This window comes from Flavobacterium microcysteis (assembly GCF_006385255.1).
GTDB lineage: Bacteria > Bacteroidota > Bacteroidia > Flavobacteriales > Flavobacteriaceae > Flavobacterium > Flavobacterium microcysteis.
In genome coordinates, this window is sequence record NZ_VFJE01000053.1 from 173015 (window position 1) to 230685 (window position 57671).

Annotated in this window: 57 protein-coding genes (2 of these 57 running past the window's edge); 9 read left to right on the forward strand and 48 right to left on the reverse strand. The window is 37.4% G+C overall.

The window, feature by feature from the left end:
- Together FJA49_RS08000 and FJA49_RS08005 are read left to right on the forward strand one after the other, a co-directional pair.
- Nucleotides 1–6378, forward strand: the 3' portion of a protein-coding gene (locus FJA49_RS08000; RefSeq protein ID WP_140000466.1) for a lectin-like domain-containing protein. The gene continues 1512 nt to the left of window position 1, outside the view; 6378 of the gene's 7890 nt are visible here — the last part of the coding sequence; its start codon lies off the left edge, out of view; it ends in the stop codon at nt 6376–6378.
- Between the two features lie 28 nt (nt 6379–6406).
- Nucleotides 6407–7306, forward strand: coding sequence for a PorP/SprF family type IX secretion system membrane protein (locus FJA49_RS08005; protein WP_158629462.1), 900 nt, complete (start codon nt 6407–6409; stop codon nt 7304–7306).
- Between the two features lie 188 nt (nt 7307–7494).
- On the opposite strand, the gene FJA49_RS08010 is transcribed toward FJA49_RS08005, so the two are convergent.
- The 5 genes from FJA49_RS08010 to FJA49_RS08030 form a co-directional block, all read right to left on the reverse strand.
- Complete coding sequence (locus FJA49_RS08010; RefSeq protein WP_140000468.1) at nt 7495–8391, reverse strand: ABC transporter permease; 897 nt, start codon at nt 8389–8391, stop codon at nt 7495–7497.
- A complete protein-coding gene (locus FJA49_RS08015) occupies nt 8376–10817 on the reverse strand; it encodes a polysaccharide biosynthesis tyrosine autokinase (protein ID WP_140000469.1) in 2442 nt (813 codons plus the stop codon). Before FJA49_RS08015 ends, FJA49_RS08010 begins: the two co-directional genes overlap by 16 nt.
- Before the next feature lie 8 nt (nt 10818–10825).
- Nucleotides 10826–11614, reverse strand: coding sequence for a polysaccharide biosynthesis/export family protein (locus tag FJA49_RS08020; RefSeq protein ID WP_140000470.1), 789 nt, complete (start codon nt 11612–11614; stop codon nt 10826–10828).
- A 55-nt stretch (nt 11615–11669) separates the two neighbouring features.
- Complete coding sequence (gene recR / locus FJA49_RS08025) at nt 11670–12290, reverse strand: recombination mediator RecR (protein ID WP_140000471.1); 621 nt, start codon at nt 12288–12290, stop codon at nt 11670–11672.
- Between the two features lie 108 nt (nt 12291–12398).
- A complete protein-coding gene (locus tag FJA49_RS08030) occupies nt 12399–12863 on the reverse strand; it encodes a hypothetical protein (protein WP_140000472.1) in 465 nt (154 codons plus the stop codon).
- Nucleotides 12864–12962: 99 nt separating this feature from the next.
- Between FJA49_RS08030 and FJA49_RS08035 the strand changes: the two genes are divergently transcribed.
- Together FJA49_RS08035 and FJA49_RS08040 are read left to right on the forward strand one after the other, a co-directional pair.
- Nucleotides 12963–14465 carry a sodium:solute symporter gene (locus FJA49_RS08035; RefSeq protein WP_140000473.1) on the forward strand — a complete coding sequence of 501 codons (1503 nt, stop codon included), beginning with the start codon at nt 12963–12965 and terminating at the stop codon, nt 14463–14465.
- 54 nt (nt 14466–14519) lie between these two features.
- Nucleotides 14520–15035 (forward strand): DUF4738 domain-containing protein, encoded by a 516-nt coding sequence (locus FJA49_RS08040; protein ID WP_158629463.1) that lies wholly within the window; start codon nt 14520–14522, stop codon nt 15033–15035.
- Between the two features lie 71 nt (nt 15036–15106).
- On the opposite strand, the gene FJA49_RS08045 is transcribed toward FJA49_RS08040, so the two are convergent.
- Together FJA49_RS08045 and FJA49_RS08050 are read right to left on the reverse strand one after the other, a co-directional pair.
- Nucleotides 15107–15472, reverse strand: coding sequence for a CoA-binding protein (locus FJA49_RS08045; protein ID WP_140000475.1), 366 nt, complete (start codon nt 15470–15472; stop codon nt 15107–15109).
- A 71-nt stretch (nt 15473–15543) separates the two neighbouring features.
- A complete protein-coding gene (locus tag FJA49_RS08050; protein ID WP_158629464.1) occupies nt 15544–16662 on the reverse strand; it encodes a carboxypeptidase-like regulatory domain-containing protein in 1119 nt (372 codons plus the stop codon).
- Nucleotides 16663–16808: 146 nt separating this feature from the next.
- Between FJA49_RS08050 and FJA49_RS08055 the strand changes: the two genes are divergently transcribed.
- Nucleotides 16809–17438, forward strand: a complete 630-nt coding sequence (locus FJA49_RS08055) for a MarC family NAAT transporter (RefSeq protein ID WP_140000477.1) — start codon at nt 16809–16811, stop codon at nt 17436–17438.
- A gap of 49 nt (nt 17439–17487) precedes the next feature.
- Here FJA49_RS08055 and ctlX read toward each other — a convergent pair whose 3' ends face one another.
- The 3 genes from ctlX to FJA49_RS08070 all read right to left on the reverse strand — a co-directional run bounded on the left by ctlX (nt 17488) and on the right by FJA49_RS08070 (nt 21008).
- Entirely contained in the window at nt 17488–18423 is a 936-nt protein-coding gene (gene ctlX / locus FJA49_RS08060) for a citrulline utilization hydrolase CtlX (protein ID WP_140000478.1), read from the reverse strand.
- A 64-nt stretch (nt 18424–18487) separates the two neighbouring features.
- Complete coding sequence (locus tag FJA49_RS08065) at nt 18488–19402, reverse strand: dimethylarginine dimethylaminohydrolase family protein (protein ID WP_140000479.1); 915 nt, start codon at nt 19400–19402, stop codon at nt 18488–18490.
- A 52-nt stretch (nt 19403–19454) separates the two neighbouring features.
- Entirely contained in the window at nt 19455–21008 is a 1554-nt protein-coding gene (locus FJA49_RS08070; protein WP_140000480.1) for an NAD(P)/FAD-dependent oxidoreductase, read from the reverse strand.
- A 94-nt stretch (nt 21009–21102) separates the two neighbouring features.
- On the opposite strand from FJA49_RS08070, the gene FJA49_RS08075 reads away from it, so the two are divergent.
- A complete protein-coding gene (locus tag FJA49_RS08075) occupies nt 21103–22407 on the forward strand; it encodes a hypothetical protein (RefSeq protein ID WP_158629465.1) in 1305 nt (434 codons plus the stop codon).
- A 29-nt stretch (nt 22408–22436) separates the two neighbouring features.
- Here FJA49_RS08075 and FJA49_RS08080 read toward each other — a convergent pair whose 3' ends face one another.
- The 5 genes from FJA49_RS08080 to eno form a co-directional block, all read right to left on the reverse strand.
- Nucleotides 22437–23720 carry a citrate synthase gene (locus tag FJA49_RS08080; protein WP_140000482.1) on the reverse strand — a complete coding sequence of 428 codons (1284 nt, stop codon included), beginning with the start codon at nt 23718–23720 and terminating at the stop codon, nt 22437–22439.
- A gap of 204 nt (nt 23721–23924) precedes the next feature.
- Nucleotides 23925–26588, reverse strand: a complete 2664-nt coding sequence (locus tag FJA49_RS08085) for a DUF7619 domain-containing protein (protein WP_140000483.1) — start codon at nt 26586–26588, stop codon at nt 23925–23927.
- 98 nt (nt 26589–26686) lie between these two features.
- Nucleotides 26687–27448: a LytR/AlgR family response regulator transcription factor gene (locus tag FJA49_RS08090; protein WP_140000484.1), complete on the reverse strand. Its 762-nt coding sequence runs from the start codon at nt 27446–27448 to the stop codon at nt 26687–26689.
- Between the two features lie 4 nt (nt 27449–27452).
- Nucleotides 27453–29420, reverse strand: a complete 1968-nt coding sequence (locus FJA49_RS08095; RefSeq protein ID WP_158629466.1) for a tetratricopeptide repeat-containing sensor histidine kinase — start codon at nt 29418–29420, stop codon at nt 27453–27455.
- A gap of 193 nt (nt 29421–29613) precedes the next feature.
- Nucleotides 29614–30906, reverse strand: coding sequence for a phosphopyruvate hydratase (gene eno / locus FJA49_RS08100; RefSeq protein WP_140000486.1), 1293 nt, complete (start codon nt 30904–30906; stop codon nt 29614–29616).
- A gap of 301 nt (nt 30907–31207) precedes the next feature.
- On the opposite strand from eno, the gene FJA49_RS08105 reads away from it, so the two are divergent.
- Together FJA49_RS08105 and FJA49_RS08110 are read left to right on the forward strand one after the other, a co-directional pair.
- The gene (locus tag FJA49_RS08105; protein WP_140000487.1) at nt 31208–33952 is read left to right on the forward strand and encodes a T9SS type A sorting domain-containing protein; all 2745 of its coding nucleotides are present in this window, start codon (nt 31208–31210) and stop codon (nt 33950–33952) included.
- Nucleotides 33953–34214: 262 nt separating this feature from the next.
- Nucleotides 34215–37751, forward strand: coding sequence for a T9SS type A sorting domain-containing protein (locus FJA49_RS08110; RefSeq protein ID WP_140000488.1), 3537 nt, complete (start codon nt 34215–34217; stop codon nt 37749–37751).
- Nucleotides 37752–37823: 72 nt separating this feature from the next.
- Here the strand turns inward: FJA49_RS08110 and carA are convergent, their stop codons facing one another.
- The 33 genes from carA to rpsL form a co-directional block, all read right to left on the reverse strand.
- Nucleotides 37824–38936 (reverse strand): glutamine-hydrolyzing carbamoyl-phosphate synthase small subunit, encoded by a 1113-nt coding sequence (carA, locus tag FJA49_RS08115; protein ID WP_140000489.1) that lies wholly within the window; start codon nt 38934–38936, stop codon nt 37824–37826.
- Between the two features lie 164 nt (nt 38937–39100).
- Nucleotides 39101–39616, reverse strand: coding sequence for a 50S ribosomal protein L17 (gene rplQ, locus FJA49_RS08120; protein WP_140000490.1), 516 nt, complete (start codon nt 39614–39616; stop codon nt 39101–39103).
- Nucleotides 39617–39654: 38 nt separating this feature from the next.
- Nucleotides 39655–40647: a DNA-directed RNA polymerase subunit alpha gene (locus FJA49_RS08125; RefSeq protein WP_056068801.1), complete on the reverse strand. Its 993-nt coding sequence runs from the start codon at nt 40645–40647 to the stop codon at nt 39655–39657.
- A gap of 19 nt (nt 40648–40666) precedes the next feature.
- Nucleotides 40667–41272, reverse strand: a complete 606-nt coding sequence (rpsD, locus tag FJA49_RS08130; protein WP_140000491.1) for a 30S ribosomal protein S4 — start codon at nt 41270–41272, stop codon at nt 40667–40669.
- Nucleotides 41273–41360: 88 nt separating this feature from the next.
- On the reverse strand, nt 41361–41744 hold the full coding sequence (gene rpsK, locus FJA49_RS08135) for a 30S ribosomal protein S11 (protein ID WP_023574076.1): 384 nt from the start codon (nt 41742–41744) through the stop codon (nt 41361–41363).
- Between the two features lie 8 nt (nt 41745–41752).
- Nucleotides 41753–42127: a 30S ribosomal protein S13 gene (rpsM, locus tag FJA49_RS08140; protein WP_056068805.1), complete on the reverse strand. Its 375-nt coding sequence runs from the start codon at nt 42125–42127 to the stop codon at nt 41753–41755.
- A 2-nt stretch (nt 42128–42129) separates the two neighbouring features.
- Nucleotides 42130–42246, reverse strand: coding sequence for a type B 50S ribosomal protein L36 (ykgO, locus tag FJA49_RS08145; protein ID WP_002987490.1), 117 nt, complete (start codon nt 42244–42246; stop codon nt 42130–42132).
- An 11-nt stretch (nt 42247–42257) separates the two neighbouring features.
- The gene (infA, locus tag FJA49_RS08150) at nt 42258–42473 is read right to left on the reverse strand and encodes a translation initiation factor IF-1 (RefSeq protein WP_007136545.1); all 216 of its coding nucleotides are present in this window, start codon (nt 42471–42473) and stop codon (nt 42258–42260) included.
- Between the two features lie 5 nt (nt 42474–42478).
- The gene (secY, locus tag FJA49_RS08155; RefSeq protein ID WP_140000492.1) at nt 42479–43831 is read right to left on the reverse strand and encodes a preprotein translocase subunit SecY; all 1353 of its coding nucleotides are present in this window, start codon (nt 43829–43831) and stop codon (nt 42479–42481) included.
- 15 nt (nt 43832–43846) lie between these two features.
- Complete coding sequence (gene rplO / locus FJA49_RS08160; protein ID WP_056068809.1) at nt 43847–44302, reverse strand: 50S ribosomal protein L15; 456 nt, start codon at nt 44300–44302, stop codon at nt 43847–43849.
- 12 nt (nt 44303–44314) lie between these two features.
- Entirely contained in the window at nt 44315–44497 is a 183-nt protein-coding gene (gene rpmD, locus FJA49_RS08165; protein WP_008464315.1) for a 50S ribosomal protein L30, read from the reverse strand.
- Between the two features lie 11 nt (nt 44498–44508).
- Nucleotides 44509–45033: a 30S ribosomal protein S5 gene (gene rpsE / locus FJA49_RS08170; RefSeq protein WP_056068813.1), complete on the reverse strand. Its 525-nt coding sequence runs from the start codon at nt 45031–45033 to the stop codon at nt 44509–44511.
- Nucleotides 45034–45039: 6 nt separating this feature from the next.
- Nucleotides 45040–45393: a 50S ribosomal protein L18 gene (rplR, locus tag FJA49_RS08175; protein WP_056068815.1), complete on the reverse strand. Its 354-nt coding sequence runs from the start codon at nt 45391–45393 to the stop codon at nt 45040–45042.
- A 12-nt stretch (nt 45394–45405) separates the two neighbouring features.
- Nucleotides 45406–45948, reverse strand: a complete 543-nt coding sequence (rplF, locus tag FJA49_RS08180; RefSeq protein ID WP_140000493.1) for a 50S ribosomal protein L6 — start codon at nt 45946–45948, stop codon at nt 45406–45408.
- A gap of 19 nt (nt 45949–45967) precedes the next feature.
- Complete coding sequence (gene rpsH / locus FJA49_RS08185; RefSeq protein ID WP_140000494.1) at nt 45968–46366, reverse strand: 30S ribosomal protein S8; 399 nt, start codon at nt 46364–46366, stop codon at nt 45968–45970.
- A 155-nt stretch (nt 46367–46521) separates the two neighbouring features.
- Entirely contained in the window at nt 46522–46791 is a 270-nt protein-coding gene (rpsN, locus tag FJA49_RS08190) for a 30S ribosomal protein S14 (RefSeq protein ID WP_014085011.1), read from the reverse strand.
- A gap of 3 nt (nt 46792–46794) precedes the next feature.
- On the reverse strand, nt 46795–47346 hold the full coding sequence (gene rplE / locus FJA49_RS08195) for a 50S ribosomal protein L5 (protein WP_140000495.1): 552 nt from the start codon (nt 47344–47346) through the stop codon (nt 46795–46797).
- Between the two features lie 2 nt (nt 47347–47348).
- Nucleotides 47349–47663, reverse strand: coding sequence for a 50S ribosomal protein L24 (gene rplX / locus FJA49_RS08200; protein ID WP_140000496.1), 315 nt, complete (start codon nt 47661–47663; stop codon nt 47349–47351).
- An 11-nt stretch (nt 47664–47674) separates the two neighbouring features.
- Complete coding sequence (gene rplN, locus FJA49_RS08205; RefSeq protein ID WP_007803649.1) at nt 47675–48043, reverse strand: 50S ribosomal protein L14; 369 nt, start codon at nt 48041–48043, stop codon at nt 47675–47677.
- Nucleotides 48044–48045: 2 nt separating this feature from the next.
- A complete protein-coding gene (gene rpsQ / locus FJA49_RS08210) occupies nt 48046–48303 on the reverse strand; it encodes a 30S ribosomal protein S17 (RefSeq protein WP_026710306.1) in 258 nt (85 codons plus the stop codon).
- Nucleotides 48304–48320: 17 nt separating this feature from the next.
- Nucleotides 48321–48512, reverse strand: coding sequence for a 50S ribosomal protein L29 (rpmC, locus tag FJA49_RS08215; RefSeq protein ID WP_140000497.1), 192 nt, complete (start codon nt 48510–48512; stop codon nt 48321–48323).
- Nucleotides 48513–48524: 12 nt separating this feature from the next.
- Nucleotides 48525–48950 (reverse strand): 50S ribosomal protein L16, encoded by a 426-nt coding sequence (gene rplP, locus FJA49_RS08220; protein WP_056068828.1) that lies wholly within the window; start codon nt 48948–48950, stop codon nt 48525–48527.
- A gap of 19 nt (nt 48951–48969) precedes the next feature.
- Complete coding sequence (gene rpsC / locus FJA49_RS08225) at nt 48970–49716, reverse strand: 30S ribosomal protein S3 (RefSeq protein WP_056068830.1); 747 nt, start codon at nt 49714–49716, stop codon at nt 48970–48972.
- Between the two features lie 4 nt (nt 49717–49720).
- Entirely contained in the window at nt 49721–50131 is a 411-nt protein-coding gene (gene rplV, locus FJA49_RS08230; protein ID WP_056068831.1) for a 50S ribosomal protein L22, read from the reverse strand.
- A gap of 8 nt (nt 50132–50139) precedes the next feature.
- Nucleotides 50140–50418: a 30S ribosomal protein S19 gene (gene rpsS / locus FJA49_RS08235; protein ID WP_014085019.1), complete on the reverse strand. Its 279-nt coding sequence runs from the start codon at nt 50416–50418 to the stop codon at nt 50140–50142.
- 6 nt (nt 50419–50424) lie between these two features.
- A complete protein-coding gene (rplB, locus tag FJA49_RS08240; RefSeq protein ID WP_140000498.1) occupies nt 50425–51249 on the reverse strand; it encodes a 50S ribosomal protein L2 in 825 nt (274 codons plus the stop codon).
- Between the two features lie 16 nt (nt 51250–51265).
- Complete coding sequence (gene rplW, locus FJA49_RS08245; protein ID WP_121376827.1) at nt 51266–51556, reverse strand: 50S ribosomal protein L23; 291 nt, start codon at nt 51554–51556, stop codon at nt 51266–51268.
- A gap of 6 nt (nt 51557–51562) precedes the next feature.
- Nucleotides 51563–52192 (reverse strand): 50S ribosomal protein L4, encoded by a 630-nt coding sequence (rplD, locus tag FJA49_RS08250; protein ID WP_140000499.1) that lies wholly within the window; start codon nt 52190–52192, stop codon nt 51563–51565.
- A complete protein-coding gene (rplC, locus tag FJA49_RS08255) occupies nt 52192–52809 on the reverse strand; it encodes a 50S ribosomal protein L3 (protein WP_140000500.1) in 618 nt (205 codons plus the stop codon). Before rplC ends, rplD begins: the two co-directional genes overlap by 1 nt.
- A 153-nt stretch (nt 52810–52962) precedes the next feature.
- Nucleotides 52963–53268 (reverse strand): 30S ribosomal protein S10, encoded by a 306-nt coding sequence (gene rpsJ / locus FJA49_RS08260; protein ID WP_056068841.1) that lies wholly within the window; start codon nt 53266–53268, stop codon nt 52963–52965.
- 12 nt (nt 53269–53280) lie between these two features.
- The gene (fusA, locus tag FJA49_RS08265) at nt 53281–55437 is read right to left on the reverse strand and encodes an elongation factor G (RefSeq protein WP_140000501.1); all 2157 of its coding nucleotides are present in this window, start codon (nt 55435–55437) and stop codon (nt 53281–53283) included.
- Nucleotides 55438–55447: 10 nt separating this feature from the next.
- Nucleotides 55448–55924 (reverse strand): 30S ribosomal protein S7, encoded by a 477-nt coding sequence (gene rpsG / locus FJA49_RS08270; RefSeq protein ID WP_121376831.1) that lies wholly within the window; start codon nt 55922–55924, stop codon nt 55448–55450.
- A gap of 91 nt (nt 55925–56015) precedes the next feature.
- Complete coding sequence (gene rpsL / locus FJA49_RS08275) at nt 56016–56399, reverse strand: 30S ribosomal protein S12 (protein ID WP_007136570.1); 384 nt, start codon at nt 56397–56399, stop codon at nt 56016–56018.
- A 271-nt stretch (nt 56400–56670) separates the two neighbouring features.
- Here rpsL and FJA49_RS08280 point away from each other — a divergent pair, with 271 nt between their 5' ends.
- Nucleotides 56671–57671, forward strand: the 5' portion of a protein-coding gene (locus tag FJA49_RS08280) for a BamA/TamA family outer membrane protein (RefSeq protein ID WP_140000502.1). 667 nt of this gene lie beyond the right edge of the window; 1001 of the gene's 1668 nt are visible here — the first part of the coding sequence; its start codon is at nt 56671–56673; its stop codon lies beyond the right edge, outside the window.

Consider the following 57671-nt stretch of genomic DNA (forward strand, 5'->3'; position numbering starts at 1 on the left):
TTTACTACTGTAGCTAACAACAACCCTACTATTTCGACTATTGCTAATCAGTCAGTTTGCGCCAATGCAGCAACCTCAGCTCTTACCTTTACGGTTGCAGATGTGGAAACTCCGGCAGCAAGCTTAACTGTAACAAGAAGCTCTTCTAATACGACTTTGGTTCCAAATGCGAACATAGTGGTATCGGGTACGGGTGCCAACAGAACAGTTACTGTTACACCGGCTGCCAACCAACACGGAACGGCTACAATTACACTAACCGTTACGGATCAATTAGGAGCTACTGCCACCACTACTTTTACAGTAACAGTTAATCAGTTTCCTGTAATAGCGTATACATCAGCTACGTATAATTTATACCAAAGCCAGACGATCACTCCAATTATTGTTAGCAATACTGGCGGAGCAAGCACAAATTGGAGCATTACTCCTGCTTTACCGGCTGGATTGATTTTTAACCCATTAAACGGAACCATTACCGGAACTCCAACAGGTTCACAGTCTACTGCGAGCTACACAGTTACGGCAAACAATAACGGTTGTACGGCAACGACAAGTTTCTCAATTTACATCACACCATGTAACACCTTTAATGCCTCTGACGTTATTACAAACGGAAATGCGTTATTGACCGGAAATGAAGTACGTCTTACAGAAAGCCTTGGTAACCTATTTGGTACGGTTTGGGGTAAAGCGAGACTTGATTTGAATGAAAACTTCAAAATCAGTACTCAATTATATTTTGGTGCATCTGACGCAGGTGCAGATGGATTGGCTTTCGTATTACAACCTTTATCTTCTAATCAGGGAGTTGCAGGCGGTGGTCTTGGATACCAGGGAATCTCACCTTCTCTTGCTGTAGAATTTGATACGTTTTATAACTCTGGTGCAGATCCTATTTCGAATGACCATATCGCTATTGTAAAAAATGGATTGGCATTAAGTACTTCTGCACATTCAGAATTTGTTCCTTATTACAATGCTGGCCAAATAGAAGATGGCAATTGGCATGATGCCGTTTTTGAATGGATTGCTTCTTCAAAAACATTTAAGGTGACTTATGAAGGTACGGTAATTTTCAATACCGTAATCGACATCCCGAATACGATTTTAGGAAACCAATATGCTTATTGGGGCTTTACGGCTGCAACAGGCGGTTCTGTAAACGAGCACAGAGTACGTTTTAACGGTAACTGTTTGACATCAATCGTAAGCACTCCTCCTACTATTTCAACTGTAGCCAACCAAAGCTATTGCTACAATACTTCAGGTTCTGTGAATGTTACCGTAGCAGATAGCGAATCTCCTGTGGCGAACATTTCGCTTCAAGCAACAGGTTCAACAAACACGGCTTTGCTTCCTTTGGCAAACATTTCAGTTACAGGTGCCGGAGCAACAAGAACAGTAAGCTTCACGCCGGTAGCAGGACAATTTGGAACTTCATCTGTAACTTTGAGAGCTACAGACGGTGATGGTACGACATCAACGAGAACATTCACTGTTACTTTTGACGATACTGTAAATCCAATTGCTGTTGCACAAAACCTTACTTTATATTTAGGTACAAACGGACAGGCTACTACAACCGCTGCTGCTATCAACAACGGTTCGTCTGACAATTGCGGTATTGCAAGCATTACAGCTTCTCCATTAACTTTCAATGGAACAAACCTGGGTACAAACACTGTAACCTTGACTGTAACCGATGTTAAAGGAAATGTTGGCACAACAACCTCAACAATTACAGTTATTGACAATATTGCTCCAACGGTAATCACTCAAAACGCAACCGTGTCTATTGGTGCTAACGGACAGGTATCAATAACTCCTGCACAAGTAAACAATGGTTCTTTTGATAACGTAGGAATCACTTCTTTGACAGTAAGTCCAAGTACATTCAACTGTTCTAACCTTGGCCCAAATACGGTAACATTAACAGCTGTAGATGCTAGCGGAAATACTTCTTCTTCAACAGCAGTGGTAACGGTTCAGGATACTACAAACCCGACTATCATTACCAGAAACATCACTGTAAACTTGAATGCAGCCGGAATTTACAATCTGGTTCCTTCTGAGGTTAATAATGGTTCTTATGACAATTGTGGTATTTCTAACCTTGGAATCACCAGAGCTTTATTTACCTGCGCTGATGTAGGGCAAAGTTTTACAATTACGCTTTTCGGAAATGATCCAACAGGCAACTTAGGTGCTGCAACGGCAGTAGTTACTGTAGCCGATGTTATGGCTCCAACTGTAATCACACAAAACCTTACCGTACAGCTAAACGCAAGCGGACAGGCTACGATTACTCCTGCACAAATCAATAACGGTTCAACAGACAATTGCGGTATTGCTTCTTATGCTTTAAGCAAAACTACTTTTAATTGTTCTGAAACCGGAGCGAATACGGTAACACTTTCTGTAACCGATATTCATGGAAATACAGGAACAGCAACTGCTGTAGTAACCGTTCAGGACACTACAAATCCGACTATCATTACTCAAAACATCACAGTACAACTGGATGCTAACGGACAAGTAACAATAACTCCTGCACAAGTAAATAATGGCTCTTTTGACAATTGTGCTATTACTGCTTATGCACTTGATATCACTTCTTTTAACTGTACTAATGTTGGTGCCAATACGGTGACTTTAACCGGAACGGATGCCAGTGGAAACTCGGCTTCAAATACGGCTATCGTAACTGTAGAAGATGTTATTGCTCCAATCGTACTTACGCAGAATATCACAGTACAATTAGATGCTAACGGACAGGCTACAATAACGCCTGCACAAATCAACAATGCTTCGACTGACAACTGTGCGATTGCTACGTATGCGCTTGACATAACAGCTTTCGACTGTACTGATATTGGTGCAAACACGGTAACACTGACCGTAACTGACGTAAACGGAAATTCAGCTTCGAATACGGCAGTCGTAACAGTACAAGACGTTATCGCTCCAACTGTACTTACACAGAATATTACGATTCAGCTTGATGCTAACGGACAGGCAACTATCACAGCTGCTCAAATCAACAATGCTTCGACTGACAACTGTGCGATTGCGACTTATGTTCTTGACATAACAGCTTTCGACTGTACTGATATTGGTGCAAACACGGTAACGTTGACAGTAACTGATGTAAATGGAAATTCAGCTTCGAATACGGCTATCGTAACCGTAGAAGATGTTATTGCTCCAATCGTTCTTACGCAGAATATTACTGTACAATTAGATGCTAACGGTCAGGCAACTATTACGCCGGCTCAAATCAACAATGCTTCGACTGACAACTGTGCGATTGCTACTTATGTTCTTGACATAACGGCTTTCGATTGTACAAACGTTGGAACAAACACGGTAACATTGACTGTAACTGACGTAAATGGAAATTCAGCTTCAAATACGGCTATAGTAACCGTAGAAGATGTTATTGCTCCAACTGTGCTTACGCAGAATATCACGGTTCAGTTAGATGCTAACGGGCAGGTAACTATTACGCCAGCACAAATCAATAATGCATCAACTGACAACTGTACGATTGCTACTTATGTTCTTGACATAACTTCTTTTGACTGTACAAACGTTGGCACCAATACGGTAACACTTACTGTAACTGATGTAAACGGAAACACGGCTTCTAACACGGCAGTAGTAACTGTTGAAGATACCCTGGCTCCTATTGTTCTTACGCAGAACATCACTGTTGAATTGGATGCTAACGGACAGGCTACAATTACGCCTGCTCAGATCAACAATGCATCGACAGACAATTGTGCTATTGCTACCTACACTTTAGACATTACAAGCTTTAGCTGTGCTAATGTAGGCCCGAATACTGTAGTATTGACTGTAACTGATATCCACGGAAATTCAGCTTCAAATACAGCTATAGTAACGGTAGAAGACAACATCAATCCAACTGTACTTACTCAGAATATTACAGTTCAGTTAGATACTAACGGACAGGCTACAATCACACCGGCTCAAATCAACAATGGTTCGTTTGACAACTGTACGATTGCTACTTATGTTCTTGATACAACTGCTTTCACATGCGAAAATGTTGGGGTAAATACGGTAACATTAACTGTAACAGACGTAAACGGAAATTCAGCTTCAAATACAGCTGTAGTTACTGTTGAAGACAACATCCTTCCAACGATGATTGCTCAAAACGTAACCGTTCATCTAAACATCAATGGTGAATATACATTGACAACAGCTGATGTGGATAATGGTTCTTTTGACAACTGTGCTATCGAAACGATGGGTATTTCCCGTACTTTCTTTAACTGTTCTGATATAGGAACTACCAATACAATCACATTGTTTGGTGTTGATGTTAACGGAAATTATGCTTCAACAACTGCTATAATAACTGTTGCTGATATGATGGCTCCAACTGTAAGAACACAAAACATCACAGTTGAATTGGATGCTAACGGACAGGCTACAATTACTCCTGCCCAGATTAACAATGGTTCGACAGACAATTGCGGAATTGCAACGTATGCACTTGACATTACAAGCTTCAATTGTACAAACATGGGTGCTAACACAGTAACTCTGATTGTAACTGACAATTATGGAAATTCGGCTTCGAATACGGCTATCGTAACCGTAGAAGATGTTATTGCTCCTATCGTTCTTACGCAGAATATTACTGTACAATTAGATGCTAACGGTCAGGCAACTATTACGCCTGCTCAAATCAATAATGCATCGACTGACAACTGCGGAATTGCAACGTATGCACTTGATATCACAAATTTCAATTGTACAAATACAGGTGCTAACACTGTAACGTTGACAGTAACTGATGTGAATGGAAACACAGCTTCAAACACAGCAATTGTAACTGTAGAAGATGTTATAGCTCCAACAGTTCTTACGCAGAATATCACAGTACAATTGGGTGCTAACGGACAAGCTACAATTACGCCTGCACAAATCAATAACGGTTCGACAGACAATTGTGCTATTGCAACATATGCATTAGATATCACAGAGTTCAACTGTACTAATGTAGGTGCCAATACGGTAATGCTTACAGCAACTGACGCTAGCGGAAATGCTTCTTCAGCAACCGCTGTAGTAACTGTAGAAGACACTAGTGCTCCAACAGTAATCACACAGAACATTACGGTTCAGCTTGATACTAACGGACAAGCTACAATCACAACAGCTCAAATTGATAATGGTTCAGCAGACAGTTGTGGAATTGCAACGTATGCTCTTGACATAACCGAGTTCAACTGTACTAATGTAGGTGCTAATACAGTAACCTTAACGATAACTGATGTGAATGGAAACACAGCTTCCAATACCGCTATCGTAACTGTGGCTGACACAATTGCTCCAACGGTAATCACTCAGAACATTACAGTTCAATTGGATATCAACGGACAGGTTACAATCACGCCTGCACAGATCAACAATGGTTCGACAGACAATTGCGGTATCGCAAGCTACACACTTGACAAGATAGATTTCTCTTGTTCAAATGTTGGAAACAACACCGTAATCTTAAGTGTAACTGATGTTAACGGAAATGTTGCTACTCAAACAGCAATAGTAACGGTTCAGGATGCAATGGCTCCATATGCTATCACACGTGATGTGACTGTTTCTCTTGATGCTGATGGAATGGCGTATATAACAGCTACAGAAATCAACGATGGTTCTTCAGACAACTGTGGTATTGCTTCTATTGCGTTAAGCCAGACAGCTTTCAACTGTGGCGAAACCGGAGCTAATTTCGTGACTATGACGGTTACGGATATTCATGGAAATGTTTCATCAGCAGGGGCTGTAGTAACAGTTATCAATACGTTTGGAGATAATGACAATGATGGAATTCCTGACAATTGTGATCCAGATGATGATAATGACGGTGTAGAAGACACTATCGATAACTGTCCGTTTACTTACAACCCAGATCAGACTGATACTGACAATGACGGATTGGGCGATGCTTGTGACGACGATTATGATAACGACGGTGTACCGAACGAATCAGACAACTGTCCTTACACATACAACCCAGGTCAGGAAGATATCGACAAAGACGGAATCGGAGATGTTTGCGACTTGACAGAAATCAACATCTCTCAAGCGTTTACGCCAAACAACGACGGAATCAACGATACATGGCAAATTATCAACATCACCAACTATCCAAATTCTGTAGTAAAAGTGTTTAACCGTTGGGGATCTGAAGTATTCAGTGCCAAAGGATACAAAAATGATTGGAATGGTCATTATAAAGGTTCTAGCAATCCGCTGCCTGAATCCTCATACTATTACCAAATTGATTTAGGAAACGGAACTCCTGTTTATGAAGGATGGATTTACCTAACCCGATAATCAGCAACAAATAAAAATGACAATCATTATGAAAACATTCAATAAATTAAGCACTGTACTGTTATTTTTCTTTGCCGCTTATGCATACGGGCAACAGGAAACGAGCTTTACATTTTACAGAAATAATATGAACATCATCAACCCTGCTTATGCAGGGGCTGATGGTGAAACCATAATCTCAAGCAATTTCAAGACACAATGGGCAGGAGTAAAAGATGCTCCGGAAACCCAGGCTGTATCTTTTGGAACGCCAACAGGGAAAAAATTGGGAATCGGACTTTCTATTATCAACGATAAGACATTCGTTGAAAAACAGACTTCGGTTTTTGCAGATTTCTCTTATTTGGTTCCTATAAACGAAACTCTTGACCTGTACCTGGGAGTTAAGGCGGGCGGAAATTTTTACGATGTAAACGTGAACGGATTACAAACTTACAATGTAGAATCTGACCCGTCTTTGGTAAACATCAACCGATTTAATCCTAACTTTGGTATTGGAGCTTATTTAAAGCACAAGAAATTTTATGTTTCGCTTTCTACTCCAAAAATGCTTAGTACCCAACGTGCTAAAAATGAAGACGGAGTGGCAACAGTGGCTTCAGACAGGCCTCATATTTACCTCAGCGGCGGTTATGACATCAAGCTAAATGAAGACTTTATGCTAAAGCCTTCTACCCTGCTTCGTTATGTAAACGGTGCTCCGGTTTCTATGGATATCACAGGTCTTGTGAGCTACAAACAGCAATTTGGACTTGGTGTGGCTTACAGAACAGACAAAGCCATCAACGGATTGGCAACTATAAAAGTTAACGATTGGTTTGATTTTGGGTATGCTTATGAGCATTCTTTACGTGATGAAATTGCAAACGTAACTAGTGGGACACATGAATTTTATTTGAGATTTAACTTGACGCCAAAAGCAAATTAAGAGTCGGATTCAATCCAACTAAAAAGCGGGGACAATGTCCCCGCTTTTTTATTTATGTTCTTTATGATTCCCAAAAACTTTGTGCTAGAATATGTCTCGGAATATCTATCTGTTAATTGCTTTGCGGCTCTGCGCCTTTGCGTGAAATAATGGCTCGCAAAGATTCTGAGAGCATCTTTTAAGCTTATTTAAACCGTATCGATAAAATTCTTTTCTGTTCTATTAAAAACGATAAGTCCCAATAAAAAGATAACGATTGAAAATACAACAGAATAAACAAGACCAAATGTTGTAAACTCACCTTTGCCCAGATAAGAATATTTGAAAAACTCAAAAAGGCTGGTCAGTGGATTTAGATACACCAGGTTTTCATAACCGTAAGGCTTTAATTTTTTTACTACTAAAGAAGTAGGATACACCACCGGAGTAAGATACATATAAAGCTGTACGCCAAAACCAATTAAAAAAGTCAGGTCTCTGTATTTTGTTGTCATGGAAGAAATAATCATTCCGAATCCAAGCGAAATCAAGGCCATCAGAATCAAAAGAATCGGTGTAAATACAATTTCCCAATTTGGCATAACAGCTTTGCCTTGCATGATAAAATAAGTCATCATGCAGATAAAAAACAGAAACTGTATACCAAACTTTAAAAGATTGGATATCGTTATGGATATGGGCATGATAACCCTTGGAAAATAGACTTTCCCGAAAATATTCTGATTGGTTTTGAAAGTATCTGAAGTCGATTTAAAACAATCTGAAAAATAAAACCAAAGCGTATTTCCTGCTAATGCAAACAAGAAATAATTAATCCCGTCTGATTCAATCTGCGCTATTTTATTAAAAATCACAAACTGTATAATGGAAGTCAGCAAAGGCTGAATCAAAAACCATAACGGTCCTAAAACGGTCTGCTTATAATAGGTTACTATGTCTCTTTTGACAAATAACATCAGCAAATCACGATACCTCCAGATTTCTTCAAAATTAAAAGCTACCAGCTTTCTTTTGGGAGATATTTCATAAAGCCATTGCTGGTCATTGAGGCTGATTCCTGTTTGTCTTGCTATTTTTTCAGCCATTTGTTTAGAAGTCTTTTAAAACGATTTTCTGATTCGCCTTCATCGTGATAGCCATTGCTGTAATCGCCATAACCATAGCCGTAGCCATAACCATATCTGGCTTTACTTTCGTAGCCGTTAAATACAATGCTTATGTTGGTCAGTTCGCCTCTCTTATGTTTGTCATTTACCAAAGCCAGCATTCCTTTTTTGGTAACGTTCTGGCGAACCACATAAAGCGTGGCATCGCAAAACTGTGCTAATTCCAAAGCATCAGAAACCAATCCAACCGGAGGCGTATCTAAAATGATATAATCGTATTTTCTTTTTAAGTCATCCAGCAAATCTTTCATGCTATCTCCCAGGATAAGTTCAGCCGGATTAGGCGGAATTGGTCCTGAAGTGATGACATCCAGATGCTGTATTTTTGTTTTTTGGATGATTTCATCTGCAGTTTTTTGTCCAATCAGATAATTCACTACTCCAAAAGTATTGTCAAGATCAAAGTCTCCAAAAATTTTAGGCTTTCTTAAATCCAATCCTACAATTACGGTTTTCTTTTCGCTTAATGCAAAAACAGTAGCAATGTTTATGGAACAGAATGTCTTTCCTTCTCCACTGATTGACGATGTCAACATCAGCGTTTTTGCTCCGGAAAGCTTTTGTTTTTTATATAGGAACTGAAGTGATGACCTAATGGCACGGAAAGATTCTGCCAATGCTGATTTTGGTTTTTCAAGTACCGCCAAATTGCTAGGCGTTTTCTTTTTCCCGATGACACCTAACAATGGAATTTTGGTCAGCTTGCCAATATCTTCTACCGTATTGATGCTGTTATCCATAAACGTAATGACAAACACAATAACCAACGGAATCATTAATCCCAGAAATAAAGCAAGCACATAATTTACACTGGTTTTTGGACCTAATAATCCACCTCCTGTATCTTTAGCCGAATCAATAAAATGGATATCAGAAAGGTTCGCTGCCTTGACAATGTTGGCTTCATTTCTTTTGGCAAGAAATGTATTAAATATGCTTTCCGCCAAATCGTATTTTCTGGTAATTTTCAATAAATCCTGCTGATCATCCGGCAATCTCTTGATAGTGCTTTCTGCCTGGCCCATTTTAGCATTGACTAATGCCAGATCATTCTGGATAACCGCTTTTGCTGATGTAATATTTTCTAAAAGAACCTTTTTGACCGATTCCATTTCGTTATCAAAATCTCTGAAAAACCGCTCATTCTTTACGGCGTATGCCTTTTCAGAACGTTGGATTGAAAGTGCGATTAATCGGGAAACGTTTCCTACAATGTTAGGATCGTCGATTCCGGCAACAGCAGGTGCTGGCAATTTTGAATAATCGACACTGTTGTTCAGATAAGAACGCAACGTATTGTAATAGGCTATTTTACGGTTGATTGCGTCTTTTTCAACATCAAGTCCCGCTAACTTCTCTGAAATCTTTTCGCCTCCGTCTCCCAGTTCAAGAACATTTTTGCCTCTGCGGAAATCTTTCAGTTGGCCTTCTGTTCCTTTTAGCTGGTCTTCCATCTGGATGAGCGTGCTGTCAATAAAAGCAATGGTGTTAATAGCAAATTGGTTCTTGCTGTCTAACTGATTCTTTCTCAATACCTGAACTGTAGTATTTAGATAGTCAACCATGCGGGCCTTATTGGTTCCCTGCATGGAAAGCTTTAAGATAGAACTACCTTTGCTGTCGCTATCTACACTAATGCCTTGATACTGGTTCACGACACTATTGAAATTGTCAAATCTCACAAAGTATTCCTTGCCGGCATACGAGCTTGCATCAGACTTTAATTCCAGTTTCCAGTTCAGATAAGGCAGCTTGACCTGTTCTCCCACCTTAAACTTTTTACTATAGTTTCCAATTGCAACGGCTATCTGGCTTTTGCTGTCATTATAATAATTGATAAGGCTTGCACTTTCATTTTCAAAAGCAACCGAAAGTTCATATTCGGAAGCGTTTAAGAATTTTATTTTTATCGGAATTCCAGACAGCTGTCCTTTGGATTTGTCGATTACTACTTTAAACGGAGCTTCACCATACGCATCAATCAGATTGTATTTTCCTTGCGTGAAATATTTAATATAATATTCGAGCTTGGCAACCACAATTTCATTGTGAGAGCGTGATTTTAGTGTAGTTATGATGGTCTGAACCTTATCAGACGTACCTCCCCAGTTAAAAACAAGGCTGGTATTGGAAGTAAAAAAAGGATTGCTCTCTTCACGAATAGCGATAAGGCTCTCCATTCCGTAAATTTTCTCTTTACGGATGTTTACCTGATAGGCTATGGCAAAACATATAATAAGGCTCACCAAAAACCATTTCCAGTAACTCAATATTTTTATCAAGAAACCTTTGAAATCGAAATTGTTCTGATTTTCAAAAAATGAAAAGTCCTTCGGATCAAGCATGGTATAGATTATCTGTTAATGAGCACTATTGCTGTGGTAACTAGAGAAATCAGCGTAAGGACGGTTGCCAACGATTGAATTCCTGTTGTTCCGGTTCCCCATGATTTTTGTTTTAAAGGCTTAACATAAATATAGTCGTTTGGCTGGATATAGTAATAAGGGGAATTTATGACACTAGCATCCGTAAGGTCTAACGTATGCATTTCGGTTCCGTGAGGATATTGACGAATAATGGTTACTTCTTTTCGGTTTCCTACCATGGTTATATCACCTGAATTCGCAAGGGCTTCCATGACGTTAGCTCTGTCCTGAAACAATACCTTTGTTCCCGGCGATGCGACTTCTCCATTTACGGTATAACGAAGACCAGTCAGTTTTACATTTACAAAAATATTGGCCTCTTTATGGAAATATTCGTCTAATAGTTGTTTTTCAATTTTAATCCTGATTTCTTCTAATGTCAGGCCAACGACCTTGACTTCACCAAGAACCGGAATCCTGATGTTTCCGTGGTCATCTACAGAATATCCGTTAAAGTATAGATTTTGTTCATTCAGGTTATTTACATTCCCGTCTGCAGCATTAAACATTTCTACCAAAGCGGCATCCAATGCTTTGATCTTAATGCTCATGATATCATTTGTTTGCACCCGATAAGGCTTTGCTACAACAGGATTTACAGAAGAAGTCGTTTCAGAGTTATTCTTGTTCTGAAGATATATCAAATCCTGGTTAGGAACACATGAGGCAAAAATAATAGCTATCACTATTGAAAGAAACGGGAGTGATTTCTTCATTATCAATTTTTTAGTAAACAAATATAGTTTTTCATTTAGAATATGATAAACAATTCTAAGTATTTTTAAATGAATTTTCAAAGGGAACTCGCTGCAGGATACTTCTTCCAAGCGTGACTTCGTCTGCATATTCCAATTCATCGCCTACAGAAATTCCTCGTGCAATTGTAGACGTTATTACATCACAGTCTTTAATCTGTTTGTAAATATAAAAATTAGTGGTATCGCCTTCCATGGTTGAGCTCAGTGCAAAAATCAGCTCCCGGATGTTTCCTGTCTTGACTTTTTCTACTAAAGTTGGAATATTCAGTTGGCTTGGGCCAATGCCATCGATAGGCGATATTTTCCCTCCCAAAACATGATAGATTCCTCTAAATTGTCCTGTATTTTCGATAGCCATTACATCACGGATATCTTCTACAACGCAAATTAGTTGATGATCCCGATTGGAATTTGAGCAGATTTCACAAACTGTAACGTCAGAAATATTATGGCAGCTTTGGCAAAATTTAATTTCTTCACGCATGGTCAAAAGTGCCTGAGACAGTAAACTTGTCTGTTCTTTTGGCTGTTTCAGCAAATGCAATACCAATCGCAATGCCGTGCGCTTGCCAATTCCCGGTAATTGAGACATTTCATAAACTGCCTTTTCTAAAAGTTTCGAAGAAAATTCCATAGAGTGCAAATATACTAAACGGAGGCTGGATTTTTAACAGAGATAGAAACTGTTTTAAACAAAAAAAGCTTCCTGAAGAACCGGAAGCTTTTGTTTGTTTTGTGTTAGCTATTTTATAGCTTTTGCAGATAGGGCTGCTTTTTTTATTTCATCTTTGAATGTCTCTTTGGCTTTTAAATCATAACCGCCGGAAATCATAATCGTATTCTGCTTATCCACTTTTACGACATAAATTTCCATAACGAGATCTTGTCCATCATCGTTCTTGATTAAAGCAGTCTGATAAAGAACATCTTTTCCTTTTTCTTTCAGCTCTCCTTTTTTCACATTGGTAAGATCCTTATCTTCTGAAATAGCCTGCATTTCTGCTTTTGCTTCTTCATAAGTCTGCGCCATCATGTTTGCCATAATAAAGGCAACCGGTTCTGTTGACATGTACATGTTTCCTTCTGCCATCGGAAAAAGCGATTTATTGAAATTCATGTCAATCTTGACATCAGAAGCCGCATCTTCTTGGGCAAATCCTGCATATGAAACTAAAAACAGGGCAATTGCAATAACGATTTTTCTCATCTAATTTTCTTTTTGATTTATTCCAAATTTAGAATAAAACTGCGATTAATTGCTATTTTTGGGTAAATTTTATTTGCTTTGCAATAAACTCAAACACAGATGCAACCACTTACCATCCTCCTCATAATCATTATTTATTTCGGAATATTGATATTGATTTCCAACAGGGTCAGCAAAAAAGATTCAGGAAATGATGCCTTTTTTAAAGCGAATAAAAATTCCAAATGGTATCTGGTGGCTTTCGGGATGATTGGAACAGCACTGTCTGGCGTGACTTTTATTTCTGTTCCGGGGCAAGTTGGTTCTCCTGATATACAGTTTAAATACTTTCAGTTTATTTTAGGAAATGCGATTGGTTTTATACTTATTGCCAAAGTACTGCTCCCGCTGTACTACAGGATGAACCTGACTTCGATTTATGGCTATATCGAGCAGCGTTTAGGACATGTTTCCTATAAAACGGCAGCCACAATATTTCTGATAAGCAGAACTATTGGTTCCGCAGCAAGGCTTTATCTTGTTGTTATCGTACTGCAACGTTATGTTTTTGATGCTTTTGGTATTCCTTTCTGGGTTACAGTACTGATTTCCTTAGGGCTGATTTTTGCCTATACTTATCGAGGCGGACTTAAAACAATTATTATTACCGATACGTTGCAAACATTATTTCTGGTTTCTTCTGTTATTTTCACTATTTATTTTATTTGCAGCAGTCTGGATTACAATCTCCCAGAGGCCTTTGAGGCTGTAAAAAATAGCAATTACTCAAAAATATTTTTCTTTGAAGACTGGCTGAAAAGCAATTATTTCTGGAAACAGATTTTGGGAGGTATATTCGTAACATTGGCTATGGTTGGACTTGACCAGGATCTGATGCAGAAAAACCTGAGTTGTAAAAACATTGGCGAAGCCCAAAAGAACATGTTTACTTTTACGGGGATTTTTGTAATTATCAATATCTTTTTCCTGAGCGTGGGTGCTTTGCTGTATATGTATGCTGAGAAAAACGGAATCAGCGTTCCTTTGGATACTGTAACAGGAAAACCAAGAACCGATTTACTTTTCCCTGAAATTGCCTTCAATTACCTGACATTGGTTCCTGCAATCGTATTTTTATTAGGATTGACCGCAGCAACATTCGCAACCACTGACTCGGCATTGACAGCACTTACTACTTCTTTTTGCGTCGACTTTTTAGGGATGGATAAGGCCGAAAACGCTGCGAACCCGAATATGGTCCGCACCCGCCACCTTGTCCATATCGGATTTTCATTGTTGATGTTTTTGGTGATTATTGTAATTTATCTTCTGAACAGTGATGCCGTCGTCGGATTAATTTTCAAAGTCGCAGCCTATACTTATGGGCCACTGCTGGGATTGTATTCTTTCGGGTTATTTATGAAAACCAAAACTGTCAACGACCGCTTTGTTCCGATTATATGCATCCTGGCGCCAAGTATCACTTTTTTGATCAGTTCTTATTCTACCGAACTTTTTGGAAATTATCAATTCGCAGAAGAATTGATTATAGTAAACGGCGGATTGACTTTTCTGGGATTATTGCTGATTAGTAAAAAAGCAACTACACAAACCCGATTCTGATTTAAAAGAAACTAAATGAAACCCAACCCTAAATTTTTCATGTTGTTTCTCAACATGTTTTTATTAGTTGCATGTAAAAACAAAAATACATCTGAAACAGTAAATAATTCGGATATAACTACAGTAGCTGACATTGAAAAAATTAATGATACGATACAAGAAACACTAAAAAAAACAGTACAAAAAGACACAATAATTCAGGACTTTAAGGTTCATTATACGCTTACCGAAACTAGCGAGAAAATTTATTTTTTTCAGTATGATGAAAGTGGCAAAAAGGAAAAAACATATTCATTTGATAAAATCGTAGAATTAGATATAACCAAAAGTAGCTCTCCTATTTTTAGCAAAAGAATATCCAAATATGATTTTAAAAAATACATCCCAAATGAATTTCAAAATTATCAATTGTCAGTTTTCCAAATTGAGCAGGTAGATGCCCGGGGTATTGTGTTTTTTATTAATATCTGCAAACCTGATTCAGATGAATGTTATACTTTCAATCTGACCGTTAAGAATAAAAATAGCTTTGAAATAAATGAAGTGGACAATGAAAAAGAAGGTTATTAATATTCCCACAAACCTTACTATAATCATTCAAAAACAAAGGCCTGGAAATTTCCAGGCCTTTGTTTTTATTATTAAAACTGATTCGTTGAAAGCAGTACCAACGTACAAGCTACTTCTACTTTTATATTGTTTAGCTTGAGTAGCTGATAAAATTCTGGATTTTCTGTTCCCGGATTAAAAATCACCCTTTTTGGAGACAAGGAAACTACATAATTATAATAGTCTTTCTGTCTTTGCGGATTCAGATATAACGTTACTGTATTAACGTTGGTAAAAGGAATCTGCTTGGTCTGGATCTTCACTCCTAATACTTCTTCTTCCTTAAGCCCTATCGCTACAACAGAGTGACCTTTTTCTGTTAAATTTCGGATTGCCATATAGGAATAACGTGCCGGATTAGAAGAAGCGCCTAATACTAATGTTTTTTTATTTTTCATGAATGTGTCTATAGACTATAAATTTACTTTATTTTAAGGGCAAAGGAACGATTTTTATCAAAACAATAACATCAATATTTTCCTTTTATAGTCTGATAATAATCGATTGGAAGCATATCACCCACTTTTAAAGAACTCATATACCCACCTACCATTACTCCATAGATTGGACTATAATTTCCGTTTTCGTCTACAAAAATGACTTTCTCGGTAAAATCGGCAAGGGATTGATGTTTATCGTTAAACAAAACATTAAACGGTACTTCAGTCTCATTATAGCCAGTAATTTCAGCTTGTGAACCAATAGTTATGGTTTGTCCTTTCCTACTTATCTCAGGACTTTCCTTTTTGTAAATCGGAACCTGTTTCATCGGCTCCTTAAGAACTGTAATTTTTTTAACTCCTAAGGTATCACTTACCTCAAAATATTTTTTTGGGTCTACTTTAAACCCGTCTACAAAAAGGGCCAGCCTTTCCTTGTCCCAACTTTCATTAGCAATTGTATTGACAAAATGTGAGGTTGAACCTAGATACGAATTCAATCTCCTTTTATCCGTTTTTTTAGATTGGGACAATTCTTTGTAAAATGTAGTGCCTGAAAAATAGCTTTTATCAATGGAAAAACTAGAAAGGCTTCTCCTTCTGTATACTACATTAAAATCAGCTAACTCAAAAAAGACTTCATAACCCAGATAAGAGTTTTTTATCTTGATTGGCTTATGTGATGTGGCATTTAATGTATTTGAATTAATATCGTAGTATAGGTAGATATCATCTTCATTTAGTATCTTACAGGAACTTCCTGCATCTGTACTTCCTAAAAACTGTTCTTTGAATGCCTTCATCATTTCTTTTCGTGTAAAAGGCCCTTTCACAAGCACTACTTCCTGCATTGAAATGGCATCTTCTTCCATCAAGACTTTTATCTTTTTATGCTGGAAAGGATTTTCTAATCGTATCGTTTTATATCCCATATAACTGACTACTAATGTAGCCCGACTAGCGGCATTACTATTAATCTTAAAATAACCTTCCGCATCTGTCGTTGTTGCTACTGTTGAACCGTCCAGATAGACTGTTGCCGCTTGTAGTGCATTATTTTGCATATCATACACATGGCCTTCCAAAACTTGTGAATAAGCCCCGGAAAGGCTTAACAAAAGTGTCATTATCGTAAAAATGTTCTTCAAAAACTTCATTTTCAAAATTAAGGGTGAAATACAAATATATATTGTTTGAAATATCCGACAAAATATAACCCGGTGTTTGATAATAATAATTTATTTATAACTTTACTACATCCAGCATTTCCGATTCTAATTTTACAACAAAAACTATGGAAATTTTCATTTATGTATTTGCAGCGCTGTTTTCGGTTATCAACCCGCTTGGCGCAGTACCTATTTTTGTCGGGCTCACGCAGCAAGACACTAAAGAAGAGCGCTCGAGAATTTCACTTTGGACAGCTATAAATGTTTTTATAATCCTCATTATCTCCTTTTTTGTCGGCCAATATGTTTTGAATTTCTTCGGAATCAGTATTGATGCCTTGCGAATTGCCGGAGGATTAATTATTTTAAATTCAGGATTTGCCTTACTTTCCGGGAGATTTAATAAGACCCGAGGAGTCAATAAAAAAGTTGAAAACGATGCTCAAAACAGGAATGATATTGCGTTGACTCCACTTGCAATTCCAATGCTTGCTGGACCAGGCTCTATTTCACTTTTGATTGCGCTTTATCAGGACTACCAACATTTGAATGAACAAATCATCGTATGTATATCGATAGCGGCTGTTGCTATTGTTATCTTTTTAGTAATGCGTAGCGCTCATTATTTATCCCGAATTCTGGGAGCTTCGGGAATTGTTGCTATTTCAAGAATTATTGGTTTTATCGTTATCGCTATCGGCGTGCAATACATTAGCAGCTCTGTTGTCAACATCCTAAAGACAATCTCTTCCTAATAATAAAAAAGCCCTGAAAATTCAGGGCTTTTTTATATCTTAATTCTTGTTACTCTTTTGGCAGAAAAATCTCAGCCATCATGCATCTTGCACTTCCACCTCCACAAGCCTCAATGGTATCAAGACTGGAGCTGATAATTTCACAATGATATTCTAATTTTTCAATCTGTACCGGTTTCAGGCTTTTGTATGCCGCAGCACTCATTATCAGGTAGCGCTTATCATTTGCCCCTCTTACTTCCAGCATATTTCCAGCAAAATTATTAACCTGATCTTCTGTAATCAGGATTATTTCTTTTCCATCAGCTTTCAGGTTATCCAACACCATTTTTCTTTCTTTCTTATCGTCGATACTATCAGCACAGATAACAGCAAAAGTTTCTCCCAGACACATCATGACATTGGTGTGATAGATTAACTTTCGTTCTCCATTTACGGTCTGAAAGGCTTCAAAAATAACTGGTGCATAATCAAAATCTTCACAAAACTCAATAAGAAGTTCTTCATCTGCTCTTGGTGACAGTGCACAATAAGCCTTTCCGTTGGCACGGTCTAACAATAGGCTTCCTGTTCCTTCCAAAAAGATCTTATCTTCTTCTGCAGAAGTATAGTCAACAATATTATCAATTCTGTATCCTTGATCTTCCAATAGATCCAAAATATCTTCACGACGCTCTTCACGACGGTTTTCTGCAAACATCGGATAAAGTGCTACATCACCATTTTCATGGAATGAAATCCAGTTGTTCGGAAAAATAGAATCAGGAGTATCAGGACTTTTTGTGTCTTCAACAACAACCACATTAATTCCTGCTGCTCTCAATTTCTCTACAAAAGCATCAAATTCCTGCTGCGCTTTAGCATTCACAGTTTCCGGAAGCAGTCCGTCCAGTACTTTCTGGTAATAATTGTTTACCGCTGTCTGTTCATTCATCCGGAAAGCTACCGGACGAATCATCAAAATGGAATTTGTTGTTTGTCTCATATACTTTAGTGGTATTGTGTTTTAGGCTAATGGTTTCAACAGGAAACACTTTGCTTAAAACAGATTAATCTCTAATCAATGGCAAGGTTGAGCATCGCAACAAACCTTCCTGTTTTGCTATTTCAGCATAAGGAATTTCCTCTACGGTAAAACCCTGACTTCTAAGCCAATTGTTTAGCCTCGTAAAATTCCGCTCTGAAACAACTACGTTTTCTGCAATAGAAAATACGTTTGAATTCATATAATACATTTCATCCCTGTCGATATGGAAAAGGTTTTCTTTACCAAAAAGATTTACTAAAAACATATAGTCGGATTCCTGACGGAAACCGCTCTTATAAATAATCCCTTTGTCTTTTCCTACTGGCTGGAAGCAGCAATCCAAGTGCAACGCATTGTCTCTGGCTACCAGTTTTGACTTAACAAGGTCAAACTCCTTTACTTCTTTATGTGGGAACAATTCTTTGATATAATTAACACCTTCCATATTGGTCCGGGCAGTAATATAGTCTTTATAATCTGTTCCTTTGTAAGTTCCAATAAAAATATAATCATTCCAAAGCATGACATCACCACCTTCAATATGTATCTCATCCGGCGGACGAACCACCTTTTTCGGGTCGATTTGGTCAATTACATATTGAATCGCATCCAATTCTCTTTCTCTGTCGGGAAGGATATTGGCTTTTACAAAAACATCGTCGATAACAAACCCAATATCTCTTGTGAAAATCTGATTGTAGTTTTCAATCATTTCCGGGCGATATACTTTTACATCATATTTCCGAAAGACTTTATTAAATGCTTCCATTTCTTCGACCATGTCTTTTTCTACCGGATAGGTTCCGGCAAGAATATGTTCTAATGATTTTGGGTCATAGGCTTCATCAGCGGTTGGCGTTGGGCCGTTATTTACAGCAGAACCCAATACTACCGCTCTTAATCTTGATGTTTCGTTTTTTACGTTTAATTGTAACATAGCTTTTGGCTTTTGACAAAGATAAAAAAGGCTTTTTTATTATTTGTTAAGTTTATTTTTCTTCGTGATATTCCTGTTCAGTATTGATGGCCCAGATATTTTCTTTGCCTGCAATACCGTTTTTTATATTCTGTACTGCCTGTATGGCCGTAAGCATAGAATGGTCTTGATTATTGTATTTATGCATTCCATTTCTTCCAATCAGATACAGATTTTCAAAATGTGATGTATAATCAATAATCTCGTTGAATTTTTCATAGGTCCCAAAATAAGCCGGATATGTTTTTGGCATTTTGATGACTACGCTGTCAAGAACATCTTCCTTATTAATCATTCCAATTTCAACCATTTCCTGGATTGCCAGCTCTTTCATTTCGGCTTCAGATTTATTCCAAAGCGCATCTCCTTCATAACAAAAATATTCCAGACCTACCCATGTCGTGTTTTGGTCTTCTACCATAAACGGACTCCAGTTATTAAAAATCTGCAATCTTCCCACTTTGACATAAGGCTCCTGAATATAAATCCAGTTATCTGTAATTTCCGCTTTTGTCATTTTTTTAAGCAGCAGACCTACCGTTATAAAATCGCGATAGATTAATCCTTCTGCAATTTCTTTAACTTTTTCAGGTACCTCAACTTCCAAAGAGGCGATAAGTTCCTGAACCGGCATTGTTGAAATAAAGTAATCGCCTTCAAAAACAATTTCTTCTTTTGTAAACTGATTTTGTACAGTCACTGCCGTGATGGTATCTTTTTCTGCCTGAATTTTTACCACTTTTAAATTTTGGTGAAGCTCACCTTTATTCTCAGTAATTTTTCGGGCTACTTCTTCCCACATCTGGCCTGGACCAAATTTTGGATAGAGGAAATATTCAATCAGCGATGTCTCTGTGTCTTTTTGGCTGATATTTTTATCCGTTTTTTTTGAAAACTTTTTTTTCAGGAAATGGGCCACCGATTTTCTGATCGACAATCCCTTGATTCTTTGGGCTCCCCATTCTGAACTTATTTCGGTACATTTTATGCCCCAGACTTTTTCCGTATAATCTTTAAAGAACGTCTTATACAGCTTTTTCCCAAATCGGTTAATAAAAAAGTCTTCCAGATTCTTTTCATTCTTAATTGGAAAGACTACACTTTTAAGATAGCTCATTCCTATCAGAAACGTATTGAACAATCCAAGTTTTAAGACCGTTTCCGGAGTCAGCGAAATCGGATAATCAAAAAATTGCTTCTGATAATATATTCTCGATTTCCTGCTACGTACCAACATGACATTGTCATGATTTTTAGCATCTGACGGAAATTCGATAGCATTCAACTCCTTCGATTTATTCTGATAGGAGATTTTGATAGCTTTTTCTTCTGACAAAATTGGCAGGATTTTACACCACCAGTCCATAATGACATCTGATTTTGAGAAGAAACGGTGTCCGCCAATATCAATACGGTTTCCTTTATAATTTACGGTTCTGGAAATTCCTCCCCAAAACTCGCTCTGCTCTAAAACAATTGGCTGAATATCGGTATTTTGAATAAATTCATATGCAGCAGTCAAGCCAGCCGGACCACCTCCGATAATAATTGCCTTTTTAGTTTTCATCTTAATCCTATGGTTGACAAATCTACATTTCCTAAATTTAGTTTCCAATATTTTAAGTAAGTTTGTTTGCCTAGAAACTCTTAAAAAATCACAATTGACAACTTTTTTCAACAACTTTACTGATTCTGAATTCAGAAAAAATTTTTTATTTCTCAGTTTTTTTATGTTGCTTTTTTTAGGGCTTAGGATTATCCAGGGAGACTTTCGATTGCCTGATTCCGACGAATATTTTGCAACTGCCGAACTTTTGAAAAGCGGGGATTATTTTTCTTCCACTACTGATTTTGGCAAAGCGATATTGTTGACCAAAAGACCTTTTTTATATCCTTTATTGATTCTTTTCCCTGGTTTCATGAACGACTTAATGATTGTTCTGTTTCAAACCTTGCTGGGCTTTTTCAATATCTATCTTATCCTAAAACTGTTTAAAGGATTAGGTGGAAAATCATTTCGCTTATTGACGGTATTCATCTTACTGACTCCGTCTGTTTTTATCTATACGCATCTGGTTATGGCCGAAGCTCTCGTTATGACCCTGTCTCTTTTGATGGCCTTACAATTGACCGGAAGTTTTGATTCTAAAAAACTACTGAACATACAGTTGCTATTGATTGCCCTGATATTTTTAAAACCCGCTTTTTATCTTTTTTCTATTATCAGCCTTTTATTCTTTCTTTTCTATTTCGTAAAAACAAAAATGTTCCGTTTTTCAGTTTTCCTGCCATTGCTATTTACGATAGGCTATATGGGTTTCAATAAAGAAAGAACCGGTTATTTTCATTTTTCATCTGTGCAGAACATCAATCTGATTGATTATAACCTTTATCTTTTTAAAGCTCAAAAAGAAGGACCTGAAGCAGCCAGTCAATGGAGAGATGCTATTTATCTCCAAGCCGAAAAACTGCCTACATTTGAAAAACAGAGTAAATTTCTGGCTTCTGAAGGGAAAAAAGTTATACAAGAAAATCTTATTTCTTATTCTATCTTCCATTTTTATGGTTCTGTGCGTGGCTCTATCGATCCCGGGCGATTTGATTTAATGACGCTGGTTGAAAAATACGACACAAACCAAGGCTTCCTGAATATGCTAAGTACGGCAGGCATGAAAAAAACCATTTCTAACTTTTTTGAATATAAATATTTCTGGATTATCCTGATATTGATTCCTATATTTATTGCTACGCTATTCAAATGGGGACTTATTTTCAGATATCTCTGGGAGAGAAGAAAACGAATTGATTTTTCCAGCTCTTATCTGCTAATTTTTATTTCCTATGCTATTTTGATAACCGGGCCGGTAAATGCCTCCCGTTATATGATGCCATTGCAAGGAATTTTGATTGCTTATGCAGTAATTAGCTGGGAAAGTTATAGAGCAAAAAAAAGCTCCACTAAATAGTGAAGCTTTTTGAAATTTATTTTTTGAAATTATCTCTTTTCGAAAGGAACAAAATCTCTTAATGGTGATCCAACATATACTTGTCTTGGACGACCAATAGGTTCTTTGTTCACACGCATTTCTTTCCATTGAGCAATCCATCCCGGAAGACGACCAATTGCAAAAAGAACCGTAAACATATCTGTTGGGATTCCTAATGCACGGTAGATGATTCCAGAATAGAAATCTACGTTTGGATATAGGTTTCTTGATTTGAAGTATTCATCTTCAAGAGCAGCTTCTTCTAATTTTTTAGCAATATTCAAGATAGGGTCATTAACCCCTAAAGTAGCTAATACTTCATCAGCTGCTTTTTTGATGATTTTTGCTCTTGGGTCAAAGTTTTTGTAAACTCTGTGTCCAAAGCCCATCAATCGGAAAGGATCGTTTTTATCTTTTGCTTTTGCCAAATACTTATCAGCATCTCCACCATTCTTTTGAATTTCTTCAAGCATTTCCAAAACAGCCTGGTTTGCACCTCCGTGAAGTGGACCCCAAAGAGCAGAAACTCCTGCAGAAATAGAAGCAAACAAACCTGCATGCGAAGAACCTACCATTCTTACAGTTGATGTCGAGCAGTTTTGTTCGTGATCAGCATGAAGGATAAATAGTTTGTCTAAAGCAGCAACAATAGTTGGATCTGGTGTATAAGGTCCTGTTGGCAATTCAAACATCAAGCGCATGAAGTTCTCAACATATCCTTTAGTATTGTCATAATAGTTTAACGGGAAGCCCATGCTTTTTCTGTATGTCCATGTAGCAATAACAAGGAATTTACCCATTGTTTTGCAAACTGCCTCATACATGTCTTTTTCACTGTCAACATTTACTGATTTTGGGTTAAATGCTGTAAGTGCGCTTGTCAGGCAAGACAAGACACCCATTGGGTGTGCATTCTTTGGAAAACCGTCAATGATATTTTTCATTTCTTCGTTTACCAAAGTATATTTTCTAATATCTGTTTCAAATTGCTCCAATTGCTTCGCAGTTGGCAATTCTCCAAAAATCAGAAGGTAAGAAACTTCAAGAAAATCAGCTTTTTCAGCTAATTCTTCAATTGAATATCCTCTGTAACGCAAAATCCCCTCTTCTCCGTCAAGGAAAGTGATTTCACTTTTACAGGATCCTGAATTTTTATAACCCGGATCAAGAGTTATCGCGCCGGTTGCACTGCGTAGTTTGTCGATATCGATTGCAACTTCGTTTTCCGTTCCAACTAGTACTGGAAATTCGTGTCTGTTGCCATCAATTTCTAATATTGCTGTTTTTGACATAATATTATTGGAAATTATTTAAAATTGAAAAATATAATTTAACAAAAATAGGGAATTCGATAATAACTAAAAAGTAATACGGTAACGATTTCGTTAATATTTCTTTAAATTTTGCAAATCAGACACAAACAAATTCTATTTTAAAAAAAAGCCTGCTGATAAATCAGCAGGCTTTAAAAATTAGTTATTCTTAGGAATTAAACCCTAGTTTTTTCTATTGACAATTTTTTCAGTCTTGGCTCCTTCATCCGTAACAATCTTCACGAAATAAACACCAGCCGCATAACTTGAAAGGTCAAAACTTACCTGATTTTCTTTCAGAAGCTGTGTCATTAATATTCTGCCTTGCGCATCATATAGATATACCGTGCGGATTATGCCGTCAGCCTTAATATTAAGCATCTTATTTACCGGGTTCGGATAAATTTTGATTGAATTATCCTGTTCGTTTTCTTTAACAGATAATGTTTTGAAAACAGTCGTCACCCTATTGGTCAATACCGGAGTATTATAGTCAAAGTATATCCCTACTCTGCTTGACACAGAACTTTCAGCTGTTAAGTTATCTGTTGATTTCAGTTTCAATAAGATATTTCCATGTCCTCCGGAATCCAAATACACATTCTGTAAAATAAATTCTGATAAATTTGCCCTGACTCTGGCTCTCATCTTATGCGAACTATCTAATATCTGTAGCGATGACACATCATATTCTGCTTCATCAATCTCATTGCGAATTACTATATTTTGAGCCGGAGCATTACCTGTATTTTCAAAGCGAATCATATAATGAAGGTATTCTCCAATTTCAGAAGGTGGAACAATATCTCCTTCCAAACAACTAATATCATTAGGATCATAAGATCCTACGACTTTCTGGCGAAGTACAAATGAATTGTCATTTATATTTTCATCGCCCGTTGCAGTAACCAAAGCACTAAAATTCAATATATCGTTAATATTTACAGGGTTTCCGTCTGTTGGCCTGTTAATATTCATGGTTACTGTAAAACTGCGAGATTCAAAAGGATGTAAATCCGTGTAATTCCAACTTATTCTGCCTGGAATGTGTGAACTTGCCGTCTGGTCAGATGATACAAAACTCATCAAGTTTTGATTATAGAGAAGCGTTACTCCCGAGTTTTGCGAAATTGTCTGATTCCCGTTATTTTTATATACCACCTTATAAACGGCATTAAAACCAGGTCGAGCCGGAATTACAGGCGCAATAGCGATTTCTATATCGGAATGAACTCCGTTTGGAGTGATACAAAAATTCTGTGTACTGACGTTATTATCAGCATTTGGGAAATTAACCACTGTGTTAACAGGACTAAAAGAAAAGAACGAAGTATTTTCTGTAGCCGGTGTTAACGTAAATGCTCCTGCTTGCGTATAAAAAGCATAATTTGCCTGATAATCCGAAAACACCGATGATTCTTCTGTCCCATCATTTATTTTCATCTTGATAAAAGGCTGTGTCCTGTCGTTAGAATCACAACCATTGCCGTTTGCATCCAGCCTCAATACTCCCATTATGGTATTGTAATTACCACCCGGTGTATAAGTACAGTATGGAGTAACAGAAACATTCATTCCCTGTCCTGAGAAAAAGCCCTGTAAAAACGTTACTTCATCTTCGTCTGAACAAACATATTCTAAGTTAGGTGTATTATTGAAATTGAAAGTATACTGAACTTGGGGAAACGATAAACCGTTTTTCAAATTTACAGAAGCAAGTTGCGGATTATTTGCACAAGAAATAACTGACGCATAAGGTGAATCGCTCAAATCTAGTGCTGTAATTGCATTATTATCGCAAATAACTGCTATCAAAGTGCCAAGCCCTGCCGTTTCAAGCGTAACAATATCATTGTTACTGCAATCTACTTGAACCAAATTTTCTAACCCGGACAAACTCAAAACAGAAAGCTGGTTATAACTACACATCAAGGTGTTCAGCAATGACAGGTTGGAAACATTCAAAATTGTCAGCTGATTTGCACTACATTCTACCTCCACAAGATTGTTGTTTCCAGAAAAATCCAGATCCGACAACATATTGCTATGACAACTCAAATGAGTCAGTCGCGGAAATGTTAAAAGATTTAAAGATGTCATCCCTACTGCATTGCACGATAATTCCTTAAGTGACACCAAGGAAGAAATATTCAGCGATGCGAGTCCGACATTATAGGAATAGTCAATCTTTTCTAAATTTCCAAGTGAGGATAAATTCAAAGAAGAAATTTGGTTTACACTACAGTCTAATGATCTTAAATTCACTAATCCGCTAAGGTTTAAACTTGATATATTTGAAATACTACAATCCAGTTCAATAAGGCTTACAAGAGGTGATGCGTCTAATGTTGTTATACTATTTCGCCCACATTTCAGTACTTTCAATGCAATTAATCCGCTTAGGTCTAAAGAAGTCAATTGACCTGCCATATACCTGCAATCCAGATATGATAAATTCGTTAGTCCATTCAGATTCAGCGAAGAGATTAGGTTATCAGAACATTCAACAGATTCTAGATAAAAATTACTTGAAAGATTAAGATCCTCTATTGAGTTTTGATAACATTTAAGAACTTTCAGGTTCGAAAATCCTTGAATTCCCTGGAGAGAATGAATCCTTGAAGAAGAAACATCCAACTCTACTACACGGATGGCTTCACTGACTTGGATTTCACCGTCCAGATTGGCATCAATTCTAAAAAAAGCGCCATTTGCGTCTTTTGCTATTCGATTAAAAGTGTCGGCTGCCAGTAATTTATTTTTAAAAAATGGGTCAAAGATATCCACGTTCTGCGCATAGCCGAATCCGCATAGTAGCAACAGCCCATAAAGTAGTACTCTTTTCATATAACCATCATTTTTTACATAGTAACCTCCAAATATAACAAAGTAGTAGGCAAAAAAAAGAAATTATTTAGAATTTTAGCATTTTGGGCTAGAATTCGCTATATCATTTTCAGCAATTCATGCAGTCTTTCTTTTTTTCTTTGCGATATCGGAAGCTTGCTATTATCAGTCATAATAACATAACCTCCGTCTTTTTTAATGTAGGATTTGAGGCAGGAAAGATTGATCAGATGGGATTGATGGATTCTTTCGAAACCATGCTCTGCCAATAATTCTTCGTATTCTTTTAATGTTTTTGAGATTAAGATTGGCTTGCCGTTCTTAATATAAAATTTGGTATAATTATCTTCTGATTCGCATCGGATAATATCGCTAACTTCCAGCAAATGGATTCCATCAGAAGTAGAAAGTGCTATTCTTTTAAAATTATCGACCTTCTTTCTGATATTTTCCAAAAGCAGGTCGATATGTGCATAATTATCATTTTTTTCTAAAGTGCTCTTGATTTTTTCGATAACCTTTTCCAATTCTTCCGGATCTACAGGTTTTAAAAGAAAATCCAAAGCACTGAATCGGAATGCCTTGATGGCATATTCTTCATGAGCCGTTATAAAAACAATATGTGAGGATGATTTTCCATTTTTTTGGGCCAGATTTTCCAGAATGTCAAAACCGGTACCGTCCGTTAGCTGTATATCCAAAAAAACGACCTGTGGCTTAAGGCTGTCCATAACCTTGATTCCTGTTTTCACACTATCTGCTTCTCCCAAAATCTTAATTTCAGGCGCATATCGATTCAGCAGACTTTTCATCCCATTCCTCAAGTTGCTGTCGTCATCAATCAATACTGCTGTAATCATAATTTTATTTGATATATTGTATTGGAAGGTATAGAATTACTTCCGTTCCTATAGGCTTCCCATTTTCGTCTTTTAGTTCCTTAATTTCTACTTTTGATGTTTTTGAGGTAACTGTCCCCATCATTTCAAGTCGCTTGCGTGTTATGTCCAAGGCCATCGATTTATGAATTGAAACCGAAGCTGCTTTTAGCTCTTGCGATTTTTCAAAACCAATTCCATTATCGACAATCATACATATCAGGCTATCTTCTTTTAATGAGAAATCAATATCAATTTTTCCGACTTCTTTTTTAGGAATCAAACCGTGGATAATCGCATTTTCTACAAAAGGTTGCAATAAAAGCGGCGGCAAAGCTATATCGTCTTCTATCTGGTCACTTTTGGTGATGCTGAAATTAAACATTTTATCGGAACGAAGCTGCTCCAACTCCAAATAATTTTGCAGGCTTTCAATTTCTTTATCAATTGGGATAAGCGACTCTTTAGAATATTCCAGCGTAAGCCTCATCAATTTTGAAAATTTAGACAGGTATTTTATAGCTGAATCTGTACCATTTTGCACAATAAAACTTGAAATTGATCCCAGGCAATTGAATACAAAATGCGGGTTCATTTGGAGATGCAGTGCTTTTTGCTCATATTCTGCCAGTTCTTTCTGCAGGGTCAATGTCTTTTTAAGCTGTGTCCTGTTGTAAATAAGAAAGATTATCCCGAAAACCAAGATTACAAACAAAGCTCCGAAAATGGTCTGCAACTGGTATCGTTTATTTTGTTCTCTATAAAGCAGCTCTCTTTTTTCATGGGCTTCCTGTTGTATTGTCTGCTTTTTTTCGAAATCAAAATTCATTTCAGCCTGCACGCTTTTCCTGATGTTTTCGTGACTGATTAAACTGTCTCTTGCAACATTATAATACCTATAATGCTGTAAAGCCAAGTCCAGCTTATTTTGTTTTTCATAAATTGAGCTGATGAGTTTTTCAGAATTCATGACCTGCTCCAATACATCCAGCTCTTTTGCAAGTTTCAAAGCGTTGGTAGCATTATCCAAAGCTTCTTCGTATTTCTTTTGGCTGAAATAAAAATTACCCAGATGGGAATAGGTATCAGAGATTCCGAATTTATCATCTATAGAATTGAACTGAACAATAGCTTTTTTCCAGCTTTCGAGTGCTTCAGACGAGTTACCTGTTTGCCAATAATAAGACCCTAAATTATTATACAGCTCACCAAGGCCTCTGGCATCGCTGCTTTTGGCAAATGTATTTTTGGACTTCGTATAATATTCTAAAGCTTTAGGATAGTTTTTCTGCCTCAAATAAATATTACCGATGTTGGTAGTAGTGATTCCTACCGTCATATCGCCTGTCTTTTCCTGAAGTTTTTGAGCTTTGATAAAATAGTCCAATGCTTTAAAATCTTCTTTTATGGCTTGATATACAATTCCGATATTGTTATAAATACGTGCTGTCCTGGCCTGATCTTTCATCTCCTCATAAATCTTGACTGCTTTCAGATGATATTGCAGGGCTTTTGCATAGTTGCTTTGTTCTGAAAAAACAATCCCTATGCTACCGTAAGAACGTGCCAAGCCTTTTTTAATTTCAGAACTATTTTTGAGGTCGGTTATAAGATCGGCTTCAAAGATTTCCTGTGCATTTGAGAAATTATCCAGTGCCAACGGATAGTTTCCGAGAATCACATTTACGTTTCCTAAATTGAGGTACGAGTTTCCTTCTTCGATGCGATGCTTTATTTTTTTGGAGAGTTCCAGTGCCTTGTTTGCATAATCACGCATTTGTTTTGGGTCACTGGACATGTATTCTGATGCTATTGCATTCAGCAATTCGGCTTTATCAATATCGTTTTTCGAATGATTCAAAACGTTTTTCAAACTGTCAATAGTCTTCTCCTGCGAATAGGAAAGGACGCAAAACAGCATAAAAAAGCAGATCACAAGGGATTTCATACTCATTCTAAAAAACATTTTATCTCTTAATACTTTGGCATGTCTGTTTAAGACACGCTAACTAACAAAAATAACATTCTATTTCCCGAATATAGGCAAAACTTAGAATTTGACGGTTTTAAATTAGAATTTGATTAATAAAAAAACCCTTCTGGAATTTAGATCCAAAAGGGTTAATAATTATTTAAAGATAATTAAATTATTTAATCTTAAATGCTTTTTCTCCCGGAAAATAGGCCGTACTTCCTAATTCTTCCTCAATACGAAGCAGTTGATTGTATTTTGCCATACGATCAGAGCGCGATGCCGATCCTGTTTTAATCTGTCCACAATTTAAAGCTACTGCTAAATCTGCGATTGTATTGTCTTCTGTTTCTCCAGAACGGTGTGACATTACAGATGTATAACCGGCATTGTGCGCCATGTTTACTGCTGCAATAGTTTCTGTCAGCGTACCAATCTGGTTTACTTTTACCAAAATTGAATTTGCAATTCCTTTATCAATACCTTTTTTAAGGCGCTCTACATTAGTAACGAACAAATCATCTCCTACCAATTGCACTTTGTCTCCGATTAATTCAGTAAGGTATTTCCATCCATCCCAATCGTTTTCCTGCATTCCGTCTTCAATCGAAATGATTGGGTATTTTGAAGCCAATTCAGCCAAGTATTCTGCCTGTTCTTTTGAAGAACGAATTTTTCCGGTTTCACCTTCAAATTTCTTATAATCGTAATTTCCGTTTACATAAAATTCCGAAGCAGCACAATCCAACGCAATTTTAATGTCTTCACCAAAAACATAACCTGCGTTTTCAACTGCTTTTTTGATTGAATCCAGTGCATCTTCTGTTCCGCCTGCCAAATTTGGAGCGAATCCTCCTTCATCACCTACCGCAGTACTCAATCCTCTGTCATGCAATACTTTTTTCAGGTTATGGAAAATCTCAGTTCCCATCTGCATTGCCTGAGTAAATGTTTTTGCTTTTACAGGCATAATCATGAATTCCTGGAAAGCTATCGGAGCATCTGAATGCGAACCTCCATTAATAATATTCATCATCGGAACCGGCAATGTATTACCAGAAACACCTCCAACATAACGATATAACGGCATTCCTAATTCATTAGCAGCCGCTTTTGCAACAGCCAAAGAAACTCCAAGAATTGCATTGGCTCCAAGATTTGATTTATTAGGAGTACCATCCAATTCAATCATTCTTTGATCGATTAGATTTTGTTCAAAAACAGAATTCCCTAATAATTCTTCAGCAATTTTTATATTTACATTTTCCACAGCTTTCATTACGCCTTTACCCATGAATGCTTTTCCTCCGTCACGAAGTTCTACAGCCTCATGCTCTCCGGTTGAAGCTCCAGATGGTACGGCAGCTCTTCCAAGCACCCCATGTTCTGTTACTACATCAACTTCAATAGTTGGATTTCCTCTAGAATCAAGGATTTGCCTTGCGTGGATTTTAATAATTCTGCTCATTATTAATTGTTTATTTGTTATTATTTGGTTGTTTTTCTGAATGGAACACAAATTTAAGGATTTTAAAATCCGAAATCTTTTATTTTTTAAAAACTTATAAACGCAAACGTTTTAGCATTGCTATTATTTCTTCCGTCTCTTTCCTAAAACAAAAGTTACAAATTGATTTTTCACAACCGTAGTAAATATTTTCCTAACAAAATAATATTTTTCAAAAAAATATTAAATTTTATAACATATAATATATATTTTTTAGATTAAATGTTATAATTTAGTTTTATAAACAAACAACTAGCGAATTATGAAGAAAATTTTACTTTTTTGTGTATTATCTGTTTTCTATTTTGAGGCAAATGCACAGGCCCCCATTAATGATGATTGTAGCAATGCAATTTCACTAAGCGTTAATATGGATGTATCCTGCACTTTAAAGACCGCAGGGACATTAGAAGGCGCAACAAATTCCGGAGTTCCAACTGCTACCGGAACAGCTGACGATGATGTATGGTATAGCTTTACTGCTACAGCCACCTCACACAGAATCAAGCTAGTTGACATTAGTAATGATACCGATTTGGTTCATGAGGTCATGGACGGTAACTGCAATTCATTAACCTTACTAAGTTCCAGCAATCCCAACTCAAGTTTTGTGACTGGCTTGACGGTAGGCTCGACTTATCTCATAAGGGTATTCAGCCATAATAGCGGTACATCAGAACCGACAACATTTAGCATTTGTGTGAGCGTTGCGCCTGCATCGCCAATAAATGACGACTGCAACAACGCTATAGCGGTTCCGGTAAACATAGACAATTCCTGTACTTTAAAAACAGCAGGAACATTAGTCAGTGCTACCAATTCAAATGAGAGCGAACCCAGCATAGGCAATGCTGACGATGACGTTTGGTATACTTTTACAGCCACCGCTAATTCACACAGAATAAGGCTGCTCAACATTGAGGGTGATATAACCAATCTTGTATATGAAGTATTTGAAGGAAGTTGTGGAAACCAGCTTATAAGTCTTTACATAAGCGATCCGGAATCGAATGTTATTTCCGGTCTTACTATTGGCAGCACCTATTATTTAAGGGTATTTAGTTATGAATCCGTCGCACCAGAATCCACAACCTTTGATCTTTGCATCAGTATGCCTTCGCCTGCTCCGGTTAATGATGAATGTGCCAACGCTATAACTTTGGCAGTAAACCAGGATCAATCCTGCACCGCAACAATATCAGGAACATTGGTTGGCGCAACAAACTCTGGTCATAATACCCAGATGGGAACAGCAGATGATGATGTGTGGTATACATTTGTGGCAACGGCTACGGCACATAAAATAAGAATAAACAATGTTGAAGGCGACCTGACAGAATTGGTACTCGAAGTACTTGATGGCAATTGCGAAACACCTGCCATTATAAATTCAACTCTTTTAAATTACAGTGACATTAGAGGATTAACCATTGGCAACACATATTTCATAAGGGTCTTTTCCTATGAAAGCAATCATGCTTCTGAATCAACAACTTTTACTGTTTGCGTAACATCATTTCCTCCACCACCGGCTAACGACGAATGTTCTGGCGCTGTCGCTCTAACCGTAAACCCTGACCTTAGCTGTTCCTCAAGAACTTCAGGAACAGTTGTAAGTGCTACTAATTCAGGCGTTGCAACTGTTACAGGAACTGCAGACGATGACGTATGGTACAGCTTTGTAGCAACAGCAACATCACACAAAATAAGCATAATTAAGGAAGGTGTTGATTTCGATTTGGTACACGAAGTAATGGAGGGTACCTGCGGTTCGTTGGTAACTTTAAGTTCTATCAATTTCAATTCGAGCATTATTAGCGGACTTACAGTGGGCACTACCTACTACATAAGAGTATTCAGTTATGGTTCCTATCCTCAGGAATCTACCTCGTTTGATATCTGCATTGGCATTGTGCCCCCTCCTCCTGCAAATGATGACTGTACGGGAGCAATTGCCCTCACTATAAACACTGATGCCTCTTGCAATATAATAACAGTAGCAACAATAGCCGGCGCTACAGACTCCGGAATTCCAACCCCTACAGGAAGTCCCGATGATGATGTATGGTATACTTTTGTGGCTCCGGCGAGTTCACTAAGGATAGACATCTATAATTTGGAAGGCGATCAAACCTATCTTGTCTGGGAGGTATTAGAAGGAACATACGGCACACAATTAGAAAGGCATATAGAGAATAATCCCGATTCTAATATTATGAATGGGCTGACAGTTGGCAACACCTATTATCTAAGGGCATACAGCTACTATAGCGACCAAATCTTCTCAACTACTTTTGATATTTGTGTGGCAACCTTGCCTCCACCACCTGCCAACGACGAATGTGTTAATGCCATAACCCTGACTCCTGCTATAACCTTTGCCGACGGGGCCGTCAATTCAAATGTAGCAGGTGCAACATATTCTCCTGAAACAATACCTGAATCAGGATGCGGCGGTGCCGGTTCTGATGTTTGGTTTAAGACTGTTATTCCGGCAGACGGCAATTTAATTATCGAAACAGGGGATCCTACCAATTCAGAAAATATCGGTTTTGATTCCTTTATAACAATATATTCAGGCATCTGTGACACTTTAGAATTCATTGAATGCAATGATCAAGGCGATTCAGTGGGGTGGGGATATTCAAAAATCAACTTAACCGGAAGGACTGCGGGAGAAACAGTATATATTAGGGTTTGGGAGTATGTTAACAACCAATATGCACAATTCTCCATTTCTGCCTGGAGCCCTACATTAGGCATAACTACTTTTAATAAAGCCAATTTTAAAGCCTATCCGAACCCTGTTAAGGATATGCTCAACGTGTCTTATATCCAGAACATTTCGGATGTGAACATTTTTAATTTATTGGGACAGAATGTGGCTTCCAAAACAATCAATGAAACATCTGGTCAAATCGATATGTCCGGCTTACCATCCGGATCTTATTTAGTAAAAATAACTGCCGAAGGGCAAACTAAAACCATCAAGGTGGTTAAGCAATAATTGGAAATCTCTTACATAAAAGAGCCGCTTTGGAGTGGCTCTTTTATCTATTAAAATTAGTACCTATCTATTTTCAACATCTTAAAAACGAAAAAAAATCTGGTTTATCCTCTAAAAATGAGGGTTTTTAATCGTATTTGTTTGATATAACTCCTAAATCAGGATTGCAAATTCTAATTCAAAACCGTAAAATTCTAATTACTTTTTGTCTTATTACGCAAATAATCCGAAATTCAGGCGCTATTAATCAAACAACTAACTAATGAAAAAAAATTTATTTTTTTTGGCATTATTTGCCTTTTATTGTCATGCATATGCGCAAGCTCCAAGCAATGACGACTGCGCCAATGCCACTTCACTAACCGTTAATACCAATTTGTCCTGTACATCAGTAACTGCGGGAACATTAGCAGGCGCTACTGACTCCGGAATTGAAGCAGATACCGGTACTGCCGATGACGACGTATGGTATTCTTTTGTTGCAACGGCAACAACCCACAAAATCAGTCTTCTGAATGTGGTGGGTAACCAAACCGATTTGGCTCATGAAGTTATGAGCGGAACTTGTGGAACATTAAACATCTTAAGTTCCAGTGACCCTAATACAAGCATCGTATCCGGACTAACCGTAGGCACAACTTATTATGTAAGAGTTTACAGTTATTATGAGAGCTTGGCAACAACCACATTCAATATTTGCGTCGGAACTTTTCCGGTTTTGACTAATGATGAATGCGCTAATGCGACCCTCATAACAGCAAACCCTGGTGTTAGCTGTGTTACTACAACAGGAAGCCTCTTTGGCGCAACAGATTCTGGTGTGACCACTGAAACAGGAACTGCTGATGACGATGTATGGTATCGTTTTGTAGCCACAGCAACGACTCATAAGATCAGCCTTTTGAATGTTGAAGGTAATGATACTGACTTAGTCCATGAAGTAATGGATGGTACATGCGGCACAATAAATGCATTAAATTCAAGTGACTCTGACACAAGTGTTGTTTCAGGACTAACTATTGGCACTACCTACTACGTAAGAGTATTTAGTTATTCTGATGAACAGACGTCAACTACTTTTGACATCTGTATAAGTTCAATTCCGGAATTAACTAATGACGAATGTGCAAATGCAATCTCTTTGACAGTAAACGCAAACAGCTCTTGTGCTTCTGCAACACCAGGAACCATAGTAGGCGCTACTGATTCCGGCATTGCAACCAGTACAGGAACTGCAGATGATGATGTATGGTATAGTTTTGTTGCAACAGCAACTACACACTCCATAAAATTGTTTGACATCAATGGTGATCTTTCTGACATGGTTCACGAAGTAATGGACGGTAATTGTGGTTCATTAACCGTTTTAAGCTCCAACGACCCAGAATACAGCCTTATTAGAGGTTTGTCTATAGGATCAACTTATTATATTCGAGTATTCAGTTATAGCAGCAGTGCATCCGAATCGACAACATTTAGTATTTGCGTAGGTATTCCGCCTGCAGCTCCGGCTAATGACGAGTGTACTAATGCCATAGCGGTTCAGGTAAACACTAACGATTCATGTACATTAAAAACTGCCGGTACATTGGTTAGTGCGACAGATTCAAACGAAAGCACGCCTAGTACAGGTAATGCAGACGATGACGTTTGGTATACTTTTGTAGCTACATCAACTTCTCACAGGATCAGACTGTTAAACATCAACGGCGATTTAACTGATCTTGTACATGAAGTATTCCAAGGAACTTGTGGAGGACAGCTTATAAGCGTAAGCATAAGCGACCCTGAGTCTAGCCTTGTTACAGGACTGACGGTTGGAGAGACTTATTATTTGAGAGTATTCACGTATCGTTCTGATGCTTCTGAATCGACAACTTTTGATCTTTGCATTGGCGTTCCTCCAGCAGCACCAGCTAATGACGAATGTGCCGGAGCCGTTGCCTTAACAGTAAATAATAACCTTAACTGTACTGCAACAACTTCAGGAACATTAGTTAGTGCAACAAACTCAGGCATCACTGCCGAAACAGGAACAGCTGACGATGATGTATGGTATAGCTTTGTAGCTACATCCACTACACACAAAATAACACTTGCAAACGTTGAGGGTGACTTGACAGATTTAGTCCATGAAGTATTGGACGGTTCTTGTGGAACATTAACTATTATAAACTCCAGCGATTCTGATATCAGTACTGTTACGGGATTAACTGTTGGTACTACTTATTACGTAAGGGTTTTCACTTATAGCAGTACAACAGCGGAATCAACAACTTTTGATATTTGCGTAGGAGCATTTCCTCCTGCTCCGGCTAATGATGAATGTATCGGGGCAGTTAGCTTAACGGTAAACCCTGATCTTAACTGTACATCAACTGCTCCTGGAACATTGGTAAGCGCTACCGATTCTGGAATTGACACAGAAACAGGTGAAGCTGACGATGATGTATGGTATAGTTTTGTTGCTACAGCAACGACACATAAGGTAGATCTTCTGAATGTAGAAGGTGATGAAACCGATCTAGTGCATGAAGTATTTGACGGTACTTGCGGTACATTAACCTTATTATACTCCAGCGATAGCGATACAAGTTTTGCTGCAAATTTGACTGTTGGCAATACTTATTACGTGAGAGTTTTCTCTTATGACAGCTCAGCGCCAGAATCAACAACTTTTGATGTATGTATTGGCACCCGACCTGCTCCTCCTGCAAACGACGAATGTACTAGTGCAATTGCTCTTACTGTAAATACGGATACATCTTGTACAATAACAACAGCTGGTACAATAGCTGGCGCTACAGACTCAGGAGAAGCCATTAGCAGTATTGGAACCGCTGATGATGATGTTTGGTACACTTTTGTTGCTACAGCAGCTGCACATAAGGTAAGTCTTCTGAATATTGAAGGTGAGCCAACGAGTCTTGTTCATGAGGTATTTGAAGGATCATGTGGTGGACAGTTGATTAGCATTTCTATTAGCGATGATGATTCAAGCGCCGTTACCGGTCTAACTGTTGGTACTACTTATTATGTAAGAGTATTCAGCTCTGATAGCGATATTATCGGATCGACTAATTTTGATATTTGTGTAAGAACTATGGCTATCCCTGCAAATGACGAATGTGCTAATGCTATAACGTTAACTCCTGCTACATCTTTTGCGGCTGGAGCTGTCAATTCAACAGTAGTAGACGCAACAGATTCTGATAATTCAAACACCATTCCGGAACCAGGTTGCGCTAGTTATGCCGGCGGTGATGTTTGGTATAAGGTGGTTATTCCTGCTGATGGAAACTTAACCATCGAAACAGGTAAATCTACTGCTTCAAACGACACTGGTTTTGATTCCGGATTAGCGATTTACTCAGGTACTTGTGATGCTTTAGAATTAGTAGAATGCGATGACGATAGTGCTGCAACAGGAAATTATTCTAAAATTGTCCTGTCTGGAAGAACAGCAGGGGAAACTGTTTACATAAGAGTATGGGAATACAGCAATGATGAACAAGAGCCATTCTCAATTTCGGCTTGGAACGCTGCATTAAGTGTTCCTGGATTTAATAATGCTAATTTCAAAGCTTATCCAAACCCTGTTAGCGATATCCTGAACCTATCCTATGACCAAACTATTTCAGATGTGAGCATCTTTAACTTATTAGGTCAAAATGTGGTTTCAAAAACAATCAATGACACTAATGGTGCTATTGACATGTCTAATTTGCCATCAGGATCTTATTTAGTAAAAGTAACTGCTGATGGACAAACAAAAACCATCAAGGTAATTAAACAATAATCTGCTCGCAGATTTCAAATAAAAGAGCCACTATATAGTGGCTCTTTTTTTATGCTTATTCTAATCTGTTTTTTATTTTGTTACACAGCTTTTTATATTCTCAATAAACTGGTCGAACAAATAAGACGAATCATGTGGTCCAGGGCTAGCCTCAGGGTGGTATTGAACCGAAAAGCAGTTTTTGTTTTTCATTCGCATACCGGCAACAGTTCCGTCATTAATATGAAGATGTGTTATTTCTAAATCTGCGTGTTTTTCCAATGCTTCACGATTCACTGCAAATCCGTGGTTTTGCGAGGTGATTTCACCTTTTCCTGTAATCACATTCATTACCGGGTGGTTTATTCCTCTGTGCCCATTAAACATCTTATAGGTGGGGATTCCATTTGCCAGCGCCAAAACCTGATGCCCAAGGCAGATACCGAAAACAGGATCGTCATTAGATAGGATTTTCTTAGCGATTTCTATAGCTCCAAAAAGAGGATCAGGATCTCCAGGACCATTTGAAAGGAAAAAGCCATCGGGATTAAAAGCTTTCATTTCTTCATAGGTCGTATCAAAAGGGAATACTTTTATATAACAATCTCTTTTGGCTAGATTTCGCAATATATTCTTTTTGATTCCCAAATCCAATGCAGCAATTTTGTAAGTAGCCGTTTCTTCACCTACAAAGTAAGGAGCTTTTGTAGAAACTTTAGAAGCCAATTCCAAGCCTTCCATATTTGGCACTTTTGCCAACAGTTCCTTTAATTCATCGATTGATTTTCCATCTGTAGAAATCACAGCATTCATAGCTCCATTATCGCGTATGTAGCTTACTAAAGCTCTTGTATCTACATCAGAGATACAAATTAGATTTTGCTTTTTGAAATAGTCTTCAAGACTTCCTGAAGAATTGGCACGTGAATAATTAAAAGAAAAGTTTTTACAAACTAATCCTGAAATCATAATTTGATCAGACTCTACATCTTCTTCATTTACTCCATAATTTCCGATATGGGCATTTGTTGCCACCATAATCTGTCCGAAGTAAGAAGGATCTGTGAAAATTTCCTGATAGCCTGTCATTCCGGTATTGAAGCAGACTTCGCCAAAAGTAGTTCCTTCTATGCCTATAGATTTTCCGTAAAAGATAGTTCCGTCACTCAGAAGGAGGATTGCTTTTTGTCGTGTTGTGTATTTCATTTTATATTGTTGTGTTGTGTAGTTATGGAATGCGGATGCAAATTTAATTCAATTTTGGAGTTTCTAAAAATTTATTTCTCCAAGGATCGTTTTGGAAAAAGGCAAAAAAAAAGGATAAACTATTAAAGCTTATCCTTTTTTTATTTATGAAATGAATTTCTTCATTATTCTGCAGCGTCAGTAGAAGTTTCAGCAGCTGGTGCAGCTGGAGTTTCAGCTTTTGGAGCCTCTTCAACAGTAGTTTCTTCTGCTTTTTTAGCAGTTTTACCACCACGACGGCTTTTCGCTTTTTTAACTTCTTTTTTACCTCCGTTGTATAGTTCGTTGAAATCTACTAATTCGATCATTGCCATATCAGCATTATCTCCTAGACGATTTCCAAGTTTGATGATACGAGTGTATCCACCTGGACGATCACCAACTTTTGCAGCAACATCTCTAAAAAGATCAGTTACAGCGTACTTATTTCTAAGGTAAGAAAAAACAATACGTCTGTTATGCGTAGTGTCTTCTTTTGATTTAGTAATCAAAGGCTCAACATATTGTTTAAGCGCTTTAGCTTTAGCAACAGTAGTGTTAATACGTTTGTGTTCGATTAGAGAACAAGCCATATTAGACAACATAGCTTTTCTGTGCGCTGACTGTCTGCTTAAGTGATTGATTTTTTTTCCGTGTCTCATTGCTATTGAAATTTAATCTCGAACGAATCGGGATTAGATTATTCTTTATCTAATTTATACTTTGTTAAGTCCATTCCGAAATGTAAATTTTTCACTGCAACAAGCTCATCAAGCTCAGTTAATGATTTTTTACCGAAATTACGGAACTTCATTAAGTCATTCTTATTGAAAGATACTAGATCTCCGAGTGTATCAACTTCAGCCGCTTTCAAGCAATTTAAAGCTCTAACAGACAAATCCATATCAACAAGCTTAGTTTTAAGCAATTGTCTCATGTGTAATGATTCTTCATCATAAGATTCTGTTTGAGCGATTTCATCAGCTTCAAGTGTTATTCTTTCATCAGAGAATAGCATGAAATGGTGAATCAAAACTTTAGCAGCTTCAGTAAGAGCATCTTTAGGATTGATAGATCCATCAGTTTTGATTTCGAAAACTAATTTTTCGTAATCTGTTTTTTGCTCAACACGGAAGTTTTCGATAGCATATTTTACGTTCTTTACTGGTGTAAAGATAGAATCCGTGAAAATAGTACCGATTGCAGCGTTTTGTTTTTTATTCTCTTCTGCAGGAACGTATCCTCTACCTTTTTCAATAGTCAACTCCATGTTCAAGTTAACTTTGCTATCTAAGTTGCAGATAACTAGTTCTGGGTTCAATACTTGGAAACCAGAAATAAATTTTTGAAAATCTCCAGCAGTAATCTGGTCTTTACCAGAAATTGAGATAGAAACAGATTCATTATCTATATCTTCAATCTGACGTTTGAAACGTACTTGTTTAAGATTTAGGATGATTTCTGTAACGTCTTCGACTACTCCTGAAATTGTAGAAAACTCGTGATCTACACCTTCGATACGAACAGATGTTATTGCATATCCTTCTAAAGCGGAAAGCAAGACTCTTCTAAGTGCATTACCAACAGTCAATCCGTAACCAGGTTCCAAAGGTCTGAATTCAAACTTACCTTCGAAATCGGTTGAATCGATCATGATAACTTTATCGGGCTTCTGAAAATTAAATATTGCCATATGTTCGACTAGTGTCTTATTATTTGTTATACAACTCTACGATTAGTTGCTCTTTAATGTTTTCTGGGATTTGAAGTCTCGCTGGAACTGAAACGAAAGTACCTTCTTTAAGGTCATTGTTCCAAGTGATCCATTCGTAAACGTGACTTGAATTAGATAATGAACGCTCGATAGCTTCTACAGATTTAGATTTTTCACGAACAGCAACTTTATCTCCAGGTTTTAGGTGATATGAAGGAATGTTTACAAGTTCACCATTAACAGTGATGTGTCTGTGAGAAACGATTTGACGAGCAGCTCTTCTAGAAGGAGCGATACCCATTCTGAATACTACGTTATCAAGTCTTGCCTCACAAAGTTGTAAAAGAACTTCACCTGTTACTCCTTTAGTAGCAGAAGCTTTTTCGAATAAGTTTCTGAATTGTTTTTCCAAGATTCCATAAGAATACTTAGCTTTTTGCTTTTCCATTAACTGGATAGCATATTCAGATTTCTTACCTCTTTTTTTAGCCAATCCGTGTTGTCCCGGTGGATAATTTCTTTTTTCGAAGGCTTTGTCATCTCCGAAGATTGCCTCGCCGAATTTACGAGCAATTTTAGTTTTTGGACCAGTATATCTTGCCATTTTAAAAAATTAATTAAGGTAGAGATTATGAATTCAGGTCATATCCTCCGATAATCTTAGATTCTACCTAGTTATACTTAAATATTAATTAAACTCTACGTCTTTTTGGAGGACGACATCCGTTGTGTGGCATTGGAGTAACGTCAATGATTTCTGTTACTTCAATTCCGCCGTTATGTATAGAACGGATAGCAGACTCACGTCCGTTTCCTGGTCCTTTTACATACACTTTCACTTTTTTAAGTCCAGCTTCCAACGCTACTTTGCTGCAATCTTCAGCTGCCATTTGAGCGGCATACGGAGTGTTCTTTTTAGAACCTCTGAATCCCATCTTACCAGCAGAAGACCAAGAAATAACTTCACCTTTTTTGTTAGTCAAAGAGATGATGATGTTGTTAAAAGTTGCATTAATATGAGCTTCGCCTGTTGATTCAACGATAACTTTACGTTTTTTTGTACTTGCCTTAGCCATACTACTTATTATTTAGTTGCCTTTTTCTTGTTAGCAACAGTTTTTCTTTTACCTTTTCTAGTTCTAGAGTTGTTTTTAGTTCTTTGTCCTCTTAATGGAAGACCAGATCTATGACGAATTCCTCTATAACATCCGATATCCATCAAACGTTTGATGTTCAATGAAATTTCTGAACGCAATTCACCTTCGATTTTGAAGTATGAAACAGCCTCACGGATAGCTCCGATTTCATCATCATTCCAATCTTGAACCTTAGTATCTTGGCTTACTTGAGCTTTTTCTAGAATCTCAATAGCTCTGCTTTTTCCTATTCCGAAGATATAAGTTAAAGCGATAACTCCTCTTTTATTTTTAGGTATATCTACCCCTGCTATTCTTGCCATAACTATCCTTGTCTTTGTTTAAATCTAGGATTCTTTTTATTAATAACGTACAATCTTCCTTTTCTTCGTACGATGATGCACTCGGCACTTCTTTTTTTAACTGATGCTCTTACTTTCATTTTAATAGCCTTTAGTATCTATAAGTAATTCTTGCTTTTGACAAATCGTAAGGGCTCATTTCCAGCTTCACTTTATCGCCTGGCAATAATTTGATGTAATGCATACGCATTTTCCCGGAGATGTGAGCTATTACAATATGTCCATTTTCTAACTCTACACGGAACATCGCATTTGATAATGCCTCGATGATGGATCCGTCTTGTTCTATTGCTGATTGTTTTGCCATAAAAACTAAGCTACTGCTTTTCTATTTTTACCACTTTTCATCAAACCATCGTAATGCTTGTTCAACAAATAAGAATTAATTTGTTGGATAGTATCACTTGCAACTCCAACCATAATCAATAACGATGTACCTCCGTAAAACAAAGCCCAAGATGGTTGAACATTCAAAATAGTTACAACGATCGCTGGGAACACAGCTATCAGAGCAAGGAATAATGAACCTGGGAATGTTATGTATGACATGATCTTATCTAAGAAATCTGAAGTCTCAGCACCAGGTTTGATTCCTGGGATGAAACCGCCGCTTCTTTTCAAATCATCAGCCATTTTATTTGTAGGTACTGTAATTGCGGTGTAAAAGTAAGTAAAAACTATGATTAACAAGGCGAAAACCAAGTTATACTGCCATCCGAAGATATTCTGGAAAGCTGTACTAACTGAAGTAGCTGTTTCTGAGCTAGATAAACCAGCCAAAGCAGCAGGAATAAACATAATTGCTTGAGCAAAGATGATTGGCATAACTCCAGAAGCATTAAGCTTCAATGGAATCCACTGTCTGTTTCCTGCTTGTTCGAATTCACCTGAAACCGTACGACGTGCATACTGTACCGGGATTTTTCGAACCGCCATAACTAATAGAACACAAGCTACGATGACGAGCAACCAAATTATTACTTCGAAAACCAAAAGCATTGGACCACCGTTATTGTTTGTTACTCTGGTAGAGAATTCTTGGATGAATGCTTGTGGCATTCTCGCAATAATACCCACCATAATCAATAGCGATATACCATTTCCAATTCCTTTATCAGTGATCTTTTCTCCAAGCCACATCGCAAAGATGGTACCTGAAACAAGAATTACTACAGATAAGAACTGGAATGCGAAAGGCGAAATCAATCCTGGGTTCACATTCGAAAGGAAAGCTTCTCCTGGCAAAGTTCTGTAAAGGTTGAAAATATAACCTGGCGCCTGAACTAACGTGATAACGATAGTCAACCAACGCGTGATCTGGTTCATTTTCTTTCTTCCACTTTCACCATCTTTTTGCAGCTTTTGAAGGTAAGGCACAGCAATACCCATCAACTGAACTACAATAGATGCGGAGATGTACGGCATGATACCTAATGCAAATACAGATGCCTGCGAAAACGCACCACCTGTAAATACATCGATTAACCATCCGATTCCTTCTTTTGTTTGATCAGTAAGTCCATGTAACTTAGTCGCATCAATCCCTGGAAGCGTTACTTGTGCTCCAAAACGATACACCAATAACAATCCAAGAGTAACTAAAATTCTGTTTTTTAGCTCTTCAATCTTCCAAACATTGCTTAACGATTCTATAAACTTCTTCATCTTGATTATTAAGGATTACAAAGTTACAGCTTCTCCTCCAGCAGCTTCGATAGCAGCTTTTGCAGTAGCAGTAAATTTATGTGCGGTTACCTTTAATTTAGCTTTTAATTCACCTCTACCCAAAATCTTTACGATTTCGTTTTTAGTTGCCAAACGGTTAGCTACGAAAACTGTCATATCAACAGTATTATCTGTAACGATACCATTATCAACCAAAGCTTGAAGTGTATCAAGGTTTACACCTTCGTATTCTTTACGATTGATGTTTTTGAAACCAAATTTAGGCACACGTCTTTGAAGTGGCATTTGCCCTCCTTCAAAACCAATCTTTTTAGAGTAACCAGAACGAGACTTAGCTCCTTTGTGACCTCTTGCAGAAGTACCACCTTTTCCAGAACCTTCTCCTCTACCTAATCTTTTGTTTTGATTGTGTGTTGAGCCTTCAGCTGGCTGTAAGTTACTTAAATTCATAACTATAATTTGTTATTTAGCTTCTTCAACAGAAACTAAGTGTTTTACTTTGTTTATCATCCCAAGGATAGCAGGATTTGACTCATGCTCCACAACTTGTCCTATTTTACGAAGACCTAAAGCTTCAAGACCTCTTTTCTGAGATAGAGGACAGTTGATTTTGCTTCTAACTTGTTTTACTAATAATTTTGCCATTTTTCCTTGAATTAACCTTTAAAAACTTTCTCCAAAGAAACACCTCTCTGTTTTGCAACAGTATAAGCGCTTCTCATTTGCAATAAAGCATCAAAAGTTGCTTTTACTACGTTATGAGGGTTTGAAGAACCTTGAGATTTTGATAATACGTCGTGAATACCAACTGATTCAAGAACCGAACGAACAGCTCCACCAGCGATAACTCCTGTACCGTGAGATGCAGGCATTAAGAATACACGCGCTCCACCAAATTTACCTTTTTGCTCATGAGGAACAGTTTTGCTGCTCAATGGAATTTTCACAAGATTTTTCTTTGCATCTTCTACTGCTTTAGCAATAGCTTCAGAAACATCTTTAGATTTTCCAAGTCCATGTCCAACTACACCGTTCTCGTCACCTACAACTACAATTGCAGAAAAACCAAAAGCTCTACCACCTTTTGTAACTTTAGTTACACGGTTCACACTCACCAAACGATCCTTTAATTCAAGTCCACTTGGTTTTACTAACTCTACGTTTTTGTATTTATGATACATAATTTCTTAGAATTTAAGTCCAGCCGCTCTAGCGCCTTCTGCTAATGATTTAATACGACCGTGATATAGATATCCGCCTCTATCAAAGGTAACGGTTTCAATTCCGGCTTTCAACGCTTTTTCTGCAACAAGTTTTCCAACTGCTGCTGCAACTTCTACGTTTGTACCTTTAGTATCTACTTCTTTCTCTCTAGAGGAAGCAGCCAATAAAGTAACACCATTTACATCGTCTATGAGCTGTGCATAGATTTCTTTATTACTTCTGAATACAGAAAGTCTTGGTTTAGCAGCAGTACCGCTTACGATTTTTCTGATTCTGAATTTAATTCTCTGTCTTCTTTCAGATTTTGTTAATGACATAATCTTTTATTTTTAAGCTGATTTACCTGCTTTTCTTCTTAATACTTCACCAACAAACTTAACTCCTTTTCCTTTGTAAGGTTCTGGCTTACGGAAACTTCTGATTTTCGCAGCTACCTGTCCTACAAGTTGTTTATCGAAAGATGTTAATTTTACGATTGGGTTCTTACCTTTTTCAGAAACTGTCTCCAATTTTACTTCTGGAGCGATATCTAAAACGATATTGTGTGAAAATCCAAGAGCCAAATCAAGTTTTTGTCCTTGATTAGAAGCTCTGTAACCTACTCCAACCAATTCTAATTCTTTTGTGAATCCTTCAGATACACCAACAATCATGTTACTGATCAATGATCTGTATAATCCGTGCTTTGCTCTCTCTTCTTTCAGATCAGATGATCTCTCAACCTGAACTTGACCTTCTTCAACTTTTACAGTAACATTAGAATATTCCTGAGTAAGCTGACCTAATTTTCCTTTTACCGTAACCACCCCTTCAGCAACTTCTACAGTTACTCCAGCTGGGATTGCGATTGGATTTTTTCCTATTCTTGACATCGTATAAGTCGTTTTAAAATTAGTATACGTAGCAGATTACTTCTCCACCAATGTTTAATTGCTTAGCTTGTTTTCCTGTCATCAAACCTCTTGATGTAGAAACAATAGCAATACCTAATCCGTTAAGGATTCTTGGAAGTTTAGCAGCACCTGCATATTTACGCAAACCTGGTTTACTAATTCTTTGGATATCTTTGATAACTGGCTCTTTAGTCTCTTTATCGTACTTCAAAGCGATTTTGATTGTACCCTGTACAGAGTTGTCCTCAAACTTGTAGCTCAAGATATATCCCTGATCGAATAAAATCTTTGTGATTTCTTTTTTAAGATTAGAAGCAGGAATTTCAACGACTTTGTGGTTTGCAGCCACAGCGTTTCTAACTCTTGTCAAATAATCCGCAATAGGATCTGTATACATATAATTAAAATTGCGGTTTTGGTATTCATCCCGGACTCTCCGGTAGAACCTGAAACCATTAAAAAACTTACAAATTAATCAACAGATAGTTGCCCGTTCGCGGCAAAAATCCGGCAAACTTACAACTATCTGTCGAGAAAACAAAATTTTTGATTTTACCAGCTGGCTTTTTTAACTCCTGGTATCAATCCTTGGTTAGCCATTTCACGGAAAGTTACACGTGAAATACCGAATTGACGCATATACCCTCTAGGTCTTCCAGTCAATTTGCAACGGTTGTGCAAACGAACAGGAGAAGCATTTTTCGGTAATTTTTGTAGGCCTTCATAATCTCCAGCTTCTAATAAAGCTTTTCTTTTTTCAGCATACTTCGCTACCGTTTTTTCTCTTTTTACCTCACGGGCTTTCATTGATTCTTTAGCCATAACTTAATTCTTTTTAAAAGGTAATCCTAATTCTGCTAATAATGACTTCGCTTCTTTATCTGTTTTTGCAGATGTTACAAAGGTAATGTCCATACCAGAGATTTTGTTCACTTTATCGATATCAATTTCTGGGAAAATGATTTGCTCCAAAACTCCTAGGTTGTAATTTCCTCTTCCATCAAAACCAGTAGCTTTGATTCCACCGAAGTCTCTTACTCGAGGCAATGAAGATGTAATCAATCTGTCTAAGAATTCATACATTCTTTCGCCACGCAAAGTAACTTTTGCACCAATCGGCATTCCTTTTCTCAATTTGAATGACGCTACGTCTTTTTTAGAAATAGTTGACACTGCTTTTTGACCAGTAATTTTTGTCAACTCATCTACTGCATAATCGATAAGTTTTTTATCAGACACAGCAGCTCCAACTCCGCGGCTCAAAACGATTTTTTCCAATTTAGGAACTTGCATTACATTCTTGTAACCAAATTCTTCCTTAAGAGCAGAGATAACTCTGTCCTTATATTCTTGTTTAAGTCTAGGTATATAAGCCATCACTATAATACTTGATTAGATTTTTTTGAAAATCTTACTTTCTTATCTCCTTCTACTTTCACACCTGTTCTTGTAGCCTTTTTTGTCTTAGGGTCTATAAGAGAAATGTTTGAGATATGAATAGGAGCTTCTTTCTTAACGATACCACCTTGAGGGTTTTTTGCACTTGGCTTCGTGTGTTTTGAAACCATGTTTACACCTTCAACAATCGCTTTATTTTTTTCACGATCTACACGTAGAACTTTACCTTCAGCACCTTTATGGTCGCCAGCGATAACTCTTACTGTATCTCCTGATTTGATTTTTAGCTTTATCATCTTGTAAATAATTAAAGCACTTCTGGTGCTAATGATACAATCTTCATGAATTGTTTTTCACGAAGTTCTCTTGCTACTGGACCAAAAACACGAGTTCCTCTCATTTCTCCTGCAGCGTTCAAAAGAACACATGCATTGTCATCGAAACGGATATAAGAACCATCAGCTCTTCTCACTTCTTTTTTGGTACGTACAACAACTGCAGTTGAAACAGCTCCTTTTTTCACGTTTCCGTTTGGAGTTGCATCTTTGATAGATACTACAATCTTGTCACCAACAGAGGCATACCTTCTTTTGGTACCTCCTAAAACACGGATAGTTAAAACTTCTTTAGCTCCTGTGTTATCTGCTACTTTTAGTCTTGATTCTTGTTGTACCATAATTATTTAGCTCTTTCAATGATTTCAACTAGTCTCCAACATTTTGATTTACTTAAAGGACGCGTTTCGCTAATTCTTACAGTATCTCCAATGTTACAGTCGTTTGTTTCGTCGTGTGCTACATATTTCTTAGTTTTCAACACGAACTTACCGTATAACGGGTGTTTTACTTTTTTTGTTTCAGAAACAACAATAGATTTCTCCATTTTGTTGCTAGTAACAACACCTATTCTCTCTTTTCTTAAATTTCTTTTTTCCATCTTTTAGCAGAATACAATTACTGTAACTCTCTTTTGCTTAACTCTGTAGCGATTCTTGCAACTGATCTTCTCAAACCTCTAATTTGAAGTGGATTTTCAATTGGAGAAATTGCGTGAGCATTTTTTAGGTCGGCATATGTCTTTCTTAGTTGACTAAGTTTCTCTTGTAACTCAGCTACAGACAGATCTTTAATTTCTGATTGTTTCATAATAAAAATTGATTATGCTTCGAAATCTCTAGCTACGACAAACTTAGTTTTCACAGGAAGTTTTTGTGCTGCAAGACGCAAAGCTTCTTTTGCAACTGACAAAGGCACACCACCTACCTCAAACATAATTCTTCCGGGTTTAACAACGGCAGCCCAATATTCAACTGCACCTTTACCTTTACCCATACGTACTTCTAGTGGCTTCTTTGTGATTGGTTTATCTGGAAATATTTTAATCCATAATTGTCCTTCTCTTTTCATGTAACGAGTTGCAGCGATACGTGCAGCTTCGATTTGACGAGAAGTAAGGAACATTCCAGTTTCATGAACAGATTTAATACCAAACATTCCGTTAGAAAGTTCGTGCCCTCTTTGAGAGTTACCTTTCATTCTACCCTTCTGTACCTTGCGGTATTTTGTTCTTTTAGGCTGTAACATTTTTCTTTAATTTAAAAATTTACTTTCTTTTACGTGGGTTTGATTTGCCTGGTCTGTCAGATTTACCACGAGGGGCATCTCCGCCTTTTCCGCTACCGGCTTGTTTTTTGTCCATTCCAACTAGTGGAGACAAATCTCTCTTACCGTAAACCTCACCTTTCATGATCCACACTTTAATTCCCATTCTACCATAAGTAGTATGAGCTTCAGCAAGTGCATAATCAATGTCAGCTCTGAAAGTTGATAGAGGAATTCTACCTTCTTTGAACATTTCTGAACGTGCCATTTCAGCACCATTCAAACGACCTGAAATCATAACTTTCACACCTTCAGCGTTCATACGCATTGCAGCCGCAATAGCCATTTTAATAGCTCTTCTGTATGAAATACGACTCTCGATTTGACGAGCGATACTTGTAGCCACTAAGTAAGCATCAAGCTCCGGTCTTTTAATTTCAAAGATGTTGATTTGAACCTCTTTGTCAGTAATTTTCTTAAGCTCCTCTTTCAACTTGTCTACCTCTTGGCCACCTTTCCCGATAATGATACCTGGTCTAGCAGTAGTGATAGTAACGGTTACAAGTTTCAAAGTTCTCTCGATGATTACTTTTGATACACTAGCTTTTGATAAACGAGCGTGGATATACTTTCTGATTTTGTGATCTTCGGCAAGTTTATCACCGTAATCATTTCCACCATACCAGTTTGAATCCCATCCTCTGATGATCCCAAGTCTGTTTCCAATTGGATTTGTCTTTTGTCCCATCTTATTAATTGCTTTGTGTGTTATCTAATTGTCCCAACACGATAGTTACGTGATTAGAACGTTTTCTAATTCTGTGTGCACGACCTTGTGGAGCTGGACGAAGTCTTTTCAACATCATACCACCATCTACTCTGATCTCTTTAACAATTAAGCCTGCTTCAGCTACGTTACCTTCGCTGTTTTTCTGCTCCCAGTTATTGATTGCAGACAACAAAAGTTTCTCTAACTTTCTTGAAGCTTCTTTAGAGCTGAATCTTAAAATATTCAAAGCTCTTTCCACTTTCTGACCTCTTACTAGATCTGCTACTAAGCGCATTTTTCTAGGTGAAGTAGGGCAGTTATTCAATTTTGCGAAGGCAACTTGCTTATTAGCCTCTTTGATGCCTTCAGCTCTTTCTCTTTTACGAACTCCCATTGCTCTTCTTATTTTTTACCTTTATTTTTTGCTCCAGCGTGACCTCTAAAAGATCTTGTTGGTGAAAATTCTCCTAATTTATGACCTACCATGTTTTCTGTAACATAAACCGGTACAAACTGACGACCGTTGTGAACTGCGATAGTCTGTCCAACAAAATCTGGAGTAATCATAGAAGCTCTAGACCAAGTCTTTACAACTCCTTTATTACCTTTTTCAATGTTTTCTTGAACTTTCTTATCTAACTTATAGTGAACAAAAGGTCCTTTTTTTAATGAACGTGCCATATCTTATTATTTCTTTCTACGTTCTACGATATACTTGTTACTCGGATTTTGCTTAGAACGCGTTCTGTAACCTTTAGCAGGTAACCCTTTTCTTGAACGTGGGTGTCCTCCTGAAGAACGTCCTTCACCACCACCCATTGGGTGATCAACAGGGTTCATCGCAACTGGTCTTGTTCTAGGTCTTCTACCTAACCATCTAGATCTACCTGCTTTACCAGATACTACTAATTGATGATCAGAATTAGATACTGCTCCAATTGTAGCCGAACAAGTCAACAAGATTAATCTTGTTTCTCCTGATGGCATTTTAATTGTTGCATATTTTCCATCTCTTGCCATAAGTTGAGCGAAAGTTCCTGCTGAACGAGCAATTACAGCTCCTTGACCAGGACGCAACTCAATGCAAGAAATAACAGTTCCCAAAGGAATTTTGCTCAAAGGCAATGTATTACCGATTTCAGGAGATGCATCAGCACCAGAAACTACTTTCTGACCTACTTGCAATCCGTTTTGAGCGATAATATAAGTTTTTGCTCCATCAGCATAAGCTAACAAAGCGATAAAAGCAGTACGATTTGGATCGTATTCAATTGATTTCACAGTAGCCGGAATCCCGTCTTTTGTTCTTTTGAAATCAACAACACGATAACGTTGCTTGTGACCACCACCCGTATAACGCATGGTCATCTTTCCTTGACTATTTCTACCTCCTGAGTTTTTTATCGGTGCTAACAAAGAGCGCTCCGGCTTATCAGTTGTAATGGCGTCAAAACCATTAACAACTCTAAAACGCTGACCCGGGGTAATAGGTTTTAATTTTCTAACTGACATGTTTCTGCCTTATTTATTAGATATTATTATAAAAATCTATCGTTTCTCCTTCTTGTACTTGAACAATTGCTTTTTTGTAAGCATTTGTCTTTCCGTTGATGATACCACTTTTAGTATATTTAGTAGATCTATCAGCTCTGTAGTTCATTGTGTTCACTTCAACAACAGTAATTCCGTAAGCTGCCTCGATAGCATTCTTAATTTGAATTTTGTTTGCTCTTTTGTCAACGATGAATCCAAAGCGATTGAAAACCTCACCATCTTTGGTAATTTTCTCAGTAATTATAGGTTTAATTATGATACTCATGGCCTATTATTTGCTTAAATTTTCTTCAATTCCTTCCAAAGACCCTTCTAAAAGCACTAAATTGTTTGCATTCAAAATAGCGTAAGTGCTTAATTCTGAATTAGTTACAACGCTAGACGCCTTTAAATTGCGTGAGGACAAATATACATTTTTATTCGACTCTCCCAACACAAATAAAGATTTTTTATTCTCTAACCCTAAAGCTTTCAAAACGTTAATGAAATTTTTAGTGTTTGGTACTTCAAAATTGAAGTCTTCTATTACGATAATATTTGACTCTTTTGCTTTGATTGAGAAAGCAGATTTTCTTGCCAAACGCTTCAAGTTTTTATTCAATTTGAATGAATAACTTCTTGGTCTAGGTCCGAAAACTGTACCTCCACCTTTAAACAAAGGGTTTTTAACGCTACCAGCACGAGCTGTACCAGTTCCTTTTTGCTTTTTAATCTTACGTGTACTTCCAGTAACTTCAGCTCTTTCTTTAGCTTTGTGAGTTCCTTGTCTTTGATTAGCAAGATATTGCTTAACATCAAGGTATACCGCGTGATTATTTGGCTCAATTGCGAATACTGAATCAGAAAGAGTAATCGTTCTGCCAGTTTCTTTTCCGGTGATATTTAAAACTTTTACTTCCATTACTTCTGAATGATTACATAAGAGTTATTGTGTCCTGGAACACATCCTTTTACTAAAAGTAGGTTCTTTTCAGCAACTACTTTCAAAACTCTTAAGTTTTGAACCGTTACATTATCAGTTCCCATTCTACCCGCCATACGCATTCCTTTGAATACTCTAGAAGGATAAGAAGAAGCACCTACTGATCCTGGCGCTCTCAAACGGTTGTGCTGACCATGTGTAGCTTGTCCAACACCACCAAAACCGTGACGCTTAACAACACCTTGGAAACCTTTACCTTTTGATACACCTTGTACATCTACAAACTCGCCTTCTACAAAAAGGTCTACAGTGAGTACATCACCTAGTTTGTGTTCTTCTTCGAAGTACTTGAATTCAACGACTTTTTTCTTAGCTACAGTTCCAGCTTTTTTAAAGTGACCTAGATCAGCTTTTGTGGAATGTTTCTCATTTTTGTCATCGAAACCAAGTTGCAACGCTTCATACCCGTCAACCTCATTGGTTCTGACTTGGGTAACAACACATGGTCCAGCTTCGATTACTGTACAAGGAATATTTTTCCCGTTTTCATCGAAAATACTGGTCATGCCGATTTTTCTACCAATTAACCCAGACATAAAATATTAATTATTAATTATTAAAATACAAAACAATAGAACACATTATTTAAACGAATCCTATTTTTGGAGGCGCAAAAGTAAAACTATTTTGCGATTTATCCTAAAAATATTTTTTCGCCTAAATAATGTGTTATTTTCTTTATGAGATACTTATACTTTGATCTCTACTTCAACTCCACTTGGAAGCTCCAATTTCATTAGAGCATCGATTGTTTTTGATGAAGAAGAATAAATGTCTAACAATCTTTTGTATGACATTACTTCAAATTGCTCTCTAGATTTTTTGTTAACGTGCGGAGAACGCAACACAGTAAAAATCTTTTTGTGAGTTGGCAACGGAATTGGTCCTGTTACAACTGCACCTGTACTTTTTACAGTTTTTACAATCTTCTCAGCAGATTTGTCTACCAAATTGTGATCGTAAGACTTTAGTTTTATTCTGATTTTTTGACTCATTTTTCTTTAGAATTAAGCGTTACCTTTTGCTTTTTTGATTACCGCTTCTGAAATATTAGAAGGCGTTTCAGCATAGTGAGAGAACTCCATTGTTGAAGTAGCTCTACCTGATGACAATGTTCTCAATGTTGTAACATAACCGAACATTTCTGATAAAGGCACATCAGCCTTAATCGTCTTAGCTCCATTTCTGTCACCCATGTCATTAACCTGACCTCTACGACGGTTCAAGTCACCTACGATATCACCCATGTTTTCTTCTGGAGTGATAACTTCGATTTTCATGATTGGCTCAAGGATAACAGCACCAGCAGCTTTTCCAGACTCTTTGTAACCCATTTTCGCAGCTAATTCGAAAGAAAGAGCATCAGAATCCACAGGGTGGAAAGATCCGTCTAATAAAGTTACCTTCAAGCTATCAACCGCATATCCTGCTAAAGGACCTTGCTTCATTGCTTCTCTGAAACCTTTTTCAACAGCTGGGATATATTCCTTAGGAACGTTACCACCTTTTACTTCGTTAACAAACTGTAATCCAACTGGAACTTTACCGTCCACTTCATCAGCAGGCTCGATTCTAAATACGATATCACCGAATTTACCACGACCTCCAGATTGTTTCTTGTACGTTTCTCTATGTTGAGCAGATCTTGTGAACGCTTCTTTATATTCTACTTGAGGCTCACCTTGGTTAACCTCTACTTTAAATTCACGTTTCATTCTATCTACCAAGATATCCAAGTGAAGCTCACCCATACCAGAGATAATCGTCTGACCTGAAGCCTCATCTGTTCTAACTGTAAACGTTGGATCTTCTTCAGCCAATTTAGCCAAAGCCATACCCATTTTATCTACGTCAGCCTTAGTTTTAGGCTCAATAGCGATACCGATTACCGGATCAGGGAATTTCATAGACTCAAGGATGATTGGGTTCTTTTCATCACACAATGTATCTCCAGTCTTGATATCTTTAAATCCAACAGCAGCTCCAATATCTCCCGCTTCGATGAATTCGATTGGGTTTTGCTTGTTAGCGTGCATTTGGTAGATACGAGAAATTCTTTCTTTGTTTCCTGAACGTGTGTTCAAAACATAAGAACCTGCGTCAAGACGTCCTGAATAAGCACGGAAGAAAGCCAAACGACCTACGAATGGGTCAGTAGCAATTTTAAATGCCAAAGCAGCGAACGGCTCTTTAACGTCTGGTCTACGTAAGATTTTAGCTTGATCTTCTTCTAACAAATCAGCATCATCAGGGTGAATTCCTTCGATACCTTCTTTATCTAGTGGAGAAGGCAAATATTTACATACAGCATCCAACATGAACTGAACTCCTTTGTTTTTGAAAGAAGATCCAGCAATCATAGGAATGATAGCCATATCAATTGTAGCAGCTCTCAAAGCATTGTTGATTTCGTCCTCTGTGATAGAGTTCTCATCTTCCATATACTTATCTAATAGATTTTCATCATATTCAGCTACAGCCTCGATAAGGATTGATCTGTATTCTTTAACTTCTGCAACCATGTCAGCAGGAATATCGATAACGTCGAAAGTAGCTCCTTGCGTTTCATCATGCCATACAATAGCCTGATTCTTCACTAAGTCAACTACTCCTTTGAAGTCAGCCTCATCACCGATAGGCAATGTAATAGCTACTGCATTGGATTTCAACATATCTCTAACTTGTTGGCAAACACCAAGGAAGTTAGAACCTTGACGGTCCATTTTATTTACGAATCCCATACGTGGAACTCTGTATTGATCAGCAAGTCTCCAGTTAGTTTCTGATTGAGGCTCAACACCGTCAACAGCACTAAATAAGAAAACCAATCCATCCAATACTCTCAAAGAACGGTTTACCTCTACAGTAAAGTCAACGTGTCCAGGAGTATCAATGATGTTAAAGTGGTAAGGCTTTGAATCTGGAGTTGGTTTCCCTTGGTTTGTTGGGAAGTTCCACTCACAAGTCGTAGCAGCTGAAGTAATCGTGATACCACGCTCCTGCTCCTGCGCCATCCAGTCCATTGTTGCAGCACCATCGTGCACCTCACCAATTTTGTGTGATTTTCCAGTATAAAAAAGGATACGCTCAGTTGTTGTTGTTTTACCAGCATCAATGTGAGCAGCAATTCCGATATTTCTTGTATATTTTAAATCTCTAGCCATTTCTTAAGGATTAAAATCTAAAGTGAGAGAATGCTTTGTTTGCTTCAGCCATCTTGTGAGTATCCATTCTCTTTTTAACAGCAGCACCTTCTTCTTTAGCAGCAGCTAAAACTTCAGAAGCTAGTTTTTGAGCCATAGATTTCTCATTTCTTCTACGAGCATAAAGTATCATCCACTTCATTGCCATAGAGATTTTACGATCTGGTCTGATTTGCATTGGGATTTGGAATGTAGCACCACCAACTCTACGGCTACGTACTTCTACGTGAGGCATAACGTTAGTCAAAGCATCTTTCCAGATTTCCAATGAAGATTTTTCTGCATCTTGTTTCTTGTTTTCTACGATTTCTAATGCATCATAGAATACTTTGAAAGCAGTTGATTTTTTACCGTCCCACATTAAGTTGTTTACAAAACGCGTCACTAACTGATCGTTAAATTTTGGATCTGGTAAAAGAGGTCTTTTTTTGGCCTGTCTTTTTCTCATGTCTTGAATTTTAGTCTAAAGTCTTAAAGCCTAAAGTCGCAAAGAAAGTTTCTTTCGACTTTCCGCCTTTGACATTGGACTGATTAAAAAATTACTTTTTTGCTTCTTTTGGGCGTTTTGCACCATACTTAGATCTTCTTTGCGTTCTTCCTGCAACACCTGATGTATCAAGCGCTCCACGAACGATGTGGTATCTAACTCCTGGTAAATCTTTTACCCTTCCACCCCTAACTAATACTATCGAGTGCTCTTGTAGATTGTGTCCTTCTCCTGGGATGTAAGCATTCACTTCATTACCGTTTGTCAAACGTACACGCGCTACTTTACGCATTGCAGAGTTTGGCTTTTTTGGTGTAGTAGTGTAAACACGCGTACAAACCCCTCTTCTTTGAGGACAAGAATCTAAAGCAACCGATTTACTCTTCTTAGTTATCTGGGTTCTTCCAGTTCTTACTAATTGTTGAATTGTTGGCATAATTAATACTAATATATATTATGATTTAATTTCCCGCTTTTTTACGGGGTTGCAAATGTAATAATTATTTTTTTTTAAACAAACCTTAATCCATTAATTTTCAAACAGATTAACCTAGATTTAATTTTTATATATTATTCGTTGCATTTTTGCGTTACTTTTACTGTGATTTGCCAACAACCCGAATAGCTTATTCCCAATTCTTATAAATCGAAAGAAATACCGGAATAAAACCAGACATTCTAGGCAGCGTTTTAACAATTATGATATTTTGAAAAGATTCTTTTTTCTTTTATTCTGTATTTTATTCAGCTTAAATTGCTTAAGCCAAAAACTTCATTTAAAAATTACGTCTGATTCCCAAAGCGATTTAAAAACAATCGATTCTATTGGCTATTCCAAAAAACACAGCAATGCCAAAAGCATTGTTGACGAAGCAAACAGCCTTTCGGAAAAACTAAAACGCTATGGTTTTCTCGAAAATGAAATACAGGAAAATAAAAAACAGAATGACAGTACTTTTTTATTCAAGTTTCACCTGGGCCACAAAACCAGCTTTACGCATATTTATTTAGGAAAGGATTCTGAATTGAAACGATTGGGAATCATAGAAAACCAAGGTGACACTCTAAAACTTCCTTTTAGCGAAACTGAAAATTTCTTAAACTCGACTTTAGGCACCTTGGAACGCAAAGGCTATTCTTTAGCCAAACTCCAACTCATAAATCTAAAAAAAAGGAGAAACATTCTTTTAGCCGACCTAAAATTTGAAACCGAAAAACTGCGACAGGTAAACGATATCGTCATTAACGGTTATGAAAAATTCCCGGAAGGACACAAAAAGGAAATAAGGCGCCGTTATCGCAATAAGGTATTCAACCAACAAAGCCTTAAAAACATCCATGAAGATTTCAACCAATTTCAATTTGTAACCCAAACCAAATATCCGGAAATTCTTTTCATGAACGACACTACCAAAGTGTATGTTTATGTAGAAAAATCCAAACCCAACCGTTTTGACGGGTTCATAGGTTTTGGAAATAATGAAAAGGGCGACATGAAAATTAATGGTTATCTCGACCTTTTACTGGTGAACTCATTAAATGTAGGCGAACGCTTTAATCTGTACTGGAAAAGCGATGGTAACGACCAGAAGACCTTTAATGTCAATCTCGAATTACCTTATATATTCAAGAGTCCTTTAGGAATCAAAGCCCAGTTAAACATCTTCAAGCAGGACAGCACTTTCCAAAACACGCAGACCGCCATCGA

Bases quoted from the DNA above. Each gene is read 5' to 3' on its own strand.
- rplF (WP_140000493.1), bottom strand. From the start codon at position 45,948: ATGTCAAGAATAGGAAAAAATCCAATCGCAATCCCAGCTGGAGTAACT.
- rpsE (WP_056068813.1), bottom strand. From the start codon at position 45,033: ATGTATCATAAATACAAAAACGTAGAGTTAGTAAAACCAAGTGGACTT.
- rplC (WP_140000500.1), bottom strand. From the start codon at position 52,809: ATGTCTGGGTTAATTGGTAGAAAAATCGGCATGACCAGTATTTTCGAT.
- infA (WP_007136545.1), bottom strand. From the start codon at position 42,473: ATGGCAAAACAATCAGCAATAGAACAAGACGGATCCATCATCGAGGCA.
- rpsN (WP_014085011.1), bottom strand. From the start codon at position 46,791: ATGGCTAAAGAATCAATGAAAGCCCGTGAGGTAAAAAGAGAAAAAACG.
- rpsL (WP_007136570.1), bottom strand. From the start codon at position 56,399: ATGCCAACAATTCAACAATTAGTAAGAACTGGAAGAACCCAGATAACT.
- secY (WP_140000492.1), bottom strand. From the start codon at position 43,831: ATGAAGAAGTTTATAGAATCGTTAAGCAATGTTTGGAAGATTGAAGAG.
- FJA49_RS08125 (WP_056068801.1), bottom strand. From the start codon at position 40,647: ATGGCAATATTTAATTTTCAGAAGCCCGATAAAGTTATCATGATCGAT.
- rpsH (WP_140000494.1), bottom strand. From the start codon at position 46,366: ATGTATACAGATCCTATTGCGGATTATTTGACAAGAGTTAGAAACGCT.
- recR (WP_140000471.1), bottom strand. From the start codon at position 12,290: ATGGAATTTTCTTCGAAACTTTTAGAAAAGGCAGTTTATGAAATGTCT.
- FJA49_RS08080 (WP_140000482.1), bottom strand. From the start codon at position 23,720: ATGTCAAAAACAGCAATATTAGAAATTGATGGCAACAGACACGAATTT.
- FJA49_RS08065 (WP_140000479.1), bottom strand. From the start codon at position 19,402: ATGTTACAATTAAACGTAAAAAACGAAACATCAAGATTAAGAGCGGTA.
- FJA49_RS08110 (WP_140000488.1), top strand. From the start codon at position 34,215: ATGAAAAAAAATTTATTTTTTTTGGCATTATTTGCCTTTTATTGTCAT.
- FJA49_RS08020 (WP_140000470.1), bottom strand. From the start codon at position 11,614: ATGAAGAAATCACTCCCGTTTCTTTCAATAGTGATAGCTATTATTTTT.
- rplE (WP_140000495.1), bottom strand. From the start codon at position 47,346: ATGGCTTATATACCTAGACTTAAACAAGAATATAAGGACAGAGTTATC.
- rpmC (WP_140000497.1), bottom strand. From the start codon at position 48,512: ATGAAACAATCAGAAATTAAAGATCTGTCTGTAGCTGAGTTACAAGAG.
- FJA49_RS08040 (WP_158629463.1), top strand. From the start codon at position 14,520: ATGTTTTTATTAGTTGCATGTAAAAACAAAAATACATCTGAAACAGTA.
- FJA49_RS08015 (WP_140000469.1), bottom strand. From the start codon at position 10,817: ATGCTTGATCCGAAGGACTTTTCATTTTTTGAAAATCAGAACAATTTC.
- rpsJ (WP_056068841.1), bottom strand. From the start codon at position 53,268: ATGAGTCAAAAAATCAGAATAAAACTAAAGTCTTACGATCACAATTTG.
- FJA49_RS08055 (WP_140000477.1), top strand. From the start codon at position 16,809: ATGGAAATTTTCATTTATGTATTTGCAGCGCTGTTTTCGGTTATCAAC.
- rplV (WP_056068831.1), bottom strand. From the start codon at position 50,131: ATGGGAGTTCGTAAAAGAGAAAGAGCTGAAGGCATCAAAGAGGCTAAT.
- rpsS (WP_014085019.1), bottom strand. From the start codon at position 50,418: ATGGCACGTTCATTAAAAAAAGGACCTTTTGTTCACTATAAGTTAGAT.
- FJA49_RS08070 (WP_140000480.1), bottom strand. From the start codon at position 21,008: ATGAAAACTAAAAAGGCAATTATTATCGGAGGTGGTCCGGCTGGCTTG.
- rplQ (WP_140000490.1), bottom strand. From the start codon at position 39,616: ATGAGACACGGAAAAAAAATCAATCACTTAAGCAGACAGTCAGCGCAC.
- rplW (WP_121376827.1), bottom strand. From the start codon at position 51,556: ATGAGTATCATAATTAAACCTATAATTACTGAGAAAATTACCAAAGAT.
- rpmD (WP_008464315.1), bottom strand. From the start codon at position 44,497: ATGGCAAAATTATTAGTAAAACAAGTTAGAAGCAAAATCAACTGTCCT.
- rpsC (WP_056068830.1), bottom strand. From the start codon at position 49,716: ATGGGACAAAAGACAAATCCAATTGGAAACAGACTTGGGATCATCAGA.
- rpsD (WP_140000491.1), bottom strand. From the start codon at position 41,272: ATGGCAAGATATACTGGTCCAAAAACTAAAATTGCTCGTAAATTCGGC.
- FJA49_RS08090 (WP_140000484.1), bottom strand. From the start codon at position 27,448: ATGATTACAGCAGTATTGATTGATGACGACAGCAACTTGAGGAATGGG.
- rplD (WP_140000499.1), bottom strand. From the start codon at position 52,192: ATGGAAGTAAAAGTTTTAAATATCACCGGAAAAGAAACTGGCAGAACG.
- FJA49_RS08010 (WP_140000468.1), bottom strand. From the start codon at position 8,391: ATGGCTGAAAAAATAGCAAGACAAACAGGAATCAGCCTCAATGACCAG.
- eno (WP_140000486.1), bottom strand. From the start codon at position 30,906: ATGAGCAGAATTATTAAAATCCACGCAAGGCAAATCCTTGATTCTAGA.
- rplX (WP_140000496.1), bottom strand. From the start codon at position 47,663: ATGATAAAGCTAAAAATCAAATCAGGAGATACAGTAAGAGTTATCGCT.
- FJA49_RS08035 (WP_140000473.1), top strand. From the start codon at position 12,963: ATGCAACCACTTACCATCCTCCTCATAATCATTATTTATTTCGGAATA.
- FJA49_RS08095 (WP_158629466.1), bottom strand. From the start codon at position 29,420: ATGAGTATGAAATCCCTTGTGATCTGCTTTTTTATGCTGTTTTGCGTC.
- ykgO (WP_002987490.1), bottom strand. From the start codon at position 42,246: ATGAAAGTAAGAGCATCAGTTAAAAAAAGAAGTGCCGAGTGCATCATC.
- carA (WP_140000489.1), bottom strand. From the start codon at position 38,936: ATGAAATACACAACACGACAAAAAGCAATCCTCCTTCTGAGTGACGGA.
- rplO (WP_056068809.1), bottom strand. From the start codon at position 44,302: ATGAATTTAAGTAACTTACAGCCAGCTGAAGGCTCAACACACAATCAA.
- FJA49_RS08045 (WP_140000475.1), bottom strand. From the start codon at position 15,472: ATGAAAAATAAAAAAACATTAGTATTAGGCGCTTCTTCTAATCCGGCA.
- rplB (WP_140000498.1), bottom strand. From the start codon at position 51,249: ATGTCAGTTAGAAAATTAAAACCTATTACCCCGGGTCAGCGTTTTAGA.
- rplP (WP_056068828.1), bottom strand. From the start codon at position 48,950: ATGTTACAGCCTAAAAGAACAAAATACCGCAAGGTACAGAAGGGTAGA.
- rplR (WP_056068815.1), bottom strand. From the start codon at position 45,393: ATGTCATTAACAAAATCTGAAAGAAGACAGAGAATTAAATTCAGAATC.
- rpsQ (WP_026710306.1), bottom strand. From the start codon at position 48,303: ATGGAAAAAAGAAATTTAAGAAAAGAGAGAATAGGTGTTGTTACTAGC.
- rplN (WP_007803649.1), bottom strand. From the start codon at position 48,043: ATGGTACAACAAGAATCAAGACTAAAAGTAGCAGATAACACAGGAGCT.
- fusA (WP_140000501.1), bottom strand. From the start codon at position 55,437: ATGGCTAGAGATTTAAAATATACAAGAAATATCGGAATTGCTGCTCAC.
- FJA49_RS08005 (WP_158629462.1), top strand. From the start codon at position 6,407: ATGAAAACATTCAATAAATTAAGCACTGTACTGTTATTTTTCTTTGCC.
- rpsK (WP_023574076.1), bottom strand. From the start codon at position 41,744: ATGGCTAAGGCAAGTACAAAAAAACGTAAAGTTATCGTTGAATCAACA.
- FJA49_RS08030 (WP_140000472.1), bottom strand. From the start codon at position 12,863: ATGAGAAAAATCGTTATTGCAATTGCCCTGTTTTTAGTTTCATATGCA.
- FJA49_RS08085 (WP_140000483.1), bottom strand. From the start codon at position 26,588: ATGAAAAGAGTACTACTTTATGGGCTGTTGCTACTATGCGGATTCGGC.
- rpsM (WP_056068805.1), bottom strand. From the start codon at position 42,127: ATGGCAAGAATAGCAGGGGTAGATATACCTAAAAATAAAAGAGGAGTT.
- ctlX (WP_140000478.1), bottom strand. From the start codon at position 18,423: ATGAGACAAACAACAAATTCCATTTTGATGATTCGTCCGGTAGCTTTC.
- rpsG (WP_121376831.1), bottom strand. From the start codon at position 55,924: ATGAGAAAAAGACAGGCCAAAAAAAGACCTCTTTTACCAGATCCAAAA.
- FJA49_RS08105 (WP_140000487.1), top strand. From the start codon at position 31,208: ATGAAGAAAATTTTACTTTTTTGTGTATTATCTGTTTTCTATTTTGAG.